The sequence below is a fragment of the Accumulibacter sp. genome, assembly GCF_036625195.1.
Classification (GTDB): domain Bacteria; phylum Pseudomonadota; class Gammaproteobacteria; order Burkholderiales; family Rhodocyclaceae; genus Accumulibacter.
In genome coordinates this window covers 3,660,917-3,718,587 of the sequence record NZ_JAZKUG010000001.1, presented here as the reverse complement: position 1 = coordinate 3,718,587, position 57,671 = coordinate 3,660,917, and the positions used below count along the sequence as shown (strand labels likewise).

The window sequence follows — 57,671 nt, the reverse complement described above, 5'->3', positions numbered from 1 at the left end:
GCGGGCGGTCGACGGCAACGGCAGCCTGCTGGCGAGCAAGTCGCGCATCGACGCCTCGCCGACGACGCTGACCCACCCGATCAGCCTCGACCCGCCGGGCTACGGTGTGACGCTGCAGGTGACCGCGTACCGCAGCCCGGGCAACCTGGCGCAGACGCTGATCGCGACTCTGGTGATCATCCTCGCGGCGGCGGTCTTCTGGAGCCTGTGGGCGGTACGCGGGCTGATCCAACGGCGCGTTTCGGCAGAACAGGCGCTGCGCACGGAGTACGCCTTCCGCAAGGCAATGGAGGATTCGCTGATGGTCGGCATGCGCGCCCGCGACCTGGAGGGTCGCGTCACCTATGCCAATCCCTCGTTCCTGCGCATGGTCGGCTTCAGTGCCGAGGAGCTGATCGGCAGGGCGCCGCCGATGCCCTACTGGGCGCCCGAGGAGATGGAGCGGACCCTGCAGGTGCACAACCACATCCTGCAGGGGAACGCACCGCACGAGGGCTTCGAGATCCGACTGATGCGCAAGGATGGCAGCCGCTTCGATGCGCTCATCTACGAAGCGCCGCTGATCGATGCCGACGGCCGGCAGACTGGCTGGATGGGGTCGATCATCGACGTCACGGCGCGCAAGCAGGCCGAGGAGGTCGCCCGCCAGCAGCAGGAGAAGCTGCAGGTGACCGCCCGCCTGGTGACCATGGGCGAGATGGCCTCGACTCTGGCGCACGAACTCAACCAGCCGCTGGCGGCGATCACCAGCTACAACGCCGGCTGCCTGAACAAACTCGACTCCGGCAACTTCAACCCGCTGCAGATCCGGGAAGCGCTCGGCAAGCTGGCGGTGCAGGCGCAACGCGCCGGCCAGATCATCCGCCGCGTGCACGATTTCGTCCGCAAGAGCGAGCCGAAGCTCACGCCCTGCGATCTCGCCGAGGTGATCGACGACAGCGTCGGCTTCATCGAGGCGGCGGCGAGGAATCGCGGCGTCCGCATCGTGCGCGAAATCCAGGGCATGCGGCCGGAGTTGCTGGCCGACCCGGTGATGCTCGAGCAGGTGCTGCTCAACCTCATGCGCAACGGCATCGAGGCGATGGCCGGCTTGCCGGCCGAGCGCCGACGGCTGACGGTGAGGCTCGGGCAGGTCGACGCGCAGATGGAAATCCGCGTCATCGACCGTGGCCCCGGCATCCCACCGGAAGCGCTCGAGAAACTCTTCACGCCGCTCTTCTCGACCAAGGCCGACGGCATGGGAATGGGCCTCAACATCTGCCGCTCGATCATCGAGTTCCACCACGGCCGCCTGTGGGTCGAAGCCAACCCGGAAGGCGGTTCGGTCTTCGTCATCACCCTGCCGATCCACCGTCAATGACGCCCTGTGCCCACCTGATCGACGACGACGACGCGATCCGCGACTCGCTCGCCTGGCTGCTCGAGTCCTGCGGCGTCGCCTGCCGGAGTTATCCGTCAGCCGAGGACTTCCTCGCCGAGTGGCTGCCCTCATGCACCGGCTGCATCCTGCTCGACATCCGCATGGGCGGCATGAGCGGACCCGAACTGTTCGACGTTCTCTGCGAGCGTGGCTGCCGCATGCCGGTGATCTTCCTGACCGGCCACGGTGACGTGCCGATGGCGGTCGCGGCGCTGAAGAAGGGCGCCTTCGACTTCGTCGAAAAGCCGTTCAACGACAACGAACTGGTCGACCGGGTCGTCGAGGCGCTGAAACTCGATGCGAACCAGCGTCTCGCCGCCGCCGACGCCGACTCGCTCAGTGCGCGCCTGAGCAGCCTGACGACGCGCGAGCGCGAGGTCATGGAACTGGTTCTCGCCGGCAAGCTGAACAAGCTGATCGCCGACGAACTGCAGATCAGCATGCGCACCGTCGAGGTGCACCGCGCCAATCTCTTCGACAAGATGGGCGTGCGCACCGCCGTCGAACTGGCGCAACTGCTCGCCGGCAAGCGCTGAGGACGAGCGCCCGCGCCAGCGCCGCAACGCGGCGCGTGCGGCGATCCGATGGCAGGGACTTCAGCGGCCGAGGAAACGTGGCTTGCGTTTCTCGGCGAAGGCGGCCAGCCCCTCCTGGTAATCGTGGCTGTCGTAGACCTCTCGCCGCAACCCCTGAATCCTTTCGAAGAGCTCCGGAGTGACCGAACGCGCGCTCGAGAGGAGGCGAAGCTCCTCTTTCATGACGGCAATGCTGAGGGGCGAATTGGCGACGATCTGTTCCGCCAGCCGGTAGACGAAGGCTTCGATCTCCTCCGTCGGCCGCACGTAGTTCACCACACCGAGGTTCAGCGCCTGCGCCACCGGGATCGGCTGCGCGGTGAACAGCATCTCCTTCGCCACCGGCAGCGGGATCATGTTCAAGACGGTCAGCAGCCCCCCGAGGTTGTACGGAACGCCGAGCTTCGCCGGCGTGATGGCGAAGGTGGCCTCAGGCGTCGCCACGATGAGGTCGCAGGCCATCGCCACCTCGCACGCTCCGCCCCAGACGCCGCCCTCGATGAGGGCCAGCACCGGCGCCGGGTATTCCTGGATCGCCCGGATGAGAACCCGCAGGGGGTCGCTCCAGCCGAGGGGATCGCGGCCGCCGGCCGGCAACTCGCTGACATCGTGCCCGGCCGACCAGACCTTGCTGCCGGCGGGAGCGCGCAGCACGATGGCGCGCATCGCCTGCTCACGAAAAGCGCCGAGTGCCGTCGTGATCTCGCCGATCAGCGCCTCGCTCAGCGCGTTGCGGCGCGCTGCGTGGTTCATCACGATCGTGCCGACCGCATCCCGCGTTTCCGTAATGATCAGTGCCACAGAATCCCCCATCGCCCGCCGAGCAGGCCAGGACTACGACAACTCCACCTGGGCGCCAAGCTCGACGACCCGGTTTGGCGGGATCTTGAAGAAGGCGGTCGCCGTGTCGGCATTGCGGAACATCCAGGTGAACAGGATCTGCCGCCAGTATGCCATCCGCGCACGCCCGGAAATCGGCATGGTGACGACCGTCTCGCGCCCCAGGAAGAACGAGGTCTCCATCATCTCGAACGGCAGTCCCATCGTGCTGCATCGTTCGAGCACCCGTGGCACATCGGGATCGTCCTTGAAGCCATAACGAACGAATACCCGGTAGAAACCAGCCGGCAGCGACTCGATGCGGATGTTCTCGTCTTCGACGTGCGGCACGTCCTCGGTCACCACGTTGAGCAGCACGACCCGCTCGTGCAGGACCCTGTTGTGGTAGAGGTTGTGCAGCAGAGCCCGCGGTACCCCGTTGGGCTCGGCGGTCATGAAAACGCCGGTGCCATCGACGCGATGCGGTCCGCCCGCTGCCAGGCTGTCGATGAAGGGTTCGAGCGGCACCGAATCCCTCTGCAGTCTTTCGTACAGGAGCTTGCGACCGAGCCGCCAGGTCGACAGCAGCGCGAAGACTGTGCAGCCCAGCGCAAGCGGGAACCAGCCACCATCGAGAATCTTGATCACATTCGCCGAAAAGAAGGCGAAATCGACGACGACGAAGAAGGCGAGAAAGAGAATGGCACGGCCCAAGCCCCATTGCCACAACGCACGCACGACGACGAAGGCAAGGATGGTATCGATCATCATCGTCAGGGTGACGGCGATGCCGTAGGCAGCCGCCAGGTTGGACGAGGAGCGGAAACCGAGGACGACGATGATCACCGTCAGCAGGAGCAGCCAGTTGATGTTCGGCACGTAAATCTGGCCCTTTTCCCGCTCGGAGGTGAACTTCACCTGGATGCGCGGACAATAGCCCAGCTGCATCGCCTGGCTGGTGAGCGAAAAGGCGCCCGAGATCACCGCCTGCGAGGCGATCACGGTCGCCATCGTCGCCAGAACCACCAGCGGGATCAGCAGCAGTTCGTCCGGAACCAGCAGGAAGAAGGGGCTCTCGATCGCTTCCGGGTCGGCAAGGATCAGTGCGCCCTGACCGAGATAGTTGAGGTAAAGCAGCGGAAAGACAAAGCCAAACCAGGCCCACTTGACCGCCCGGTGGCCAAAATGCCCCATGTCGGCGTACAGCGCCTCGCCGCCGGTGATCGCCAGCACCACCGAACCGAGCGCCAGGAAAGCCATGCCGACATTCTCGACGCAGAAGGACATGGCGTACCAGGGGTTGATCGCAGCCAGCACCGCCGGGTGCTGTACCACGTTCCACAACCCCAGTCCGCCCAGCGTGGCAAACCAGAACATCATCACCGGACCGAACAGCGCCCCCACTGCCGCCGTGCCGTGTCGCTGAAAAAAGAACAGCACGACCAGGATGGCCGTGGCGATCGGCAGCACGTAAGGCTTGAGCAGTGGCGTCGCGACTTCCAGTCCCTCGACTGCCGACAGCACCGACATCGCTGGAGTGATCACCGCATCACCGTAGAACAGCGCCGCGCCGAAGATGCCGAGCGCAGTCACCAGCCAGAGGACGGCCGGAGCGGCGTTCGCCGTGCGCAGTGCCAGCGCGGTCAGAGCCATGATGCCGCCCTCGCCCTTGTTGTCGGCACGCATGATGAACAGGACGTACTTCAGCGACACGGTGATCGTCAACGCCCAGAAGACCAGCGAGAGGATCCCGAGGACATTGGCTTCGGTGACCGCCAGCGGATGGTGGCCGCCAAACACCTCCTTCATCGTATACAGCGGACTGGTTCCGATGTCGCCGAAGACGACACCCATCGCCGCCAGTGCCGTCGTCGCCAGTCCAGTCTGCTCGCCGTGCGCCGTCGCCGCAGTCATGTGCTCTCCGAAGAAAAAGGAGAAAAAGAAGAAGAACACGAGCCGCGCTCGCATCCCCGGAGTGTCCGGTCGACGCCGCCGGTGACCTAAGCCAGTCGCAAGAGCCGCAGTATCCCCGCCTCTTGGGGCCGATTTGTGCATCGCACCACGCGGCGCGATTGTACTGCGCCCGCAATGGGCCAGCAATGCTTTCTCTCGGGTTGGCGCGCGATGCGCCGCCTGCGCCCACGGCCCCGGCCACGGCTCGCTCGACCCACCTCATGCAGTTCCGGCCGGCGACTCCAGACCCTGCTCGATTCGCTGCCGTGCGCCGCTCTGCAGGGCGATCACGATGCCGGCCTCCCCGGGGGCACAGGCGAACGCCGCATCGACGCCGAGGCCTGCCACCCAGGCGACGCGTTCGCCACAGCACAGCAACGGCAGGCGGTCGCGTTCCCAGGGCGGCACCCCGGCCTCCTGGAAGAGCTTGCGCAGGGGGCGGCGCGGCCGCCGCGGGTCAGGCTGCAATGCCTCGCCACCGCTCCTCGTCCGCAGGCAGACCACATCCCCGGCAAGCAACCGGCGGCTGATGCCGCCGCCAGTCGCTGCAGCGAAGTTGAGCCGGTCGGCGCCCCAGGAAAGTTGCGCCTCGCCGCGCCATGCCAGCGGTAGGGTGGGGATCGGTGGCCGCTGGCGAACGACGTGGATCTCGTCGCGATAGACGTGGAGCGCGCCGTCGACGGTGGCGATGCAGGTGGCCGCGGCCGTGTCGGCGCTCGCGAGTTGCCGTAGCGCCTCGTCGAGCCAGCGCGTCTCCGGCGCCCGCATGCCTGCGCCATGCAGTTCATGCCGCAGTAGATTGCGCGCTCGCGCCGTGCTCAAGAGATTGAAGCGCCGCAGATCGATCCGGCCATGCGCGCCGACGACCAGCAAGCGGTCGATCGCGGCGAGTTCGTCGAGCAGTTGCGCTGCCTCGGCGAAGTGGCCGGCGGCGCGCGCCAGCGCCTGTGCGGCAGCTGGAAACTGCTGCGCGATGCACGGCAGGACCTCGTGCCGCAGGTGGTTGCGGCGCAGACGAAGGTCGGCGTTGCTCTCGTCCTCGACCCAGGACAGCGCCTGTTCGCTCGCGTAAGCGGCGATCGTCGCCCGCGACAGGCCGAGCAGCGGCCGGATCAGCCGTGGACCGGCAGCCTGGCTTCTCTCGTCGGGCATGCCGGCAGCGCCGCGCACGCCGGCGCCGCGCAGGAGCCGGAAGAGGACGGTCTCCGCCTGGTCGTCGCGATGCTGGGCGAGCGCCAGCCAGTCCGCCTGGCAGCGCGCGAAGACGGCCTGTCGCTGCCGCCGCGCCGCCCCTTCGATCCCCTCGCCGCTGCCCAGGGGCACCTGCACGCGCCCGATCGCCAGCCCCACGTCGAGCCGCCGGCAGAACTCGTGGCAGAAGTCTACCCAGGCGTCCGCATGCGGACTCAGGCCGTGATGGACATGCAGCGCCGAAAGTTCACAGTCCAGCCCTGCGGCGCGCAGCCGGCTCAGGGCGTGCAACAGGACGACCGAGTCGAGACCACCGGAAAGCGCGACGCAGACGCGGCGGCCGCGCGCCAGCCGCGGTGCGATGAAACGCCCGACAATCGCTGCCAGGGTGGGTTCGACCGTGGCGTCCCTCCCTCCGGACGGATCCGCTCCGCGCGTGGCGCGACCGCTCGGCAACCTCGCCGGATCCCAGCCGTACTCCGGCTCAGCCGGGCTGCAGTTCCCTGACCGCCCCGTACGACAGGATACGGTCAAGGCGTTGCTGCAGGAGGTCTGCCAAGGGGACCTTCCTGAGTTGCTGCAACGAGGCGCGCAGCGCCTGCCGCAGATTCTCCGCCATCGCGGCGTGGTCACGGTGCGCGCCGCCGATGGGTTCGGGGACGATGCGGTCAACCAGCCCGAGCGACTGCAGGCGCTGCGCCGTGATGCCCATGATCTCGGCAGCCTCGCTGGCCTTCTCGGCGCTCTTCCAGAGAATCGACGCGCAACCCTCCGGCGAGATCACCGAGTAGGTCGCATACTGCAGCATCTGCAGGACGTCGCCGACACCGATCGCCAGCGCACCGCCCGAACCGCCTTCGCCAATCACCGTGACGACGATCGGCACCTGCAGTTCGGCCATCACGTACAGGTTGCGCCCGATCGCCTCCGACTGGCCACGCTCTTCGGCATCGATGCCGGGATAGGCGCCGGGCGTGTCGATGAAGGTCAGCACCGGAATGCCGAACTTTTCGGCCAGGCGCATCAGGCGCAACGCCTTGCGGTAGCCTTCCGGCCGCGGCATGCCAAAGTTGCGGAACAGTTTCTCCTTGGTGTCCCGGCCCTTCTGGTGGCCGATGACCATCACCGATTCGCCGTCGAGCCGCGCCAGCCCGCCGACGATCGCACGATCGTCGGCAAAGGCGCGGTCGCCGTGCAGTTCCGCGAAGTCGGTGAAGATCAGGTTGAGGTAGTCCAGCGTGTACGGCCGTTGCGCATGCCGCGCAACCTGGCACACCTGCCACGACGTCAGGCGGGAATAGATGTCACGGGTGAGCAGCCGGCTCTTCTCTTCGAGTCCGTCGATCTCTTCGGAAATGTCGACCGCCGACTTCTCCTGTGCGGAGCGCAGCGCTTCGATCTTGCTCTCCAGGTCGGCAACCGGTTGTTCAAAGTCGAGAAAGCTGGTTTTCATCGGGCCCGGCCGGAGCGGCGTGCAGGTGGGTTGTGAGGGCTGCGATTGTAACCCGAAAAGCGGCAGCCTCGCCGCCGCCCCGACCCCGGATGCACACCGCGAGCGACGTGGACGCCGTCGCGCGTGACGGCATCCCGGCGGCCAGGCCGATCACTCCTGCATTGCCAGGAGTTCCCTGTCGGCATAGCCGAGGCGGAAGGCGAGCACGCGCGCCACCCCCTCGATGAGCTGGAAGGCGAGTCGCCGGTGCTGTTCGCGCAGCAACTCGAAATCCTCGCGGCGAAGCACGTAGACCTCGCTGTCCTCGGTAGCGGTGGCATCGGTGCTGAAGCGCGCAGCGTGCGTGATGAACGACATGCCGCCGACGAAATCGCCCCGGCCGTAGGTCAGTCGATGACGGCTGAGGCTGGTTCCCGGGACAGGTACCGAGATGCGCACGGCGCCCTTGCGGATGAGGAAGAGCTGGTCGGCGGCGTCGCCGGTCGAAAACAGTCTCTCGTCGCGCGGCACCACCCGCCGTTCGAGACGCTCGACCAGGTCGACGAGCGCGTCCTCCTTGACGTCCTTGAAGATTTCCATCTCCCAGACTTCCAGCGGCGGCAGTTCGGCGCTGCGCTGCGGGCTTTCGCCAAGCACCTGGTCCTCGATCCACTCGACAGCGTCGTCCATTTCCCGGAAGACCTTGACCTGCGGGCTGTCATTGGTGAGATCCATCTGCGCGAACAGCTCGGCGATGTTGCGTCCGTTCGGCAAGGTGTGCGTCAGGCTGCTGAAGATGAGGAAGGCGCCGCGTTCGCTCAGCGAGTCGCGAATCTGGCTCAGCAGATGCACGGCTGTGACGTCGACCGACTGCACGCGACGCATGTCGAGCAGTACGTACTGGCGTTTGCCGAGTTCCGGTTCGAGCGCACTGAACAACTGGTCCTTGGTGCCGAAGAACAGGCTGCCCTGCAGTTCGAGCATGATCGTCTGCTCGCCACGCCGCTCGAGCAGATCCATCTCGTGCCCGAGACGCACGCGCTTCGAAAAGCGGTTGCCGCCCTCGACCTTGTTGCGGATGATCGTGCTGCCGAGTTGTTCGCGGATGAAGAGGAACATCGCCAGCGCGATGCCGACCGCCGAGGCGGCGATCAGGCTGTAGGCCAGGGCGACGATGACGACGACGACGATGACGACGAAATCGAGGATCGTCCACGGCGACTGCAGCAGGTGCAGGCTGTGGTGGTCGATCATGCGCACGCCGACGACCAGCAGGATGCCGGCCAGCGCCGCCACCGGGATCCAGGCGATGAACGCTCCGAGCGCAAGGAAGGCCACCAGCGCCAGTACACCCTCGACGATTCCCGAGACGCGCGTCTGCCCGCCGCTCGCCAGGTTGACCAGCGTCGCGCCCATCTGGCCCGCTCCCGGCATGCCGCCGGCGCAGGCCGAGACGACGTTCGCGGCTCCCTGCGCCACGAGTTCACGGTTGGAATCATGTCGGCTGCGCGTCAGCGCATCGAGCACGACCGCCGTCTTCAGCGTATCGATCGACAACAGGACCGCGAGCGTCAACGCGGTGCCCATCAGGTTGCCGATCTGGCTCAGCTTGAGTTCGCCGATGTCGCGCCAGCGACCGGTGATCGCCTCGAGCATGCTCGAGGCCGAGCCGCCAAGCGAGCCGATGATGAACTTGTTGCCCTCGAGGACGAGCAGCGACTCATCGACGAAGTGTGCCAGCCCGAAGTAGGTCGCGATGCCGGCCAGCAGGCCGAGGATCGCTGCCGGCACGGCGCGGGTCAACCAAGGCGCGCCGACCATGACCACGGCCGTGACGCCGCCGATCAGGGCGCTCTGCCATTGCCAGCTGTCTGGCGAGATCAGCGTTCGCCACAGCGGAACATTGCCGAAGACACCCAGGAACTTCGGGATCTGGCTGCCGATGATGATCAGGCCGACACCGGTCAGGTAGCCGCTGACGACGGGAAAGGGGATGTACTTGATCAGGCTGCCGATCCCCATGAAGCCGAGGAGGAGCTGGATCACTCCCGCCACCAGTCCGAGCGCGGTGAGCATGAGGACGATGAACACGGGATCGACGTCCTGGCGCACCAGTTCAATGGCGAACGCCGAGAGCACGGCGGCTGCCGGTGCACAGGGGGCCGTGATCAGGCGGTTGGTACCGCCGAGGGCCGGTGCGACGAGGCCGAGGGCCGTCGCGCCGAGAATCCCGGCCAGGGCACCCAAACCGGCATAAGCCGGGCCGATCGAAGCATAGATGGTGACACCGAAAGCAATCGCCGAAGGCAGCGCGACCAGCATCGCCGCCAGCCCTCCCCAGAAATCGCCGATCAGTTTGTCATTCTTGGCCGTCATCGCCAGTTCCATGGCCCCACCTCCCCGTCCAGCAAGCCGCATGTTGCAGAAAAGCCTGTCGCAGTCTCCCTGTCTTTGCCGCGCAAAGACTGATGATTCCCGAGAAAACCACTCAGGAATGGGTCATCCTAACACGTCTCGAGCTTCCATTGCCCAATATGGCGCACGAAGAGCGCATCATTCAGGCCATCTGCACATGTTTCGTGCGCCGGCATTGGGTCGAGAGTGTGCTGCCCGTTTGCGGCAAGGGACCAGACCGGCGCTCGCGGGCTACGGTAAGATGAGCTGAACATGATGATTCGAGGGAAGCGGCAGGTGGCAGGCATCTTTCTCGGCGAAGCAGCCGAAGACCGCGAGACGGCTGGCGCCGTCGCCAGTCATTTCGTGGCGCCTGGGCTGCCGCGTCTGATGGGAGCGCAGGATTTCGGCCGGCATCACCTGGCTGCAGTGAAGCAGAAGGAGCGCCGACGATGAACCCACCCGACCTCATTCCTGGCGGGTGGCAGCGGCCCGGTTTCCGGCTGTTGCTCGCCCTTGCCTGCGTGGCATTGATCGCCTGCCAGACCCCAGGGCAACACGAGGTCGGGCAGCCGGCACGGACACCCACGGCAGCGACGCCGGTCGGCTTTGATGAAGCCATTTCCAAGGCGGCCAGCGACTTGTTGCGCACCACGCAACTGCCACCAGCCAGTGGTCCGCGGCAGGTGCTGCTGATCGACCCGCCGGTCGACGGAGTGACCGGCAGCCAGTCGGCCGCCACCCGCTCGATGGAGCAGAAGATCGTCGACCTCGTGCGCCGTGATCACCCACAACTGGCAGTGCAGACCTTCAATGCCAGCAACCTTGCCGGCCAACCTCTGGTGCTTGTCGGCACGTTGACGCCGATCAACGACCGCAGCGGCCAGCCGGGCGGGGAGCGCGACGCCTTCCGCGTCTGCCTTGCGCTCGCCGACCTGAAGACTGGCCGGGTCATCGGCAAGAGCGTGGCCCGCGCGCGGCCGGACGGGGTGCAGACGACGCCCCTGCCCTTCGACGCCGACAGCCCCGCATGGACCCGTGACCCGGCGATCGATGCCTACATCAGGACCTGTCAGGGCAGCCAGGCAGGCGACCCGATCAATCCGGTCTATACCGCGCGGATCATGGCTGCGGCGCTGCTCAACGATGCCGGCAACGCCTACAATCGCCGCCGCTACCAGGAAGCGCTCGAGCTCTATCGACGTGCGCTCGACACCGCCGGCGGTGACCAACTGCGCGCGCACAACGGCGCCTATCTGTCAGCCTGGAAACTGAAACGGCGCGACGAGGCGACCCAGGCCTTTGCCCGTCTGGTGGACTATGGTCTCGCCAATCGGCAGCTCGCTCTCAAGTTCCTCTTTCGCCCTGGGTCGGCCCAGTTCATCACCGAAGGCCAGATCAGCGGCCCCTACCCCCTCTGGCTCAATCAGATCGCACGACGCACCGTGGAGAACAGGGCCTGCCTCGAGATCGTCGGCCACACCAGTCGCAGCAGCGACGAGCCGACCAACCAGCGGCTGTCGGTTCAGCGGGCGCAGGCGATCAAGGACCGTCTCGCCGGCGCCGAGCCGCAGCTCGGCAAACGCACGCTGGCGAGCGGCGTCGGTTCCCGCGACAACCTCGTCGGAACGGGAACCGACGATGCCGGTGACGCCCTCGATCGACGGGTCGAGTTCCGCGTACGCGATTGCTGATGCCGCCGCCTGCGCCTGTTGCGGCCGGTCCGGGGCAGAGGCTGCAAGGAGCCGGCGCTCAGAGGCGACGACGTCCGCGCCGACTCAGCAGCAGTGCGCCGATCCCGAGGGCGCCCAGAAGCAGCGATGCGGGTTCCGGAACCCGCTCGGGGAACGCGCGGATCTCGCCCCCGGGAAAGGCGCTGGTGTGGATGTTGAAGTAGGCGGTGCCGGCATCGAGCCCGGCAAGAAGCGCCGTGCGCGCACCGGCAAGGGTCCCGCCGCCGAAGTTGTTGAAGAACGCGGCAGTATCCTTACGGTAGCCCGCCATGGCGTGCGCCGTCGGCGCAGCCACTGGCGCGCGTTGCCTGCCGCGCCACTCGCCGCTGCGGCTGTTCACAGCGGTTGCCGCGTGCCGTAAAGTCGTGCCCTGGGTCACCGGCGGCGACCGGTGACGATGCAACACGGTCGTGCACCGGCGGCGTCGCCCGCAGCGTTCCCCGCGCTCACTGGGAGTTGCTGCAGTCGCCGCCGTAGCCGGCTCGCCAACCACCAACAGGAGCAGAAGATGGCTGAAGACCTCATCACGGACAAGGACCTGCCGCTGCGCGAGGATATCCGCTGCCTTGGCCGCATCCTCGGCGATACGCTGCGCGCGCAGGAGGGCGAGGCGAGCTTCGATCTGGTCGAGCGCATCCGCGTCAGTGCCATCCGCTTCCATCGCGACGATGACAGCAACGCGCGCCAGGAGCTGACAGCCATTCTCGACAATCTGTCGCGACAGCAGACGCAGACGATCATCCGCGCGTTCAGCTACTTCTCGCACCTGGCGAACATCGCCGAGGACCAGCATCACATCCGCCGCTCACGCGCCCATCTCGTCGCCCGATCGCCAGCGCACGAGGGCAGCCTGGCGCACGCGCTGCAGCGTGCGGCAGAAGCAGGAATCGATGCGACCTGCCTGCGGGGCTTCTTCGAAGAGGCGTCGATCGTGCCGGTGCTCACCGCACACCCGACCGAGGTGCAGCGCAAGAGCACCCTCAACGCCCAGCGCGAGATCGCCGAGTTGCTGCTGCGGCGCGACCGAGGCCAACTCACCCCGGACGAACACGACGCACTCGACGAGGCACTGCGGCGCGCGGTTCTCGGCCTGTGGCAGACGCGCATGCTGCGCAACACCCGCTTGCTGGTGCTCGACGAAGTGATCAACGGACTGTCCTACTACGACTACACGTTCCTGCGCGAGTTGCCGCGCCTTTACGGCTGGCTCGAGGATCATCTGGCGACTGCCCACGCGGGACTGCGCAACGCCGAACTGCCGGCCTTCCTGCGCCTTGGAAGCTGGATCGGCGGTGACCGCGACGGCAATCCCTACGTCACGGCAACGGTGACGCGCGAGGCGCTGCGCCTGCAATCGGCGCGCGCGCTGCGCTTCCATCTCGACGAGGTGCACGCCCTCGGCGCCGAGCTGTCGCTCGCTGACGGCTTGGTCAGCGTCTCCGAAGCGCTGCAGGCACTCGCTGCGCGCTCACCCGATGCTTCCGCCGCGCGCAGCGATGAGCCGTACCGACGCGCGCTGACCGGCGTGTACGCGCGCCTGGCGGCGACCGCGCGCCGTCTCGACGGCATCGAACCGGAACGGCATGCGGTCGGCGAAGCGGCGCCCTATGCCGACGCCGGAGAATACGCCGACGAGCTCGACATCCTCCACCGCTCACTGGTTGCCAATGGCTCGGCGCTGCTGGCACGCGGCCGCCTGCGAGACCTGCGGCGGGCGGCACGGGTGTTCGGCTTTCACCTGGCGTCGCTTGACCTGCGGCAGAACTCGGAGGTGCACGAGCGCGTCGTCGGCGAGCTTCTGGAAACGGCGATGCCCGGCACCGCCTACCGCCAGCGTGACGAAACCGGGCGTGTCGGCCTGCTGCTGGCGGAGATCGGCTCGGCGCGCCCGCTCTCCTCGCAGCATCTGACGTACGGCGAGGAGACGCGCGATGAACTCGAGATCTTCCGCACGGCTGCCGCGGCACAGCGGGCCTACGGTGCGCAGGCGATCGAGAACTACATCATTGCCAAGACCGACGGCGTCTCCGACCTGCTGGAAGTAGCGCTGCTGCTGAAGGAATGCGGTCTGCTGCGGCCGTCGGCGCGGAGCCTGGCAGTGAACATCGTTCCCTTGTTCGAGACCATTCCCGATCTGCGCAACTGCCCGCGGATCATGGATGAGCTGCTGTCACTGCCCGCCTACCGCGAGCTCCTGCACAGCCGCGGCGACCTGCACGAGATCATGCTCGGCTACTCCGACAGCAACAAGGATGGGGGCTTCCTGACTTCGGGCTGGGAGCTGTACAAGGCGGAGATTGCGCTCGTCGAGGTATTCGCGCGGCATGGCGTCAAGCTGCGCCTCTTCCACGGCCGCGGTGGCTCGGTCGGCCGGGGCGGCGGCCCGAGCTACCAGGCCATCCTCGCGCAGCCCGGCGGCGCCGTGCAGGGCCGGCTGCGGGTCACCGAACAGGGCGAGGTGATCGCCAGCAAGTACTCGAACCCCGAACTGGGCCGGCGCAACCTCGAGATCGTCGCCGCCGCCGTTCTCGAAGCCACCCTGCTCGCCCCGCCCGCTGCCGCACCGCACCCGCACTACCTCGAGGCGATGGACGAACTGTCGCAATCGGCACATCGCGCCTATCGCTCCCTGGTCTACGAGACCGCCGGCTTTGAGCGCTACTTCTGGGAATCGACGGTGATCTCCGAGATCGCTCACCTGAATCTCGGCAGCCGCCCTGCCTCGCGCCGCAAGACGACCGCCATCGAGGATCTGCGGGCGATCCCCTGGGTCTTCAGCTGGGCGCAATGCCGCCTGATGCTGCCCGGCTGGTATGGCTTCGGCAGCGCGCTGCGCGACTTCCTCGCGGCGCACCCGGATGGCCTGCCGCTGCTGCAGCGGATGTACCGCGAGTGGCCCTTCTTCCGCACCCTGCTTTCGAACATGGACATGGTGCTTGCGAAGAGTGACCTCGCGATCGCCAGGCGCTATGCCGAACTGGTCAGCGACCCGGCGCTGCGCGCGGCGATCTTCCCCCGCCTGCAGGCCGAATGGCACGCGACGGTCGAGGGGCTGCTGGCGATCAGCGGCCAGACCCGGCTGCTCGCCGACAATCCGTTGCTCGCCCGCTCGATCCGCCACCGCTTCCCCTACCTCGATCCGCTGAACCACCTGCAGATCGAGCTGATCAAGCGCCTGCGCGCCGGCAACGAAGACGAACACGTCAAACGGGCGCTGCACCTGACGATCAACGGCATCGCCGCCGGGCTGCGCAACAGCGGCTGAAGCACCGTCTGCGCTGGCTGCCTGCAGGCGGGACAGGAAAGCTGGCGCCGCGGCCGCCGGCCGTCTGCCGGCAACGCCTCAGTACTCAACCGGCAGCGGGTCGAGGCTGCGCCAGAGATACCAGGTGGCAACCGAACGCCAGGGACGCCAGCGCTCGCCGTGCTCGGCGAGCACCCGCCGCGCTGGCCTTTCGCCGGCGTGGTAGTGAATCGCCACCGCGCGCTGCAGCCCGAGATCGTCGAGCGGCAGGACATCCGGTCGCAACTGGTTGAAGATCAGGAACATCTCGGCGGTCCACACGCCGATGCCGCGGACCCTGGTCAGTTCCGCCACCAGTTCGTCGTCGTCCAGCCGCGACCAGCGTTCGACGTCGATCTGCCCGCTGGCGAAATGTCCGGCGAGATCGACCGCGTACTCGACCTTGCGCGCCGAGAGGCCGCAGCCGCGCAAGCCGTCGACGGGGCAACCGAGGATTCTGGCCGGAGTGATGTCGGGGACGAGCAACTGCAGGCGCGCCCAGACCGTGTCGGCGGCCTTGACCGAGATTTGCTGACCGACGATCGAGCGCAGCAGGGTGAGGAAGGGATCGGCGCGCGAAACCAGCGCCATGCCGGCAAAGCGCTCGACGAGGCTGCCGAGGACTGGATCGGCCAGCGCCAGTTCGCTCGAAGCCTGTTGCCAGTACAGTGGTGTCAGCACGACCGTGGCCAAGCAGCCGGCCGCGTGCTGGCGGCGCCCGGCCACTCGGGCACCGCACCGGACGTGACGCGGAGGGACGTTCCTGCCGCCGCGATCAGGCCCGCTTCCGTTCCTTCTCCCGGGCTTTCTCCTTGGCCTTGCGGCGGCTCGCGTCGATCTCGGGCGGCCGGTAGACCAGCACCGGGATGCTCGAATGGGTCAGCACGCGATAGGTCTCGCTGCCGAGCAACAGCGACGTCAGGCCGCCGCGACCATGCTTGGACATGAAGATCAGGTCGCAGTCGTTGTCTTCGGCCACGTTCACGATGGCTTCCCACGGCGAGTCGCTGGCCACCGAAAGCGTCGTGAACTCGACCCCGGCATCCTTGCACAGCTTCTTGATGAAACCGAGATAATCCTTCGACTTTCCGTCGGCTCCGGCGACCAGACGATCGAGGACGGCCGGCTCGACGAGGTCGCCGATGTTGTCGGTGTTGCCGATCGGCTTCGCGTAGAGGGCGGTGATCGTCGCATTCGCCGCCTTGGCAAAGGACACGGCCCGTTCAGCGGTGTCGCGCGACAGTTGACTGCCGTCGGTCGGCAGCAGGATATGTTGAAACATTGTTCGTCTCCCAGGAGCTGCGCCATCACCTCCCCACGGCGCCCGCGTCATGATACCGGAAATCGATCAGGCTGACCCGACTCCGGCGCCATTGCAGCAGTCCGCCAGCGGCGGACCGGCGCGACAACGCACCCGCAGCGGCATCCAGCCGGCGGCAACGGCGCCACCGTGGTGGCAGTGGAACGGTGTCCGGCACACGCCGGGGGCTACTCCTGCATGGCCATCAGTTCCTTGTCCGAGTAACGCAGGCGCAGCGCGAGCACCTTGGCGACTGCCTCGACGAGATGACAGGCCAGACGCTTGTGCTCTTCCCGCAGTCTCTCGAACTGTTCGCGCTGCAGGACGAAGAGTTCGCACTCCTCGAGCGCAGTGGCGTCGTTGAAGCGGGTCATCTGCGACAGGAATGCCATGCCGCCGAAGAAGTCGCCACGCCCATAGGTCAGCGCGTGGTGATCGGCCGCCTCACCGGCTGCCGGCAGCGTGATGCGGACCGCCCCCTTGCGGATCAGGTAGAGTTCGTTGCCCGGATCTCCGAACGAGTAGACCTTGCCACCGCTTGCGATCGTCCGCCGCTCGAGGCAGGCTTCGAGATCGATCAGAGTCTCCTCCTTGTGATCGCGGAAGAGTTCGAGGTCGCTCAGCTCGAGCGACGGCAGCGTCGCATCCTGCGCCGGGCTCTGACCGAGAATCTGGTCCTCGATCCACTCGATCGCGTCGTCGAGTTCCGGAAACACCTTGACATGCTCGGTCATCCGCGTGAGTTCCATCTGATCGAAGAACTCGCCGATGTTGCGTCCGTTCGGCAGGACGTGCGACAGGCTGCTGAAGATCAGGAAGGCGTCGCGCTCGATCAGCGAGTCGCGGATCTGGCTCAGCAGGTGCACAGCGGTGACATCGACCGACTGCACCCGCCGCATGTCGAGAACGACGAAGCGGCGCTTGGTGAGTTCGGGTTCGAGCGCCGTGTACAACTGGTCCTTGGTACCGAAGAACAGGCTGCCCTGCAGCTCGAGAATCGCCGTCTGATGCCCCTGCTTCTCGAGCAGCTCCATTTCGTGCCGCAAGCGCACCCGCTTCGAATAGCGGCTGCCGCCGTCCAGCTTGCGACGGATCACCGTGCTGCTCAGTTGCTCGCGAATGAAGAGGAACATCGCCAGGGCGATGCCGACGCCCGACGCGGCGATCAGGCTGTAGCCGACGGCCACGACGACCACTGCAACGATCACCATGAAGTCGAGCAGCGTCCATGGCGACTCGAGCAGGTGCAGGCTGTGCCGGTCGATCATCCGGATGCCGACGACGATCAGGATACCCGCCAGAGCGCCGACCGGAATCCAGGCAATGAAGCTGCCGAGAGCCAGGAAGGCAATCAGCGACAGGACTCCCTCGACGACGCCGGACACCCGCGTCCGACCGCCACTCGCCAGGTTGACCAGCGTCGCCCCCATCTGACCGGCGCCCGGCATGCCACCGGCGCAGGCCGAGGCGACGTTGCCAAGGCCCTGCGCGACCAGCTCGCGGTTGGAGTCATGGCGACCCCGCGTCAATGCATCGAGGACGACTGCCGTCTTCAGCGTATCGATCGACAGCAGCACTGCCAGCGTGAATGCCGTTCCGAGGAGACTGCCGATCTGGCTGAGCTTGAGCTCGCCGATCTCCTGCCAGCGACCGGTGATCGCCTCGAGCATGCTCGAGGCGGTGCCACCGAGCGGGCCGATGATCATCTTGTTGCCTTCCATCACGAGCAGCGACTCGTCGATCGTGGCCAGGCCGAAGTAACTCAGCACGCCGGCCAGCAGGCCGAGGATCGCAGCCGGCACGACGCGCGTGACGAGCGGTGCACCGAGCATCACCGATGCCGTCACGGCGCCGATCAACGCACTTTGCCACTGCCAGAGTTCGGGCGAGATCAAGGTCCGCCACCACGAGGTGCCGCCGGGCGCCCCAAGAAACTTCGGAATCTGGCTGCCGATGATGATCAGTCCGACGCCGGTCAGGTAACCGCTGACGACCGGGAAAGGAATGTACTTGATCAGGCTGCCGATACCCATGAAGCCGAGCAGCAACTGCACTACCCCGGACACCAGTCCGAGAGCGGTCAGCATGAGTACGATCGACGGCGCCGCGACGCCATGCTGCACGAGTTCGATGGCAAAGGCCGACAGAACTGCTGCCGCCGGCGCACATGGCGCCGTGATCAGCCGGTTGGTCCCGCCGAACGCCGGCGCCACCAGCCCCAGCGCGGTCGCCCCGAGGATCCCCGCAAGCGCGCCGAGACCGGCGTAGGACGGACCGATGGCGCCGTAGATGGTGACCCCGAAGGCGATCGCCGACGGCAGGGCGACCAGCATCGCCGCCATCCCGCCCCAGAAGTCACCGACCAGCTTGTCATTGCGAAGCGTTGCGGTCAATTCCACAGTCGTGCGCCCCCGCTTGTCCGGTTCCTGCATGCCGACGGGCAGCCCGGCCGCCACTGCCAGTCACTCGCCGGCACGGCATCACCGGGCAACGGAAGAGCAGGGCCTGTGCGCCCTCGCCGGCCAGCGAACCGCCACTCAGTGGGCATAACCGCCGCCAGCCGTGGCCATTACGGATCGGCGATCACTGCCCAGCTCGCTGGCCACTGACTCGGCTTGGTCGGCGAGCCGGTCGATCTCCTCGACGAACTGTGCGAGCAGCAGCCTTGCCTCGACATCCAGCGCCTCGTCGGCAAGAATCCGGCGCAGGATGGCCATCGACAGGCGATCTGCCTGTGCTTCATGCCAGCCGACGCCGCGCCTGCCCGCCTCCGCAGCCGGCCCTTGCTGCCGTTCGGGGCGGCAGATTTCGACCAGTGCATCGATCGCGGCGCAAACCTCGTCCGTCAGCTCCTGAACGTCGGCGGCGAGAGGCGCCGGCACGCGACGGCCGCGAAGGGTGAAACCGGACTCGATGGCAAAACCCGTGACCTGGCGCTTCATGTCCCGCAGCAAGCGGCCCAGACCGGTCAGCGGCGCGAGCGTGGTGGCCCCACCCGCGTCTTCGCTCGGCGCCTGCCCGGCAGGGCGCATCTCGAGCGCCTGCTGCATGTCCTCGAGGCCGCGAACGAGGTCGGCAATGCGCCTGGCCAGCTGCCAGCATGCCCCTTCGGAACCATCCTGAAGGTGGGCGTCGACCGCCGACCTGAAGATCATCGTCGCATCCGCGACGCCATCCAGATAGCCGTCGAGACTGAATTCGATCGATGCCGAGATGGCCGACCGCTCTGCCACTCGAAGCTGGGTTTCCATGTGACTTCTCCTGCACAAAAAAAAAACCTGCTCCCGCGCCTGGTGTGCTGCCTGCCTGCGCCTGCCGCAGGCAACCCTGCTCGGGATGGCGCCGGGATCAGGTCGCCGCCGAACCCAGCGGTACGACGAAGCACGAATCGCCCGGACCGTGCTGCTGCAGCGCAAGGCCGTCGGCCAATCGCTGCGCCAGACGTTTCAGGATCTCCCCGGCCCCTGCCAACTCACGGACGACGTCGTGCAGGGCGGCTTGCATCTGCGTCGCCCAGGACTCGCCACTGGCGGCACGTGGTCCGGAGATCCCGGCCAGTTCGTCCGGCGGCTGTCGCCAGTCCGACCCGGATACCGCCAGCAGTTCCAGCAGGGCCATCGAACGATAGCTGCCGAGTGGGTTGAGGCTGCCGCAGGCTTCGCCCGCGGCGTACGGCACGGACGGCTCGCCGCGTGCAAGGCCGGCACAGGCGTCCCGCAAACCCTCACCCTCGCGGCGGATGTGCCGCAGCGTCTGACCGATCCATGCACCGGACGCGTCCTGAACACAACGGCAGGCGGTAGCGGTCCGGAACAATCCGGCAGCCGCCCGGTCGAGGCTTTCGCTGGTCCACCGCACGTCTTCGAGCCCGCCATTGCGACCGTGATCGGCCAGCGAATCGATGGCGGCACAACTGCGCCGCCAGAGATCCTCGCGGCACTGGTCGAGATCGAACAGGCGTACTGAATGCGCCGACTCCCTGCCCTGCACGACCGCATCAGCCGCTTTCGCCAGCCGGACGAGCGTCTGTGCCTGCTGCTCCATCGTGCTGAACACGCCACACCACCCGACAGCCGGAGCGATCGGCCGGGACCTTCGCACCATCGAGCTCAGTTCAATCGTCGCCACGGCTTTCACCTGCTCCTCGTCGCGTCCGGGGTCAGGAACCCTGCTGCCAGGGAACCCGCTGCCCATGGAAGTCGCCGAGCAGCCCTGCGAGCTGCGGCAGCAGGCCGTCGCTGTGTGCGTCCAGCCAGCAGCGGATGCGGTCTCCACGAGCGCCCGGCAGTGCCTCGTCGATCAGCTCGCGCGCCACCGCGAGGTCATTGAGCTGACCCAGCATCTCCTGCAGGCCGCTCGCCGCGAGGTGGTACTCGCGCAACCGGTCACCAGGAAACAGTGGCGCGAAGAACTCGAGCGCATAACGCAGGCGCTTGTACGCGACACGCAGACGATGACGCGCGGTCGCGTCGCCAGTCAATGCCTCCTGCGCCAGTTGCCACACCTTGCGTGCGCGCTTGTCGAGGCAGCGGGGGGCGAACACGTCCAGACGACGGGTCCCGCGTTCGGGCAGAGCCTGGAGGGCGGCAGTGAAGTCGAGCAGCAGACGCGAGTAGTCGCCCGCACTCAGCACACTGCCCGCCACCTGGCGATTGACGGCACAGCGTCGCCGCGCGTAATCGGTCAGGTCCTGCGCCTGCGGGCAGTCAGGGAAGGCGGCAAGGATCGTCGGCAACGTCTCCGCAAGGAAGACGTCCCAGTTGCGGGTCTCGCCCAGTTGCCTCGCCAGCGCTTGCCAGAGTGGATCGAAGTCGGCCACGAAGGCCTCCGGGAGGCGTGGCTTCCAGACGCGAATGGCGGACCGCAGACGACGGATGGCAACCCGCGCCTGATGCACGAACTCGGGGTCATCACTCTCGCAAACACCCCTCTCATTGCTCTGCAAGTGCCTGAGGCAAGCCAGGGCGATCGTGCGAAAGCCGGCGATGACGCTCATGCGGGCATCGGTGTCGACTGGTGCGGCCTTGACGACCTGCAGCGGCTGGTCGGCCAGCACACCGTAGCCGCGCTGGAACTCGCTCGCCGGCTCCGGGTTGTCGTGAGCGGTTTTGACCACCCGCTGGCGGAGCGGCTTGGCCTCGGTCCGCACGCGATGCGTGGCGAGGCGGCTGGCGACACCCGGCGTCAGCGACAGATTGAGTTCGGTTTCCATGCTCATCTTGAAGCTCCTCAAGATTGAACTGGCATCACAGCCACGGCATCTACGAGGGATGCGGCGTTTCCCGCAGGATGGCGCCACAACATCTCGTCAATCGGATCAAGCACGAGTCATGCCAGAACGGACAGAACGCAAAGAATCGCGCAAAAACAGACCCTTAGGCGCCGTTGCAGGCGACCGGGCGGGTCCCTGGCGGGTGCAACAGAATGAACGCGAAGGCCCGCTTCGACGCTCGCCAGCGGCTGATTTTCGTCAGAGAAACAGGCTCTTGGGGGATTGGGGCGAGACCGGGCGAGGAGTGGAAAGGTTACACCGCCGGGAGATCAAGGATTGGCTCGCCCGCGGGCGAGCCCGACGCCACTGGCATCGCAGCAGGCGCGAGGCGGCAGCAAGAGCGGCGAAAGCGTCGAGCGGCCGGAGGGCCGCTGCTGCTGCGGCCATCGCCGAGGGTCAGGGAAGAGGCCGGCCGCACGACAGCGGCTGGCTCGGCCCGCACACTTGGTGGCGCGCACCACGCACGACTCGCTCGAGCACGCCGGCCACCGCATCCTGGCGCCGTCGCGACGGCTGCGCCGGCTGCCACGCGTACGAGGGCGGCGGTGGACCGTAGCGGACGGCGAAAGGTGTCAGTCGGTCGAACGCCGCGCGGCGCTGCGGGTCAGCACAGCTTGACGACGATGTCGAGTAGCGTGCTGTTGCAGATGTTCAGCCGATCTCCGGCGCGCAGCAACTGATTGTAGATTTCCTTGCGGCGAAAGATGTTGTGGAAATCGCTGTCATTGAACAGCTCGGCAAGTGCGCGCCGGTGGGTGCGCGTCAGGTTGCGCACCGCCTTGTCGGACTTCTCGGCGTCGGCGCGACCTGCCTTCGGATCGCTCGCCAGGCGGCCGTAACCCGCGGCCACTGCCTCGGCGCCGTCCTTCAGGCAGACCGCCATCTCCAGACAGTACTTGTCGGCCTTCAGCGCGAGAACATCCGAGTCCATCTCGACGACGATCGTCTTGCAGCTGTTGACGATCTCATCGAGGTTGATGATCGCGCGGTGGAGATCCTCACGGTCGATCGGCGTCGAGAAAGCCTCGTTGAGCAGAGTCAGGTTGCGCACCTTGAGCCGGTCCCCCTCGTATTCGGCATCGACGATCCTTTTGGCGACGTCGGCCGTACCGGAGCCCATGTAGTCGACCAGCAGCGACGCGCTGTGGCCAACCTGTGCGCTCTGTTCGGCGAGCAGTGCGAAGAAGTTCGGAACCTTCGGGAAGACGCGGTGCAGGATGCGGCGGGTCAGCGAGGTCGATGCGGTGGCGGCGTTGGACATGTTCAGGCCTTTACGAGAAAGAGGTTGACGATGGCGAAAGTCTGAATGGCAACCAGGGCCGAGCCCGGGATGGTGATCAGCCAGGTGATGCCGATATCCTTGGCCTTCTTCCAACGAACGGCCTTCGGCCGCTCGGAAGCACCGATGCCCATGATCGAAGTCGAGACGACGTGCGTCGTGGATACCGGCGCCCCGATCACCGATGCCGTGAGAATGACGACGGCCGAGGTCAGCTGTGAACTCAGGGCATGGATCGGCCGCACCCGGTAGATGGCGAAACCGAGCGTGCGGACGATCCGCCAGCCGCCCGAGAGGATGCCGAGCGTGATCGCGATCGCACAGGCCAGCATCACCCAGAACGGCACCTCGAAGCTGGGAATGAAGCCACCGAGCAACAGTGCCAGCGTCAGCATGCCCATGCTCTTCTGCGCATCGTTGGCGCCGTGCGAGAAGGCGAGTCCGGCGGCGGTGAAGAACTGCGCGTAGCGCAACCCCTTGTTGGCCGACGGCGTGGCGGTGAACAGGAGGATGTTGAGCAGGCGCAACATCAGGAATCCCGCCCAGAAGCCGATGATCGGTGACAGCACCAGGCTTGCCAGCACCTTCATGATGCCCGTCAGCTGGCCGTGCATCATCTGCGAAAATCCCCAGACGACGTTGTCGACACCGGCGGAGACGACGACGGCGCCGATGAGGCCACCGACCAATGCGTGCGACGACGACGAGGGGATGCCGAAATACCAGGTGCCGAGGTTCCAGACGATGGCGCCCACCAGCCCGCTGATCAGGATGGCGAGCGAGAGAACGGCCTGCACGTCGCCGAGGGTGACGAACTTGCCGATCGTGTTGGCAACCGCCGTCCCTCCTAGCAGGGGCCCGAGAAACTCGAAAGTGGCAACGATGATGACCGCCTGGATGGGCGTCATCGCGCGCGATGCGATGATCGTCGCAACGATGTTCGCCGCATCGTGGAAGCCATTCGTATAGTCGAAGAAGAGGACGATGGCGACCGTCAAGATCGTCAGGATCAGCAATGTGCTCATGCAGCGGCCCTATGATTGTTGTCTTGGATTCCCTCGCACCCGGCAGGCGCTGAGCGGTCTCGCAAGCATGATTCGTGCCACACGAGCAGACAATGTTTTTGTTACGTTGAACCAGACACTTGCAATGCCCTCCCGGCTATTCCGGGAGTCACCCTGGGGGTGTAACGAAATGCACGGGAATTCGCCCGAATGGCATGTTTCCTGCTGTTTTCGGGTTTTTTTTCAGCGTCTTGGTCAGAGGCGTCACGAATGCATCGAAGTGTCGACTGCGCACACCCCCTCGCCGGTTGCCGGTGCCTGCACCGGTTGATGCCACTGGCGTTCGGCTGCGGCGGTCTTGCCGCCGGGCGCTCGCCGGCGACCCGGAACGTTCGCGGTAAGCTGCCTTGCGTCGCGGAGCACGGCAAACCCGGCGCGGCACCGATCAGGGGGCGGCGCGCGTCGCGCGCCGCGCCAGGCGCCGGTTGAGTGCCGGCCGCGAAAGGCCGAGCAGGGTCGCGGCAACCCCCTGATTTCCCTTCGCCCGCTTCAGTGCCTCGGCCACGAGGGCTTCCTCGACTTCGTCGAGAGTCGGAAAGCGGCCGGGGATGAGGATCGGCATTTCGCTCTCCTCGTCACTCGCGGCAGGCTCGGCGCCGGCCTTCTGCTGCTTCTGGATGGCCTGACGGAAGCTGTCCATCGCCAGGATCGATCCACCCCGGTGCAGCGCCATCGCATTGAAGACCATCGCCCGCAGTTCGCGGACGTTGCCCGGGAAATGGTGGTTCGAGAGCAGGGTGATGAGCTCGTTCGACGGCTCCGGCGCCGGCTTGCGGATCAGTGCCGCCGCCTCGTCGAGGAAGTGCTGCAGGAGCAGGGGGATGTCCTCCTTGCGCTGGCGCAGCGGCGGCACCTCGATCTGATGCACCGAGAGACGGAAGAAGAGATCCGAGCGAAAGCGGTTCTGGCGCATCATCTGCGCCAGATTGCAGTTCGTCGCGCAAACGACGCGCGCGTCGCTCGGCCGCGCGACGTCCGAGCCGAGCGGGAAGTACATGTGCTCCTGCAACAGGCGCAACAACTTCACCTGCGAAGCCATCGACAGGTCGCCGATCTCGTCGAGGAACAGCGTACCACCAGCGGCCTGGGCGATGAGTCCAGCGCGCGACTGGTCGGCGCCGGTGAAGGCGCCCTTCCTGTGACCGAACAGGGTGTCCGAGAAGAGGGTGTCGTCGAGACCGGCGACGTTGACCTGCACGAACTGGCCGCCAAGACCGCTGAGCTTGTGCAGGGCATGCGCGAACATCTCCTTGCCGGCGCCGGTCTCGCCGCAGATCAGCACGGGCTCAGCGGTACCGGCCACCGCCTCGAGGTACTGGAAGAGCGCCCGCATCTTGCGGCTGTTGGTGACGATGCCGGTGAAAGCCTCGTTGTCCTGCAGGCAATCCGACAGCAGATAGCGCTTGAGAACCCCCATCTGCCGCCGCAACGAGTGCACTTCCAGCGCATGCCGCACGCTCGCCACCAGGCGGCTTTCCTCGACCGGCTTGACGAGATAGTCGAACGCGCCCTCCTTCATGCTGCTGACCGCAGTCTCGACATCCTGCGCGGCGGTCATGACGATCACCGGGACCTCGGGGTAGAGGTGGACGATGTCCGGCAGCAGCTTGCTGCCACTGACATGCGGCATCGAGAGATCGAGCAACAGCGCGCTCGCCGGTTGCGCCTCGAGAGCCGGCAACAGGGCCCGGCTGTCGGCGACCATCTCGATCCGGGGGACGCCGGCACTGCGCAGGACGGTGGCGGTCGCGTGCAGGACCGACTCCTCGTCATCGACGAGAAAGACCGGCAGGCTGGAAAACGGCTTCTCCTTCATTCACTCCTCCGTGGCAATCGGCAGATCGACGCGGACCGTCGTTCCGAGGTCGGCGTTGGATTCGAAGCGCATCATCCCACCGTGCCTGTCGACGATCGACGACGAGATCGAAAGTCCGAGCCCGGTGCCACCACTCTCCGCCTTGGTGGTGAAGAACGGCTCGCCGAGCTGCGCCATCACGTCCTCGGGAATTCCCTTTCCCTGGTCCGCCACCTCGACGATCAGCCGGCCTTCCGCCGGGATCGCCTGCGCCGAGACGCGGACCGAACGGCTGCGCTCCGGCAGCGACTCGAGCGCGTTGACGATGATGTTGATGAACACCTGTTCGAGTTGCTGCACGTTGCCCCGCACCAGCGGCAGCGAATCCGGCAGGTCGAGCGCGAAGCGGTCGGTGCATTTCCTGATCCGGGTGTCGAGCAGCGTCGCGACGGCGTGCAGGATCCGGCCGATGTCCGCCGGCTCGTCCATGTGGCCGCGATCCTGCTTGCCGAGATGCTTGAGGTTGTCGACGATCTTCTGGATCCGCTTGGCGTTCCCGGCGATGTCACTCATGCCGCGGACGATCGTCTGGCGTGCCTGCGGGAAGGCCAACCCGCCGAGTACGAAGTCCCCCTGCTCCTGCTCGTACTCGTCGAGAATCGGCAAGGCGTCGTTCCAGATCCGCGCCAGTACGCCGGCGTTCGCCAGAATGGCATGGTTGGGGTTGTTGATCTCGTGCGCGATGCCGGCCGACAGCACGCCCAGCGAAGCGAGCCGGGAACTGCGAATCGCCTGCCACTGCAGCTTGCGGTTCTCGGTGATGTCGCTGATCACCACCATCGCCGCCTTCACCGTCGTCGCCGTGCTGATCGGGACCATCCGCACCTCCCACCAGGTGTCGCCCGTGGCGCGATACTGCAGATGTTCGATCCGCCCGCTGGCGAAGACCCGCCGCAGTCTCTGCAGATAGTCCGGACGCACTTCGGCCGGCAGGATCAGCGATGAGCGCTTCTCACCCGCAGCACCCGCCGGATGTGGCCAGGGGCGGTTGCTGAGCAGGATGTTGGCCGCGCCATCGACGGTGAAGATGAGGTCGGGCGAGTGGTTGAAGAGCGTGCGCAACCTCGCCTCCGAGTCGCGCAGGGCATCCTCGGCCAGCTTGTGCTCGGTGATGTCCTCGAGAAAGCCGACGATACGGACGAGCTCGACGCCGCGCTCGTGCACCGGAAAGCCGCAGACCCGCAGCCAGCGCGACGTCTGATCGCCGGCGGCGAGCGGCAGCACGATGCTGAAGTGCCCTCCTTCGCGCCGCAGCTGATCGACCGCAGCGACGAGTCTGGCGCGATCGTCTGCCGCGAAGACATCGAACAGCACGGCCGGCGTCCGCTCGTCGAGGCCAGTCTGCTGTCCGGCGATGCTCCTGAACGCCGGGCCGATGTACTCAAGCCGCGCGGCGTCGGGGCTGATCGCCCAGAAAACGACATCGACCGTCTCCGCCAGTTGGCGGAAGAGTTCCTCGCGTTCGTAGAGCGTTTGCGTCAGCAGGATTCGACTGTCCATTTCGCGCCGGCTGCGTACCAGATACAGGCTGAGGAGCGCGGTACACACGAGACCTCCGAGCAGCACTGACCAGTGCGCCTTGGTGAAGGCCTCGGCACTCCGGAAGGTGTGCGTGGCGACACAGGTCACCGTCCACTGCCGGTCCCCCACCGGAATCGTCACCACCATCCGTGGCTGCCCCTCATCGGCTTCCGGCAGCAGCCCGCTGGCGGCGGCAACGGCGCGTGGCTCGAGCCGGCTGGCATAGAAATGGAGGAACTGTGCTTCGCCTTCCGCTGATGCGTCGACAACCAGTACCTCGACGCCGCGCGGCTCGAGCAGGCTGATGGCCACATGCACCAGTTCCTCGATGTCGTAGACGCCGACGACGAAACCCAACGGGTCGGCGGGCTCGGCGTTGGCAGCGCGCCGCGGCTGACCCGGTGCATGCACGGGCAGCGCGGCATAGATGACGTGCGCCACCTTGCCGCCACCGCGATCCAGCGCCATGCGTCCACTGACCGCCACCTTGCCACTCGCCCTCGCCCGCCGAAACAGCTCGGACAGTTCATCGGTGGCGTTGAGATCGACTCCCGGCATGGCAATCGCCGCCCCGCGCGACGCCGTCAGGAGAACCGGCACCCGCGGCTCCTCGCCGGGAACGGCAGCCGCCACACCGCGCGCACGGCGTGCCGGCGGCGCGCCCGCTGGCGTTCCCGGAACCACCCGCCGCGACGAGGTCAGCAAGGGCGCCCAGATGAGTCCCTCGATGTACGAATGCCGCTTGAGCACGGAGTCGGTGAACAGCAGGAACTCCCTTTCGTCGATTCCCTGCGCCGCGTGGAACAGCCCGCGAATCTCGAGCAGCGCATCGAGTCCCTGTTCGGTGACCGCCCGCACCGACTGGATGCGGTCGCCTGCTGCCCATTCGAACTCCTTGAAGTGGCTGGTCTGCAGTTCCTGGCGGACGTTCCACGACGAGAAACAGGTCAGAAGAAGCCCACCGGCCGCCACCAGGTAGGCGGCGGCATACTTTCTCAGATTGTCGAACATCGGTATCGATCAGAAGACTTCTCGCCGCGGCATCGCCGGCACGATTCCCGCCGACGCCGCCACTCTTTTTTTCAGCTTAGCAGAAAGGAGCGCTGACGCGCACCACCGTAAGCCGTCATGACGATCGCACGGTGGATGCCGCCTCGTCTGCACCTGCGACGCGTGACGTTTGCGGCCAACGCGGCTTCGCGGCACCCGTCTGCGCCATCGCCGCGGACTGCCATGTCACCCGACAACTCGCCGCTCCGGCGCATTGCACGGCAGACTGAGCCTGAAAGTGCTGCCCTTTCCGGGCGCACTGTCGACCGCGATCGTCCCGCCCAGCACGCCGGTGACCAGGTTGTAGACGATGTACAACCCGAGGCCGCTGCCACCCTGCCCCAGGCGGGTCGTGAAGAAGGGTTCGAAGATCCGCTTCAGGGTCGCCGACGGCATGCCGACACCGTCGTCAGCACACGAAAGCAGCACCTGCGCGTCGCCGACGGCAGTCGCCTGCAGCAGGATGCGGCCGCAGTCGACTCCGGCCAGGCCATGGCTGACCGCGTTGCCCACGAGATTGGCGATCACCTGCTCGAGCGGCCCCGGGTAGCTGTCCATCAGCAGCCCGGCAGGAATGTCGAGATCGATCCGGTGCGGGCTGTTCTTGAAGCTGAAGCGCAGCGCGCTGAGCATCTCTTCGACCGTTTGCCGGAGATCGAAGACGCGACGACGGGCGCTGCTCTGGTCCACCGCAACCTGCTTGAAGTGACCGATCAGATCGGCCGCGCGGGCGCTGTTGCGTTCCAGCAGATCGACGGCCTCGCGTCCGCGGTTGAGGAAACGATCGACCTGGGAGCGGCGCAGGCTGCCCGCGTCGACCGCTGTGGCGAAGGCCCGCAGCTCCTCGGCGAGCAGGCTGGCGACGACGCGACTGTTGCCCAGCGGCGTGTTCAACTCGTGCGCCACGCCGGCGACCAGATTGCCCAGGGCGGCCAGCTTCTCGGCCTGCAGGAGTTGTTCCATCGCCTGCCGCAACTCGCGCGTGCGCTCGCTGACCAGTTCCTCGAGGTGCTCCCGGTGGTGCAGCAGTTCCTCCTCCGCCCGCTTGCGATCGGTGACGTCGAAGATCAATGACAGAAGGACCTCCTTTTCACCGAGACGGATGATCTCGCCCGAGTAGAGCGCTTCCCGGATTTCGCCCGTGCTGGTGCGAAAGCGCGCCGGCATTTCACGGCAAGCGCCGTGCAAACGGACCCGCTCGACCATCCGCTCACGGGCTCCCGAGTCAGCCCAGATTCCAAGCTCGACCGAGCTGCTGCCAACCAGTTGCGCGCGTGAATAGCAGAGCATTTTCTGCATCTGTTCGTTCACATCGTGGTAAACCCCGGTATCGATGGCGCTGATCGCCATCGGTGCCGGACTCGAGTGGAAGGCCTTGGCGAAACGCTCCTCGCTCTCGCGCACCGCTGCTTCCGCCCGCTTGTGCTCGGTGACATCGGCGCCGACACTGAAGACCTCGATTACCTGCCCCCAGTCGTTGAATACCGCCCGGTTGGTCCAGGACACCCAGACGCGTTCGCCACCGCGGCGCATGTTCTCGTTCACGTGGTGCGCGAAGTCTTCCGGCCGCTGGCAGATGCGCTCCATCAGTGGCAGCAGTTCCTCGCCGTCACTCGCCGCCGGCGGGACGATCGTGCCGACGACATGGTGCCCGATCAGCTCCTCTTCCGTATAGCCGAAGAACCTGATCCCGAACTCGTTGATGAAGCTGATCTCGCCCTTCGGTGTCCAGCGCAGGATGATGCTGTTCGCGTTCTCCACCAGCTCGCGATATTTCATTTCGCTCGCCAACAGCGCCCGCTCCGATCGTCTGCGTTCGGTGATGTCGGTGGCCAGGACGAGTTCCGCCCGCCGCCCTTCGTAGGAAAGCGCATGCGAGACGATCTCGACGTCGATCAGCTCGCCATCCTTGCGCCGATGACGCCAGAAGCCCGTGTAATCGGCAACCTCCTCGACGGCGATGACGTCCTCGGAGAGCAGTGGCGTCCGCTCGTCGGCCCCGAGGTCGAGAATGCTCATGTTGAGGAACTCGGCACGCGAGTAACCATAGGTCGCGATCGCTGCCTGATTGACGGTCAGGAAGGCCAACGTCTCGGCATCGAAGACCCACATCGGATGCGGCGTGCTGTCGAAAAGCAGGCGGTAGCGCGCCTCGCTGTCGCGCAGTGCGGCATCGACCCGATCGCGCTGGTCACGGATGCGCAACACCGAGATGCCGAAAGCCAGGTCATCCGCCAGTTCGCCGAGCAGCGCCACTTCCGCCTGATCGAAAGCGCCGACGGCCGCGGCGTAGATGCTCAGCGAGCCGAAGCTCCGTCCGGCCTCGCGCAGTGGCAGCGCACAGAGCGCAGCGTAGCCACGCTCGAGCGCCTGCGTCCGCCAGGGCGCAAACCGTGGCTCGTTCGCCAGATCCTTGATGACGCAGGGGCGACCGCTGCGGATCGCCTCACCGTTCGCACCCCGGCCGCGTTCGCCATCGGCCCAACTGGTAGCCAACTGATCGAGATAACCTGCTTCGTGACCCGCCGACGCCGCGGGCCGAATCGATCGTGCCGCATCTCGCTCCGCGTAACCGACCCAGGCCATCCGGTAACCACCGGTATGGACGACGATCGAACAGACCGTCGTCAGCAGTTCGCCTTCGTCACGAGCGCGGATCAGCGCTTGATTGCAGTCGCTGACCATGCGCAACTGCCGATTGAGCCGCCGCAGTTCCTCCTCGACACGCTTGCGCTCACTGATGTCGATGACGACTCCCTGATAATGGCGAATCGTTCCGGCCTCGTCGCGTTCGGCCGCGGTCAGGTCATCGACCCAGCGAACCGCGCCGCTCCTGGTGACGATCCGGTACTCCTGGCTGAAGTGATCGCGGCCCAGTTGGGCATGCTCCAGCAATTCCCGGGCGACCCGCTCGACGTCGTCGGGATGGATCAAAGACGCATAAGTGATTTCTCCATCGAGCAATTCGTGGGCAGCGTAGCCAAACTGCCCGATGTTGTCGGAGACGAACACGGTCGGCCAGCCGGCATCCGCTCGCCAGCGAAAGACCACCGCCGGGCTGTTCTCCACCACCAGCTTGGCCTGGCGCAGGGCCTCGTCGACCTGTTGCCGCCGCGTGATGTCGCGCGCGGTCCCGCGATAGCCGACGAAACGTCCCGCGTCGTCAAACAGGGGCTGGCCGCTGACCGCCACCCAGTGCCAGGACCCGGACTCGGAGCGCAGCGCATACTCGAAATCACGAAACGGCTGGCGTGCCTCGAGCAGACGGCGATGCGCCTGCCATTCCGGAGCACCCAGGTTGTTCGGCAACTCCCAGCGCGTCCTGCCGAGGGATAGCCGCAGGTCGAAACCGTTCTCCGCAAGCGCCGATACCGCTCCACCTGCCGACACATAGGTGAAACGAAACTCTTCGTCCTGTTCCCAGAACCAGTCGGAAGCCAGCGCCGAGAGGTCACGAAAGCGAGTCTCGCTGGCGCGCAGCGCCTGCTCGCGCTGGCGGATCGCCTGCGACATGCGATCGAGATCGGCAGCCAGCTGGTCGAGTTCCTTGATCCTCAGCAGCGGCCAGGGGCGACCGTAATCGCCACCGGCAATGGCGTGTGTCTGGTCGGTGTAGCGGCCGATTCGCTGTGCGAGGCGGCGGGCGAGCAGCAGCGTCGCGCCGCTGCCGAGCAGCAACGCCAACAGAACGCCGGCAGCGAGTATCCACAGGCTCGCCTGGAACGGTCGCAAGGCGTCGAGTCGTGGCTGCGCAACGAGGACCGTCCACCCGAGTTGCGGCACTTGAACCAGCGTCGCCATGAACCTTTCGCCGTCGAGTTCGAGATCGTGGCGGTCGAAGCGCCCTTGCAGCGCATCCTCGACGATCGGCAGGTGACCAAGGTTGATCTGCTGACCGCCGAGGCGACTTTGCGAATGCGCGATGACCTGACCGCGGCGATCGAGGACCATCGTCAGCATGCCGGCTTCCGTCGGCAACTGGCCGAGGAACTCGGCCAGCCGGTTGATCGCCACTTCGCCGATCAGCACCCGATCGCCGACCGGAATCGCCAGGCTGACCGCCAGCCGCGCACTGACCGCGGAGAGGAAGACCTCGGACCAGACCGGAGCCTGCCGCTGACGAGCCTCGTGCAGGACGCTCCAGCGCGAGAGGTCGACACCGATCAGGTCGTCACGCTGCACCTGCTGCCCCGGTGGCAGAGCAACGGCGAGCACGGCGTCGTCATCGGCTGCCAGGTAGATCGCCGCGAAGACGGCGCCGGAGTTGCCGTGGGTATCGAGCAGCTTCTGCAACTGCGGCCCCGGCGGCAGAGCACTGTTCCCGATGTACGCCGCCAGTGTGGACATCTCCCGGCCGGCGCCGCGCAGGTATTCCTCGACTTGGCCGGCAATTGCGCGGGCAAGCACCTCATGCCGCGCCTCGATGCCGGCAATCACCGGCGGCAGCAGGACCTGCAGCAGCAGTGCGGCGACGAGGAGCAGCGGCAGCACGCTGGCGACGATGAAGCGCCACGCCAGCCACTGCCAGAGAGGTCGCGCCACGCGTCCTCCTACTCCACCACCACCAGACGCCCGTCGCGCACCACGGTCATGAACACGCCGAGTTGCACGTCGCCCGCATCGTCGAAGACGATCGGCGCCTGCAGACCGTCGAAGCGACGGACGCTCAACAGGGCCTCCTTGACGCCCTGCTCGCCCTGCCGTCGCGCCAGCGCCTCGAGCAGCACGTTGGCGGCATCAAAGGCGAGCGCACCACCGAAGCCCGGATCGCGATGGAAACGCTCGCCGTAGGCCTCGCGAAAGGCCAAGTAGCGTGGTGCCTCGCTGCCGCGATTGAAGTTCTGCCCCACCAGCAGCCCCTCGACGGCCTTGCCGCCCAGTTCGATCAGTCGCTCGGTGGCGGCCCATTCGGCAGCAAGGATCGGCAGGTCGCTGCCGAGCTTGCGGAGCTGCTGGCACAACAGCGCGGTGTCGACCGAATTGGCGACGATCAGGATGCCGTCGGCGCGGCTGCCCAGGAGCTCTTCGGCCAGCTGCCGCAGGGATTTGTCGCCGCCCGATTCGAAAGCGATCGTCGTCAGCAACTGCCCGCCACCACCCTCGAAAGCGTTCCGGAAGCCACCAAGCCAGGTCTCGCTGTAGGCCTTGTTGCTCAGATCGTAGGCCACAGCCAGGCGCCGCTGGTCCGCATGCCGCTGCAGATGGCGACGCGCAACCTCGGCGGCATTGGCATGGTTCGACGAACCGACGCGAAAGAAGAAGTCGTCGCGGCCGCTGAGGTCTTCGGTCGAGACCGTCGGACTGAGCAGCAAGAGCTTCGCCTCGTTGGCGATCGGTACCATCGCCATGGCCATGGCGCTCGTCATCGGCCCGACGACGGCGACGACGCCCTGGTCGATCAGCTCGCGCAGGACACGCGCCGCCACCTCGGGGTTCTGCTCGTCGTCCCGGATCAGCAGCCTTACCGCGCGCCCGCCGACGCCTCCGGCCTGATTGCGCAGATCGACGGCCAGCTGCACGCCGTCGCGACCGGCAATGCCGAGATCCGCGACCCGCCCCGAAGTGCCGCCGATGAAGCCGATGCTGATCGGTTCCGGTGGCGGTGCGCAGCCAGCCAAGAGCAGCGCCAGGGCAACGACCAGCAGCGGTGCCCGGCACTCGGCCCTTCCCCATTGCATCCATGCGTTTCCCAACATCGTCCGCGCCCTCGCCCCCATCGCCGCCAAAGCAACCACTTTACCGACAATTCCCGCTCGCCGGTACCGCTGCAACGCCTGCCGGCCACCAACGGCGCCGGATTGTCGCCGCTTGGCAGCGCTCGGCCAGTGACGTTCCCGGTCCATCGGCAGAAATCGTCGCCAGCACCGCCGCCGAGAGCCGCCGTCGGCAATCACCGTCAGGCGACTCACGGCGATGCCGCTTTGGCGGTAGAATCCGGCCCTCCGTTCGCGCCGGACGTATCGATGCAATCGCTCTGGATGGTCCTCGCCAGCCTCTTTTTCGCCTGTATGGGCGTCTGCGTCAAACTGGCCGCGGCGAGCCACTCTGCCGGGGAGATCGTCTTCTACCGCAGCGTGCTGTCGCTGCTCGCCATGTTCCTGCTCGTCCGCCTGCGCGGTGTGCCGCTGCGCACGCCACACTGGCGTTGGCAGATCAGCCGCGGCGCGGTCGGCTTCGCGGCACTGCTCGCCTACTTCTGGGCGATCACCTTGCTGCCGCTGGCCACGGCCGTCACCCTGAACTACACCTCTGCCATTTTCCTGGCAATCTATCTGGCCGTCGCCGGGCAGCGGCCGACCACCGGCGTCTTCTTCGCACTGGCGCTCGGCCTCGCCGGTGTCGGCCTGCTGCTGCGGCCGAGCTGGGGTGCGGACCAACTGCCCGCTGCACTCCTCGGCCTGGCTTCCGGTGCACTCGCAGGCATGGCCTATTTCAGTGTCCGCGAGCTGGGTCTACGAGGCGAGCCCGAGAGCCGGACCGTCTTCTACTTTTCCCTCGTGTCGTCGCTCGGCGCCACCTGTTGGCTGGCCTTTTCCAAGCTGCATCCGATCGATCTGCGCAGCGGCAGCCTGCTGTTAGGCGTCGCGGCTTTCGCCACTGCCGCCCAACTGGCGATGACGCGCGCCTATGCCGCGAGTCGCACGCTCCTGTCGGCGGCTCTCGCCTACACCACGGTGATCTTCGCCAGCTTCTTCGGCATCGTCATCTGGAACGAGACACTCGACCGCTGGTCCTGGCTGGCGATCGGGCTGATCATCCTGTCCGGCGTTGCAGCAACGCACTTCTCGGCGCCGTCGCCCAGCCGGCGGACCTTTCCCTGGCGTCCGCCGGCAACGACGCCCGGCCGATGGCAAGGGATTCAGCGGGACGGAAAGGCGCGCGCCAGAAAGCTCTCGTAGACCGCCTGCGCCGCCTCACAGCAATGTCCGTTGCCGGTGGCCAGCAGGTCGGCGTAGACCAGCGCCGGGGGCACCGTCTGCGGCCCCGTGGCCGCTGCCAGAGCTTCGCCCCAGAACGGCTTGCGCAGTTCGAGCAGGCCCTGGTAGTCGGCTGGACCGGCCGGAACGAGATGCCCGAGAGTGACCAGTCGTGCCGGCAATCTGTCGCCATAGAGCGTCAGGATCCCCGGCTGCAGACTGCAGCCGAGCAGCTTGGCCGCCGGCTCTCCCCCCCAGCGCAGAGATGCGGAAGGCAGCGGCCACTCCGGCCAGCGAGCGAAGTTTCCAGCCACATGACGAGCGCTCAGGGTCCGCCCACGCAGACCGACGGCATAGGCCTGCGCCCATTCGTCGAGCAGTCGCTTGCTGGCGTTCAGCCGCCGCTGTCGTTGCTGCACCAGCAGCGACTCGTCCCGCTGCAGATCGGCGAGAACTGCCGGCAGGGACCCGAGCGCGACGTTCGCCGCCGCCGCGATCGTTCGGTAGGGTGCGGCCGCCAGTTGTGGGTCGCAGATCAGCGCGAAAAGCACCTTCAGACGACTGTTGCTGAAGCCCCGGCTGGCGCGCAGGGCGATCTCCTTCGCATCCGGCTTGCGGCCCTTGACGAGGACGAGGAACGAGGGGGTCTCCAGGTAGGCATTGCCCGCCGCGTCGGCGAACTGTTGCTGGCTGGCTTGCAGGCGCTCCGCCAGTGGCGGGCTGACATGGTCGGTGACCAGGAGCGCCGGTGGCTGGCCGGCGTCGACCGGTTGCCGCAACTGCGCCAGCACCGCGCCGAGGCTGCTCTGCGTCAACCGCCCCTTGACCACGACCGAGTAGTCGCTGCTGCCGCGCCCTCTGGCAACACGCAGCCAAGTGCGTGCGTGCCCGTCCGTCTGGGCCGCGTGATCGGCCTGCACCGCCACTACCAGGCTGTGGGCACGCAAGGCCTGCACGGTCCGGTCGAGAACCACGCCTGCATCCGCCGTTTTCATCGCGCCTCGCCCGAAACCGAATGAACACGGGCGAATTGTGAACGAAAACCCGCCTCCGTTCAAGATCAGCCGGCGGTGGCCGAACCCTCGCGCCACGCCAGCCGCGGACGCCAGACGGACGGGCGCAACGCCAACGGTCGCCGGCGCCAGTAGCCGCGCGCGGCGCGCCACAGCGTCGCCCAGCCAGGCAGCGGCTGCTCGAGCTGGACGCGCGCCGTGCCGATGGCCTCGACCAGCGCGAGACCGTTGCTGCGCACCCGATGACTCTCACCCGCCGCAAGCAGGATGTCGCCTGCTTCACCGGCGACCGTCAGCCAGGCGATGCCGGCCGTGCAGTTGATGCGGACGCCACGCGCCGCGAGCAGCCGCAGCGGCCGGTTCGCGGTGAGGCAGATCTGGCTGTTGCATGGATCGAGTTTCATGGCAGGTCTCCTGACTGGTTGGTGGCGTCTCGTCCACCGGCGCGAGCGGCTGCTCGTGCCGGCATCGGCCGCCGTGAAGGGTTACTCTGATGGCGATCCGACAGCTGCAGTGTATGGCGACCGGCGAGTGTGGTACAGTGACAATCCTGATGAATTGTGAGCGAAACAGTTGGCTTGTTTTCCAACTGTGCTGGTCTTTACTGCCGACAACTGTACTGGCGAGACGAATGGAAGCTGAGGCACTGCGCTACGAGAAACTGGCCGAGGATCTGCGCGGCATCATCGCCGCCGGTAACCTGCAACCCGGCGAACGCCTGCCTTCGGTGCGGCGCCTGTCGCGCGAACGCCGCCTGTCGGTGTCGACGGTGCTGCAGGCGCTGCACCAACTCGAGGATCGCGGACTCGTCGAGGCGCGGCCGCAGTCGGGCTATTTCGTCCGCCACCCAGGCGTCCGGCGCGCGCAACCGGACAGCCGCTCGCCGCCGGATATTCCGGTGGCGGTCGATGTCAGCCAGCGGCTGATGCGCGTGCTGCAGGCCGGGGTGGCCCCTGGTGTGGCGCCGCTGGCAGCGGCGCTGCCGGCCTCCGGCCTGCTGCCGCTGGCCTCGCTGCAGCGGCTGTACGCCGGCGTCGTCCGGCGCCATCCGCGACTGCTCGCGGGCGGCAGCCACATCAACATGGACGAGGCCGCGCTCGTGCGGCAGTTGCTGTTGCGTTCAGTCGCCTGGGCCGGCGGGCTGGCCGCCAGCGAGTTCGTCATCACCAATTCCTGCACCGAGGCGCTCGCCCTGTGCCTGCGGGCGGTGACCAGTCCCGGCGACATCGTGGCCGTCGAATCGCCTGCCTACTACCTGATGCTGCAACTGCTCGAATCGCTTGGCCTGAAGGCGCTCGAGATTCCGACCGACCCCGGCCGCGGGCTGTCGATCGAAGCCCTTGATCTGGCGACCCGCGATGGCCGGGTCGCCGCCTGCCTGCTGGTGCCCAATGCCAGCAACCCGCTCGGCAGCATCATGCCGGACGAAAACAAGCGGCGACTGGCACGGCTCGCCGCTGACCGCGGCTTGCCGGTGATCGAGGACGACATCTACGGCGACCTCCACTTCGGCAACGAACGTCCGCGGCCGATCAAGGCTTTCGACGGAAGCGGCCAGGTGATGCTCTGCTCGTCGTTCTCGAAGTGTCTTTCGCCGGCGCTGCGGATCGGCTTCATCGCCGGCGGACGCTACCGCTCGCAGATCGCCCTGCAGAAGACGATCGGCAGCGGCGCGACGAATCCGGTGACGCAACTGGTGCTCGCCGAGTACCTCGCGTCGGGTGCCTGCGAGCGCCATCTGCGCACGCTGCGGCGCGCCTACCAGCGGCAGGTCGAGGCCATGCGCGGAGCAGTCGCCCGCTACTTTCCGGCCGAGACCCGGATCACCGAGCCGCAGGGCGGTTTCGTGTTGTGGGTCGAGCTGCCGCCCGAGATCGATGCCAGCGCGCGCTTCGAGCAGGCGATCGCTGCCGGCGTGGCCTACGTTCCGGGCGAACTTTTCTCGGCCAGCGGCATGTATCGCAACTGCTTGCGCCTGAACTGCGGCAACCCGCATTCGCCGGAGATCGACGACGCAGTTCGCCGGCTCGGCGATCTGCTCAGCCGCTGACACAGCAGCTTCAGCGGCCGGACTCCGTCTGGCGCTCGACAAGCAGCACGCGGCCGCGGCCCTGTTCGGCGAGCAGAAGACGGCCCGGCGCCAGCGCCAGTATCGTCTGGGCCGAACGCAGACCGCTCAGGATGACGTGCAGCTGACCGGAGCGGTCGAGCAGCAGCAGCCGCGCCCGGTGCGTCGCGTCCTCGCTGATCCACAGCCCTTCCTCGTCACACATCAGGAAACCCGGAGCATCGAGGTCGGCGACGAGCAGCGGATCGCTGCCGTCCGCCGACCAGCGGCGGACGCTTCCCTTTCCCGAACCCTTGCCCTTCAGCGTGTAGAAGAGGTCACCGTTGCCACAGATCGCCAACCCCTCGGCCTCGCGCAGACCGCCGCGGAGGACGCTCAGCGTGCCGCTGACCGCGTCCAGCCGCAGCAGACGCCCTTCTGCCGGCAGATCCTCGATGGCATAGAGTGCGCGGCCGTCACTCGCGAGACCTTCGACATTCCGCCCGGTCATCAGGGTTTCGCTCTGCCCGTCGCGCCACCAGAGAACCCGCTGCTCGCCGCCTTCCTGGCTGAGCGCCAGCCCGCCGCGATACGACAACAGCCCATCCGGCTTCGAAAGGCCCGCGAGCACTTCCGACACGCGGCCATCGGGACTGCGCCGGAAGAGCGATCCGCGGCCGTTGCCGAGTTCCCGGGTCCAGTAGAGCGACCCTTCGGGATCGGTGGCCAGGGCGCTGACCTGCGGCAGATCGTCGAGATGGACCCGATACGCCCAGCCTGCGGCAGCCGTCACCGGGTAGAAGTGTTGCCAGGCAAGAAAAAGCAGTCCGCTGAGAACGGCTGCCGCCACTGCCCAGAGCATCCACGCGCGCTCCGAGACTGCCGCGCGAATCGAGTTCCAGTTCAAGTTGTCCAATGTGCAGATTTTCCGGCTCGAAGAGTGCGACATGCCGTGTGTGCAGGAATCGCCTGCGCGCGAAATCCGCAAGGTTGTGCCCCGATCGTACTCTTCCTTGCCGCGAGAGCTGCCGTCAGCCTGCATGAATCGTCCTCGATGAGAATGGCCAGATCTGCCGGAAGCGCTTGTCTCCGGTGGCCACGCGGATCTTCCGACGCCTTCCTGAAGGCAGCATGAAGTTGCCTGCTGCTTGCTGACGGGATGAACCGATCGTGTGCCAGCGCCCTGCCGGGCGACCCGCGCAAAGAAACGCGGCAGCGCCCCAGCAAGCTGGCTGCCAGCTCACGCAGCAAACTGCAACGCCGCCAGTCCGGCGTACAGACCTCCCTTCGCCACCAGCGCGGCATGCGTTCCGTCCTCGACGACGCGGCCGTGATCGAGGACGATGATGCGGTCGGCGCGCTGCACCGTCGCCAGGCGGTGGGCGATGACGATCGTCGTCCGGCCGGTCATCGCGACCTCGAGGGCCGCCTGGACGACGCGCTCGCTGGCCGCGTCGAGGCTGCTGGTCGCCTCGTCGAGCAACAGCAGCGGCGCGTTCTTCAGTATCGCCCGGGCGATGGCGATACGCTGCCGCTGCCCCCCGGAGAGGCGCAGGCCGCGTTCGCCGACGAAGGTGTCGTAGCCTGCGGGCAGGCGGTGAACGAAGTCGTCGACAAACGCGGCGCCAGCCGCGGCGCGAATCTCGTCGGGCGAAGCGCCCGGTCTGCCGTAGGCGATGTTGTCGGCAATGCTGCCGGAGAAGATCACGGGCTCCTGCGGCACGACCGCGATCCGCCCGCGCAGCTCGGCGAGCGGCAGTTGCCGCAGGTCGGCCCCGTCGACCAGGATGGCGCCGGCAGCGACATCGTAGAAGCGCTGCAGCAGCTGGAACACGGTGGTCTTGCCGGCGCCCGAGGGCCCGACCAGCGCTACCGTCTGCCCCGCCGCAATACTGAGATCGAGCCCGAGCAGGACGCCTGCCGTCGGTCTTGACGGATAGACGAAGTGCACCTGGCTGAAGCAGAGCTGCAGGCCGCCTGCCGCCGGCGGCAGGCTGAGCGGACGCGCCGGCTCGACGATTGGCGAGCGCACCGCAAGCAGTTCCATCAGCCGCTCGGTGGCGCCCGCAGCCCGCAGCAGATCGCCCCAGACCTCGGCGAGGACGGCAACGCTGCCGGCGACGAGCATCACGTAGAGCGCCGTCTGGCTCAGCTCGCCAGCGCTGATCTCACCGGCCAGAACGGCCCGCACGCCGCCGTACATGCCGTACAGCAACGAGGCGAAGACGCCGATGATGACGAAGGCGGTCAGTGCCGAGCGCGTGCCGGTGCGTCGCATCGAGGCAGTGAAGGCCTCTTCGTTGGCGCGACCGAAGCGCTCGGCCTCGGCCGCCTCGCGGCCGTAGCTCTGGACCACCGCGACCGCATTGAGCACCTCGCCGGCGATGCCACCGGTGTCGGCCAGTCGATCCTGGCTGGCGCGCGACAACTTGCGGACGCGCCGCGCGATCAGCACCGCCGGCAAGACGACGAGGACGATGATGCCGGCGACCGACAGCATCAGCCGCGGCGCGGTCGCCAGCAGCATCGCCAGGCCGCCGAGCAGCAGCACGAGGTTGCGCAGCCCCATGCTGACGCTCGAGCCGAGCGCATGGTGGATGACCGTCGTATCGGTGCTGAGACGCGAGAGAACCTCGCCGGTCTTCAGCGTCTCGAAGAACTGCGGACTCTGCCGCAGCACGTGCGCGTAGACCGCTTGCCGCAGGTCGGTGGTGACACGCTCGCCGATCCAGCTCACCATGTAGTAGCGAGCGGCCGTGGCCAGACCGAGCAGCAACGAGAGCGCGAAGAGGAACAGGAAGTGCTGCCGAATCGCTGCCAGCCGCTCGTCCGAAGCCCCTGCAACGGGCTGCATCAGCCCCCCGTCGACAAGCAGCTTGACGGCGTGGGGAAGCATCAGCATGGCGCCGGCAGCCAGCAGCAGGAACGACAGGGCAAGCGCCAACCGCCCGGGGTAGCGGCCAACGTAGGGCAACAGGGCGCGTAGTGGCCGCAGCCGACGGGTCGCCGCCGGCGACCCGTCGGCTGCGGCTGGCGCCTCGGGAGCGGCCCGGCTCAGCCGAGCATTCCCAGCACGACGCCAACGGCGGCGCCGATGCCCAGCGCGCCGAAGCAGAGCATCGAGAGCAGGAAGCCGGCGCCACGCGTCCGCGGATCACGCGCGTAGGCGATCGCATACCACACCCGCGCCAGCAGCCAGACGCCCCCGAGCAACGTCGCCCAGAGACTCGAGACGCTGCTGGCGAACACCCACAGCACCGGCAGGAAGGCGACACTGTTCTCGACGGTGTTGGCCTGGATGCGGTGGGCGATCTCGAATTGCGGGTGGCCGCTGGTCGCCGGCGCCTGGATGCCGAAGCGGATGCGGCAACGACCGACGTATGCGGCGCAGGCGAAGAGCAGGAAGGAGGTCGCGAGAGTGACGAGGGCTGGACCTGGATAGACGTTCATGGCATCACTTCATGAAAGGGGCGAGTTGCCACAGACACCGAAAGAGCCGGGAAATTCAGCTTGCCGCGCGCTCGCCCGCCGGCCGGCCAGGCAGAGCGCCAGGCACCGCGCGCCATGGTTCACGCTTCCGTGCCGCAGCGCGCCCGCGGCCCATGGCCTGAGCGGACCGCCGGGGCGGCGGTCGCCCGCGGGTCAGCGCGTCAGCCTGCGCCCGAGCGGCCCCGGCGGCAACCGATGGCCGCCGCCAGCAACAGCAGAACCGGGAAGGCCGGTTCGGGAACCTGCCCCGCCTCCTGCCGGCCGATCAGCTCGAGCGACAGGTCCGGCGCAGCCTGCACCCACGGAGCGCCCTCGACGCCGCGGAACAGGCTGAGCTGATCGCCACCGCTGCCCTCCAGCCAGTACCAGGAATCACTGGCGGAATCGAGGAAGACCGAGACGTAGCCTGCACCCGCGCCGAGCGCCTCCGGAGCGGAAAGGCTCATCTCGTAGCGAAAGATCGCATTGCCAGTGTCGTCAGAAGCTCCGGCGTCCGTCTTCACGACCGAACCGGCGACGGTCCGGATCGCTGGTGCCGTCACGTCGCTCAGATCGCTGAACAGGCGGACGACGAACAGGCTCTCGTCGGCGTCGGTCCCCCACCAGCGCAGACCGGTCAAGGTCGCTGCTCCGGACAGGGAGTAGCGTTCCGCGTTCTGGAAACCAAACAGCTGGCCGATGGAGTAGGCGCCGTCGAGGGCCGTCCCGCCGTCGACCTTCGCCTGCGAAAAAATCTCGGCCGCCTGAGGGGCTCCGCCGAGAACGGCGGTCAGCGCCACCCCGACGAGTGTCTTTTGCAGATGGGAGTGGAGCAACTTCATGGAACTTCCTTCCTGTCGGGTAATGGTTGAGAAAAGCATGGCTGTGCCCTTCCTCAAGTGATGAGGCTACCGCCGGCGGATGAGCCGACGCCCACCAGCTGGATCAGTTCGAACTCGACGGCATCGACGAGGAACTCACTTCCGTGCAGCTTGCCGCCGCTGCTGAAGGGCGCCGACGCGAAGTCCCCGGCCCCATCCACGTAGGCCCCATCGACGAAGTTCGCTCCGTCATAGGCGCCGCTGGTGAGCACCAGCGAGCGGAAGCCGGCCGCCGAACTGAGGGTGACTTCCTGCGTCCCGGCCGCGTTGGCGCCGTCGAACAGCACCTCGCCGACGAGATTCCCAAGGCTGTCGAATGCCTGCAGCCGCCCTGCCTCGACCGCACCCGCCAAGCCGTCGTCGTTGAGGTTCAGGTTCGACAGGTCGAGCGTCGCCCGGGAGGCGTCGCGGTCGAGCAACAGCCGCAGACCTTCGCTGCCGTCGATCTCCTGCCGGATGACACTGGTCGGCGCGGTCTGGCCGCTTACCCCGAGGTCGCCGAGGTAAACGTCCGTTCCCGACAGGGTCACCGGGCTGCCATTCTGCAGCTTGACTGCCGACCAGGTCTCGCCCGCGTCGTCCCAGTCGGCCTTGTGCGCGATCGTGACCTGCGGCGCACTCCACGCCGTCACCCAGGCGTCGGGGGCCGCGCTCGTCAAACGGGCGACGGCGTTGCCAAGGTGCAGCACCGGGTTCACCTGCACCGCCAGTTGCCCGGCGGACGCATGCACTCCGTCCTCGTCCGCGACGTCGACCGTGATCGCATAGCTGCCGGGGTTGGCGTAGGTGTGCGTCACATCCCCCTGCGTCGGATAGCTGCTGTCGCTGCCGTCACCCCAGTGAACCACGTAGCTGCTCGCGGTATCGACTCCTGGATCGCTCACCGCGCCCAGGTTGAGGGTGTACGCCGTATCCTCGGCAACCGTCGCCGCACCGCTGAGGGCGATCACCGGCGCGACGTTGCTTACCGTGAGCTGGAAGCCGTCGCTGACGGTTTCTCCCGGTTCGTCGGTGATCGTGATGCTGACGCTGTGGCTGGCATCACCGTCGGCGTACCGATGGTCGAGAGTCAGGCTCGCGAGGAACGTGTTGCCGGTCACCGGCACACTTCCGTCGCCGTAGTCGATGCTGTAGTTCCAGCCAAGCGCGCCGTCGTCCTGCCCGTCAGTGAAAACGATTGTCCGGTTGAAGGTATCGCCTTCATTCACGGAATCGTCTGGGCCGGCGTCCAGGGCCAAGGTCGGGGTCGCCGGGGCGACGTCAATGGTGACGATTGCCGTGCCGAAGCCGCCGAAGCCGTCGCCGACCGTGTAGCTGAAGCTGGTCTGGCCGGTGAAGCCCGCGTCGGGCGTGAAGCTGAAGCTGCCATCGGCCAGCGCAACGAGCGTGCCCTGCAGACCGGTCACGTTGACGCCGACGACGCTGAGCGGATCGCCGTCGGCATCGGTATCGCCATCGAGCACCCCCGGTGCGGCGATGTTGAGCGTCTCGCCGGGCCGCATCGAGTACGACTCGTCGTCGGCCACCGGGTCGGTGTTGATGACGTCGATCGTCACCGTGCCGCCAGCGAAGCCACCGAAGCCGTCGCCGACCGTGTAGCTGAAGCTGGTCTGGCCGCTGAAGCCCGCGTTGGGCGTGAAGCTGAAGCTGCCATCGGCCAGCGCAACGAGCGTGCCCTGCAGACCGGTCACGTTGACGCCGACGACGCTGAGCGGATCGCCGTCGGCATCGGTATCGCCATCGAGCACCCCCGGTGCGGCGATGTTGAGCGTCTCGCCGGGCCGCATCGAGTACGACTCGTCGTCCGCCACCGGGGCCGTGTTGATGACATCGATCGTCACCGTGCCGGTATCGGTACCGCCAAAGCCGTCACCCACCGTGTAGCTGAAGCTCGTCTGCCCGCTGAAGCCCGCGTTCGGCGTGAAACTGAAGCTGCCGTCGAGCTGCGGCGCAAGGCTGCCCTGCAGACCGGTGACGTTGACGCTGAGGAGGCTGAGCGGGTCGCCGTCGGCGTCGGTATCGCCATCGAGCACGCCCGGTGCGGCGATGGTGAGCGTCTCGCCGGGTCGCATCGAGTACGACTCGTCGTCCGCCACCGGGGCCGTGTTGATGACGTCGATCGTCACCGTGCCGGTATCGGTACCGCCGAAGCCGTCACCCACGGTGTAGCTGAAGCTCGTCTGCCCGCTGAAGCCCGCGTTCGGCGTGAAACTGAAGCTGCCGTCGAGCTGCGGCGCAAGGCTGCCCTGCAGACCGGTGACGTTGACGCTGAGGAGGCTGAGCGGGTCGCCGTCGGCGTCGGTATCGCCATCGAGCACGCCCGGTGCGGCGATGGTGAGCGTCTCGCCGGGTCGCATCGAGTACGACTCGTCGTCCGCCACCGGGGCCGTGTTGATGACGTCGATCGTCACCGTGCCGGTATCGGTACCGCCGAAGCCGTCACCCACGGTGTAGCTGAAGCTCGTCTGCCCGCTGAAGCCCGCGTTCGGCGTGAAACTGAAGCTGCCGTCGAGCTGCGGCGCAAGGCTGCCCTGCAGACCGGTGACGTTGACGCTGAGGAGGCTGAGCGGGTCGCCGTCGGCGTCGGTATCGCCATCGAGTACGCCCGGTGCGGCGATGTTGAGCGTCTCGCCGGGTCGCATCGAGTACGACTCGTCGTCCGCCACCGGGGCCGTGTTGATGACGTCGATCGTCACCGTGCCGGTATCGGTACCGCCAAAGCCGTCACCCACCGTGTAGCTGAAGCTCGTCTGTCCGCTGAAGCCCGCGTTCGGCGTGAAACTGAAGCTGCCGTCGAGCTGCGGCGCAAGGCTGCCCTGCAGACCGGTGACGTTGACGCTGAGGAGGCTGAGCGGGTCGCCGTCGGCGTCGGTATCGCCATCCAGGACGCCAGGCGCGGCGATGTTGAGCGTCTCGCCGGGCCGCATCGAGTACGACTCGTCGTCCGCCACCGGGGCCGTGTTGATGACGTCGATCGTCACCGTGCCGGTATCGGTACCGCCAAAGCCGTCACCCACCGTGTAGCTGAAGCTCGTCTGTCCGCTGAAGCCCGCGTTCGGCGTGAAACTGAAGCTGCCGTCGAGCTGCGGCGCAAGGCTGCCCTGCAGACCGGTGACGTTGACGCTGAGGAGGCTGAGCGGGTCGCCGTCGGCGTCGGTATCGCCATCCAGGACGCCAGGCGCGGCGATGTTGAGCGTCTCGCCGGGCCGCATCGAGTACGACTCGTCGTCCGCCACCGGGGCAGTGTTGCCGCCACCAGTCGCATTGACGGTGACGGCCTTGTTGGCGACACCGATGAAGGTGCCGTCCTCGTCCACCACGCCCACGCTGATGGGGTAGTTGCCGGGGTCGGCGTAGGTGTGGGTGACATCGCCGCCAGCCGCGTAGGTGTCGTCGGTGCCGTCGCCCCAATGCACCACGTAGCTGGTCACCGTATCGCTGCCCGGGTCGGTGATGCTGCCCAGGTTGAGGGTGTAGACCGTGTCCTCGACCACGTTGGCCGCGCCCGAAAGGGCGATCGTCGGCGCCACGTTGTTCACCGTGACGGCCTTGCTGCCGGCGTTGATGTGGGTGCCGTCCTCGTCCACCAGGTCCACCGTGATGGTCGGGCTGGACAGGCCGTCAGCGTACACGTGCGTCACGTCGCCTGCTGCACCATAGGTGTCAGACGTGCCGTCACCCCAGTGAACCACGTAGCTGGTCACCGAGTCGACTCCCGGATCGCTCACCGCGCCCAGCGTCAGGGTGTAGGTCGCCCCTTCGTCGACGCTGGCGCCACCGCCCAGGGCGATCGTCGGCGCCACGTTGTTCACCGTGACGGCCTTGCTGCCGGCGTTGATGTAGGTGCCGTCCTCGTCCACCAGGTCCACCGTGATGGTCGGGCTGGACAGGCCGTCAGCGTACACATGCGTGACGTCGCCTGCGGCACCATAGGTGTCAGACGTGCCGTCACCCCAGTGAACCACGTAGCTGGTCACCGAGTCGACTCCCGGGTCGCTCACCGCGCCCAGCGTCAGGGTGTAGGTCGCCCCTTCGTCGACGCTGGCGCCACCGCCCAGGGCGATCGTCGGCGCCACGTTGTTCACCGTGACCAGGAAGCTGTCGCTGGCGGTTTCGCCCACCTCGTCGGTCAGCGTGACGGTGACGGTATGGCTGTCACTGCCATCGGCATACACGTGACTCAGATCCAGGCTCTTGGTCAAGGTAGTGCCGGTGACCGGGGCGCTGCCATCGCCGTAGTCGATGCCGTAGCTCCAGCCCGCCGCGCCGTCGTCGCTGCCGTCGCCGAAGGCGATGCTGCGGGTGAAGGTGTCGCCTTCAGACAGGGTGGCGTCGGCGCCTGCATTGATGCTCAGGGTTGCCGAAGCCGCGTCCACCGTGACCGACGTGCCGCCGGCTGCAGTATGAGTGCCGTCCTCGTCCACCACGTCCACGCTGATGGGGTAGTTGCCGGGGTCGGCGTAGGTGTGGGTGACATCGCCGCCAGCCGCGTAGGTGTCGTCGGTGCCGTCGCCCCAATGCACCACGTAGCTGGTCACCGTATCGCTGCCCGGGTCGGTGATGCTGCCCAGGTTGAGGGTGTAGACCGTGTCCTCGACCACGTTGGCCGCGCCCGAAAGGGCGATCGTCGGCGCCACGTTGTTCACCGTGACGGCCTTGCTGCCGGCGTTGATGTGGGTGCCGTCCTCGTCCACCAGGTCCACCGTGATGGTCGGGCTGGACAGGCCGTCGGCGTACACGTGCGTCACGTCGCCTGCTGCACCATAGGTGTCAGACGTGCCGTCACCCCAGTGAACCACGTAGCTGGTCACCGAGTCGACTCCCGGATCGCTCACCGCGCCCAGCGTCAGGGTGTAGGTCGCCCCTTCGTCGACGCTGGCGCCACCGCCCAGGGCGATCGTCGGCGCCACGTTGTTCACCGTGACGGCCTTGCTGCCGGCGTTGATGTAGGTGCCGTCCTCGTCCACCAGGTCCACCGTGATGGTCGGGCTGGACAGGCCGTCAGCGTACACGTGCGTCACGTCGCCTGCTGCACCATAGGTGTCAGACGTGCCGTCACCCCAGTGAACCACGTAGCTGGTCACCGAGTCGACTCCCGGGTCGCTCACCGCGCCCAGCGTCAGGGTGTAGGTCGCCCCTTCGTCGACGCTGGCGCCACCGCCCAGGGCGATCGTCGGCGCCACGTTGTTCACCGTGACGGCCTTGCTGCCGGCGTTGATGTAGGTGCCGTCCTCGTCCACCAGGTCCACCGTGATGGTCGGGCTGGACAGGCCGTCGGCGTACACGTGCGTCACGTCGCCTGCTGCACCATAGGTGTCAGACGTGCCGTCACCCCAGTGAACCACGTAGCTGGTCACCGAGTCGACTCCCGGGTCGCTCACCGCGCCCAGCGTCAGGGTGTAGGTCGCCCCTTCGTCGACGCTGGCGCCACCGCCCAGGGCGATCGTCGGCGCCACGTTGTTCACCGTGACGGCCTTGCTGCCGGCGTTGATGTGGGTGCCGTCCTCGTCCACCAGGTCCACCGTGATGGTCGGGCTGGACAGGCCGTCGGCGTACACGTGCGTCACGTCGCCTGCGGCACCATAGGTGTCAGACGTGCCGTCACCCCAGTGAACCACGTAGCTGGTCACCGAGTCGCTGCCCGGGTCGCTCACCGCGCCCAGCGTCAGGGTGTAGGTCGCCCCTTCGTCGACGCTGGCGCCACCGCCCAAGGCGATCGTCGGCGCCACGTTGTTCACCGTGACGGCCTTGCTGCCGGCGTTGATGTGGGTGCCGTCCTCGTCCACCAGGTCCACCGTGATGGTCGGGCTGGACAGGCCGTCAGCGTACACGTGCGTCACGTCGCCTGCGGCACCATAGGTGTCAGACGTGCCGTCACCCCAGTGAACCACGTAGCTGGTCACCGAGTCGACTCCCGGATCGCTCACCGCGCCCAGCGTCAGGGTGTAGGTCGCCCCTTCGTCGACGCTGGCGCCACCGCCCAGGGCGATCGTCGGCGCCACGTTGTTCACCGTGACGGCCTTGCTGCCGGCGTTGATGTAGGTGCCGTCCTCGTCCACCAGGTCCACCGTGATGGTCGGGCTGGACAGGCCGTCAGCGTACACATGCGTGACGTCGCCTGCGGCACCATAGGTGTCAGACGTGCCGTCACCCCAGTGAACCACGTAGCTGGTCACCGAGTCGACTCCCGGGTCGCTCACCGCGCCCAGCGTCAGGGTGTAGGTCGCCCCTTCGTCGACGCTGGCGCCACCGCCCAGGGCGATCGTCGGCGCCACGTTGTTCACCGTGACGGCCTTGCTGCCGGCGTTGTGCGGACCGTCTTCGTCCAGCACCTGCATGACGATGGTGCGCGGAGTTCCGCTGGCCGCGCCGTCGGCGTAGGTGTGGCTGACGTTGCCGCCCGCCGCCAACAGGTTCGCGTAGTTGGTGGGCGTGAAGTCCGTGGCCGGACTGCCGTCGCCCCAGTCGATGCGATAGAGCGTCGGGGTGTCGACACCGGGATCGACGGCTGCGCCGACGTTCAGAACATACGCAGTACCCTCGCTGACTGAATCAGCGCCACTCAGTGGCACGCCGGGTGCGACGTTGGTGACCGTAATCGACTTGCCGGCAACGTTGGCATGCGTGCCATCCTCGTCCACCAGGTCCACGGTGATCGTGCGGCTCGTCCCGCTGACGTCGCCGTCGTTGTACACATGGTGTACTTCGCGGCTCGGGAGCAGATCGCTCGGCAGGAAGCTCTGGGTGTTGCCGTCGCCCCAGTGCACGACGTAGCTGGAGACGCTGTCGTTGCCCGGGTCGACCACGCTGCCAAGAACGAGGGTGTATACAGCGCCCTCCGGCGTGCTGCCGTTGCCCCCCAGCGACAAGCTGGGCGCCACGTTGTTGACCGTGACGTCGAAGCTGTCCGCATCCGACTGGAAGCCATCGTCATCGACGGTCACGGTGACGGTGTAGGGCGTGGTCCGATTGTCGGCGAACACATGCTGGATGTTGAAGCTGGTCTGGCCGGTGCTGATGCGGAAGTTCTCGGCGCCCGAACCGTCGCCCCAGTCGACCGTCACATTTCGGCCAGCCGGGTCCTGGTCGGCCGGATCGGTGAAGCTGATGATGCGGCTGAACAGCGTGCCCTCGTCGATGCTTGCATCGGCGCCGGCATCGACGACGATGACTTCGGCCGGCGGCGCCACGGTGATGGACTTGGTGCCGGCGTCGGCGTGGGTGCCGTCCTCGTCGACCAGCGCGATGCGGATGGTCGGCGTGCCCGCCGTCGCGTAGGTGTGGGTGACCTGCCCATTCGCCGGCAGAGATCCCGCCGCGATGATCTGAACTGCAGTGCTGTCGCCCCAGTCGATGCGGTACTCAGTGACCGTGTCGGTGCCGGGATCATACACTGGCCCCCAGTCACTCGGCCCGCTCAGGTCCAGCGTATAGACCTGGCCCTGCTCGACCGTGCTATTGCCGGACAGGTAGGGCAGCGTCGGCGCCACGTTGTTGACCGTGACGTCGAAGCTGTCGGTCTCGATGCTGTTGGCTTGGCCCTGTTGATCGTTGGCGGTGACGGTCACCGTATAGGTACCATCATCGGGCGGGGTCAGCCCGAGGGCTGGGTTGCCCGCACCCGTGGTGAAACTGTAGCCACCAGTCTGGCCGCCGCTACCAACCCAGCTGACCGTCACCAGATGGACGTCGGAAGGATCGGGATCGCCAATGGTGATGGTGTGCGTGAAGTAGGCGCCCTCGTTGGCCGTCTGACCCGCGCCGGCTTCCAGCGCCGGTCCATCGTTGACGTTATTGATGGTGATATTGGTGAACACCGATGTCGTGGCAAAGACGTTGCCATCACTGCCGTTCCAGCGGAACTGGTCTGCTCCGTAGAAGTTCAGGTTGCCCTGGTAGGTCAGCTTGTCGGCAGCCAGGTCGGCCACGGAAATGACCTGGCCGGGCGTCACGGCGACTCCGTCGAGCTTGAGGATGCCGGAAGCCGGCAGGGTGACGATCTTGATCGCCGCCAGGGTCTGCCCCTCGGCGTCGAAGAAGCCGGAGGCGAAGAGGTCATCGCTGAGGATGATCGGGGCGTCTTCCGGCCCCACCACCGACACATCCTGCACCTGCGGCGCCTGGTTGTTGTAGCGCTGCAGGAAGACGTCGTAGGTGGCGTTGCCGTAGTTGTAACCGCCCCAGGTCAGGATGAAGCCGCCATCGGGCGTGCCGACCAGGTCGGAGTCATTGCTGTACTCGTTGTTCGCGGTCGGGTTGACCAGTTGCTCGCTGTCGACCTTGCGGCCCGCGGCATCGTATTGCTGGAACAGGATTTCATCACCGTTGGTCCAGCTGACGGCGAAGCCGCCGTTCGCCAGCGCGGCCACCGCCGGGAGGGACTGGTTGCCGGATACGGAGTAGTTGACGCGGAATTCTCCACCCACCGCATTCCCTGCCGAGTCGTAACGTTGGCCATAGACGCCCCAGCCGTCCGTATCCTGGTAGCTGTCGGAACTCCAGACCACCACGTAGCCGCCATCGTTCAGAGCCGCCACGTCCGGCTGGCGCTGGCCGTTGGCGGTGTAGGTGTTGGCGCGGAACTCGGTACCGTCCTTGCTGCCGTCGGCGTTGAAGCGCTGGCCGTAGACGCCGTAGCTGCTGCCATCCTCAGCATAGGACTGCCAGACCACCACGAAACGGCCATCCGCCAGCGTGGTGATCGACGGAGCGCTCTGTTCATAACCCTCATACCCGGCGCTGGTGTTGACACTGAACACGTCGCCATCCTTCGCGCCCGCGTTATCGAATCGCTGACCCCAGATCTGGTAGGGCGAATTGCTGCTCTGGTCATACACCCCGTACCACACCGCGACGAAACCGCCATTCTGCAACGCAGCAAGAGTGGGCTGCGACTGGTCGTAATTGGCGTAGATCGCCGCCGGGTTGTTGATGACGAACTCGGCGCTGGTGGCCGCGCCGGTGTTGTCGAAGGTGCGGCCGACCACGTCGTAGCCCGTCGAACCAATCTGGTTGTACCCGGCCCAGGCGACGGTGAAGCCGCCGCCCTGCAGCGCCACCACCGTCGGCTGCCACTGTGTGCTGGCGAAGGTGGTGTTGACCTGGAACTCGGGCGCCAGCGGGTTGTCGTTGCTGTCGTAGACGCGGGCGAATACGCCCTGGGCGTTGCCGTCCTGACCGCTGTTGTCGGTCCACACCACCACGTAGTTGTCGTTGCCGAGATAGGCAATCGACGGGTTATCCTGCGTGGATCCGATCGTGCTGTTGACCACCTTCTCGGCGCCGTAGAGCGAGGCACCGTCCGGCTGCGCCGTGATGTTGATGGTGATCGCTTTCGGCGCGGTGACGCCACCGTCGCCGTCGGACAGGCTCAGCGAGATGGTGCGGCTGGGCTCGGGGTTGGGCAGCGGGTTGGCATAGGTCAGGTTCTCGATCAGCGCCTCGGCCGCATCGGGGTGGCATGGGCGTTGAACACGACGGTCAGCGGCTTGCCGTTGACCCCGTCGGAGATGATGGTGCCGATGACCACGGCGCCCGTACCGTCGTTGTAGGTGACGCTGTTGCCCGAGACGCCGATCTGGCCGACGCCGGTGCCCTCATTGCGGATGCCCAGTTGATCCTGCGCGTTGATGCCGGGGATGTCGAACTGGTTCGGGTTGCCGTAGGGCGTGACATAGCTGACGTCCAAGCGGCCGCCGTCGAAATTGGCGGAATCCGGGTCCACCAGACCGACGCCCGCGTCGATGAGTTGCGGCGTGTCGTTGACCAGGTTTTCCATGTACGTGACGCTGGACACCAGATCGACGATCTGCGGCGGGGCCTGGCGTGGGAAATCGGCGGGATTGCCGACGAGGCGCTGGAAGATGCCGCTGTCGCTGGCATCGTAGTATCCCCACCAACTCACCGCGAAACTGCCGTTCGACAGGGCGACGACGGCCGGGCTCTGGTCGCTGGTGGTGCCCGGACCGTTGAGCCGCAACTCGCCGTCGACCCGGTTGCCCAGGGCATCGTACTGCTGGGCCAGGATGCGGTCACCACTGCTGTTGTCGTACCAAGTCACGACGAAGCCGCCGTTGGCCAGGGTGGCGACCTCCGGTGCGTTCTGCCAGTTGTAATAGGTGTCGTTGACGCGGAACTCGTTCGAGGCCGGCGAACCATCGCTGTTGAACAGGCGCGCATAGACGCCGTCGACGTGGCTGTCCTGGCCGCGTGAGGTCCAGACCGCAACGAAACCGCCGGCGGTGGCCGCGATGCTGGGGTCGTACTGATAGTCGTTGGTGTAGGTGTTGAGCTGGAATTCGCTGCCCAGCTTGGCGCCGGTGCTGGAGTTGAAGCGCTGCGCGTAGACGCCGGAATTGGAGCCGTCCTGCTGTTCGCCGCGCCACGCCACCAGGATGTCGCCGCTGGCGAGCTGGATGATCGCGGGTTCCGACTGGTAGGTGTTTTCGTAGTTGAGACTGGTGTTGGCGCGCGTCTCGCTGCCGACTGCCTGGCCGGCAGCGTTGTAGCGCTGGAAGAAGACGTCATAGTACTGGCCGTCCCGCTCACCATCGGAATACCAGGCGACGGCGAAACCGCCATCGGCCAGGGCGGTGATCGCCGGCTGGAACTGGTTGCCGCTGCTGCTGGCATTGACCACGAACTCGCCGCCCACCTTCAGGCCGTTGGCGTCGAAACGCTGCCCGACGACGGCGTCACCCGAGGCATCGCGGTACTGGCCGCGGAAGACGGCGACGAAGCCGCCGTCGTTCAGGCCGGCCACCGCTACCTCGGTCTGGTTGTACGGCGTGTAGTCGCTGACGCGGAACTCATTGCCCACCCGCGTGCCGTCGGCCGCGAAACGCTGGCCGAAGATGCCGTAATCCCAGCCGTCCTGGCCGTTGGATTGCCAGAGCGTGACGTAGCCGCCGTCGGCCAGCTTGGCCATCGCCGGCGCGCTCTGCGTGCTGGTGGTGTAGGTGTTGACCTGTTCGGCGCTGAACAGCGGGATCGCGCCGTCGGCTTCCGCCGTGACGTTGATCTGCACCGTGCGCGGCGCCGACGTCGTGCCGTCGCCATCGCTGACGGTGATGCTCACCAACCGACCGGGCACCGGATCGCTGGAACTGTTGCGATAGCTGAGGTTCTCGATGACCGCTTCCACCGCCGCGGCGCTGGCCTGCGCGTTGAATTCGATGACCAGATCGACTCCGTTCTGGCCATTGAAGCCGGGCACGATGGCGCCTATGGCGATGCCGCCGTAGCTGACGACACCCGTGCCGGCGTCGAATCCCACCTGGCCCGCACCGCCACCCTGACTGCGCACGCTGAAGTGGTCCTGCAGCGGCAGGTTCTGGGCAAGATCGGAGCCGAGGCTGTTGTAGCCGGAAATCACCGACACGGTCAGGCGACCACCGGCGAAGTTGGCAGAGTCGCTGTCGCTGACACTGACCGCCGGGTCGATGAGTACGCCCGCAGCCTGATTGGCGGCATTCTCCAGCACGGTGATGCTGCTGCTGAGGTCGCTGATGACCGGAGCGGCAGACTTGCTCAACGATCCGGCCGGACCGAAGAGGTTCTGGTAAATGCCGTAGGACGGGTCACCATCCTGGTTGTACGACTGCCAGGCCGCCACCCAGCGGCCACCGCTGAGACCGGCGACGTCCGGGCGGTACTGCGTGCTGCTGGTGTAGCTGTTCAGCATCAACGGCCCGTCGACCTTGTTGCCGGCCGCATCGAACTGCTGCGCCATCGCCTCATGATCGCTGATGCCCGGATAGTCGCTCCAGCTGATCACGTAGCCGCCGTTGTCGAGGGCGGCGATGCGGGCGTAGGTGTCGCCATTGGGTGCGCTGGGGCCGTCGTTGACCAGCACTTCGCCGCCGATCTTGACCCCGGCAGCGGTGTAGCGTTGCGCCATGATCGACCAGCCGCCGAGGCCGGCGTTGTTGCTCACCCAAGTGACCACGAATTCACCGTTGCTCAGCACCGCCACGTCGGGGTTGGACTGGTTGTCGATGGTGTAGGTGTTGATCTGGAATTCGCCGCCGCGCGCAGTGCCGTTGGCGTTCATCAACCGCGCCTGCACACTCAAGCTGCTGCCATCCGGGCCTGCCGAATTCCACACCACCACGTAGCCACCATCATTGAGCCCGGCCAGCTGCGGGAAATACTGGCTGCCGGCAACGTAGGTGTTGACCGTGACCGGTCCGCTCTGGGCAACGCCGCCGGCGTCGTAGTGCTGCACGCGCACGCCAAAGCTGTCGCCGTCGGCGTTCTGGTAGTCGCTGTAAGCGATGACGAAAGCGCCTCCGTTCAGGCCGAGGACCCGGGCATCGAGCTGGTGATTCCAGGTTGCGGTGTTGACCAGAAACTCGCTGCCACCGGCTGGCCGTCGGCACCGTAACGCTGGGCGTAGACGCCGTGGATCGATCCATCCTGACCATCGGAATCCCAAGCGACGACGAAACCGCCGGTGGAGAGCCCGGCCACGCCGAGCAGCGAATTGCCATACTGGCTGGCTGGCGTGTAGCTGTTGACCTGGAACTCGGGTCCGATGGCCGAGCCATTGAAATCGTAGCGCTGGGCGAAGACGCCCCAGCCATCGCTGTCCTGGCCGTTGGACTCCCAGACCACCACGTACTGACCGCTGTTGCCGCCCTGCAGGGCCGCGATAACCGGCTCGACCTGGTCGCTGGCGGTGTAGGTGTTGACACGCTGCTCTGCGCTCAGCAGCGGCACGGCGCCGTCGGTCTGCGCAGCGACGTTGATCGTCATCACGCGCGGTGCGCTCTGGCCGCCGTCGCCGTCGGATACCACCACCGACACCTGCCGGCTGGACGTCGGATTGCTGGAGCTGTTGCGGTAGCTGATGTTCTCGATCACCGCTTCGACCGCCTCGGCGGTCGCGCTGGCGTTGAACTGCAGCACCAGGTCGGCGCCGTTCTGGCCGTTGCTGACGATGCTGCCGATCGCCGTGCCGCCGTAGCTCACCACACCGGTGCCGGAGTTGAAGCCGACCTGGCCGGCGCCGCCGCCCTCGTTGCGGATGGAGAAGTGATCCTGCTGGAAGGCCACGGGGTCAAAGGCTTGCGCGGCGCCGTAGCCGGTGATGACGCTGACCTGCAGGCGACCGCCGTCGAAGTTGGCGGAATCCGCGTCCACGACGCGCACCCCTGGATCGAGGATCTGCGTGCCGGCATTGACGACGTTCTCGTTGAAGCTCACCGAGCTGGCCAGGTCGATCAATTCCGGCGAAGCCTGGCGCGTGATGCTGCCCGGCGTGCCGAACAGGCTCTGGAAGACTCCGTAGCTGCTGTTGCCGTCGCCGCCTCCTGGTTGTGGCTCATCCAGACGGCGACGAAATTGTTGCCGGTGAGGGCAGCGATATCCGGGTAGATCTGAGTGTTGGCGGTGCTGCTGGCCAGCGAGAACGGACCGTCGACCTTGTTGCCGCTGGCATCGAATTCCTGGGCATAGACGCCGTAGCCGCTGTCGCTCGGGCTGGAATAACCGTCCCAGCTGACGACGAAACCACCATTCTGCAGGGCGGTGACGTGCGGCCATTGACCATGATCGGAACTGAAATCGCTGCTGCTGGCGGTGAACTCACCGCCGACCGTCACACCGCCGGCGGTGTACACTTGGCCACGGATGCTGCCGGTCGAGTCGTCGTTCCAGACCACTACGATCCGGCTGCTGCTCAGCACCGCCACGTCCGGATTGGTCTGGCTGCCGGCGGTCGTGGTGTTGACCCGGAACTCGCTGCCCACCCTGGCGCCGGCAAGGTCGAAGCGCTGGGCATAGACGCCCCAGCCGGAGCCGTCCTGATAGATGGATTCCCAAACGGCGATGAAGCCGGTCTCGTTGGCACCGGCCGTGGCCGGGTCGTCCTTCAGCGCCGCCAGGTACGGCACGTACTGCTCGTTGGGCACGTAGCTGTTTATCGGGAATACCGTGCCCTGTGGCGTGCCGTCGGCGGCGTAGCGCTGGGCGAAGATGCCATAGCTGCTGGTATCGCGGTACTGGTCGGTCCAGGCGAGGACGAAGCTGCCGTCGACCAGGCCCAGCGCGGTGGGATGGGTCTGGTCGTAGGCGGTGAGGTCGGAAACCCGGAACTCGCTGCCCGCTGCGCTGCCGTCGGCGCCGTAGCGTTGCGCATAGACGCCGCCGGAGGAGCCGTCCTGACCCTCGCTGCGCCAGACGACGACGAAGCCCCCGTTGGCCAGGCTGGCCACCATCGGCTCGCTCTGCTCGTTGCTGGCGTAGGTGTTGACCTGGAACTCGGTGCCCACCTGCACACCATCGGCGTTGTAGCGCTGGGCGAAGACGCCGTTGCCACTGCCATCCTCACCAAGAGAGCGCCAGACCACCACGTAGCTGCCGGCGTTCGGGCCTTCGAGGCCGACGACCCGCGGGTAGTACTGGTCGCCCGGCTCGTAGGTGTTCACCTGCTCGTCGCCGAACAGCGGCTGGGCGCCGTCGTCCTCGGGGCTGATGTCGATCACCAAGTTCTGCGAGGTAGTCGCAAAGGCTGAATCCTGGAGTTGGACCTGGATCGTGCGGCTGGCCAGAGGGCCGTCGCTGGTCGTCTGGTAGCGCAGGTTTTCGATCACCCGCTCAACGGCTTGGGCGGTGGCAGAGCCATTGAAGTCCACCACCAGGGTGTCGCCGTCGGCGCCGGTGTCAGCAGCGTTGACCGTGCCGATGACCGTGCCCTCGTAGCTGATCTCGCCGGTGCCGGCATTGAAGCCGACCTGGCCTGCGCCCGCTCCCTGATGGCGGATCGAGAGCTGGTCTTCCGGGCGGCCGGAACCCGAGACGTAGGACACCGTCAGCGTCGTGATCAGGTCGGCGCCCTGCGTCACGGCGACGTTTTCGTCCAGGATGGCTCCCAGTTGCGCCGCGGCCTCGGGCAGGGTGATGCTGTCGTGCAGGTCCGCCAGGCCAAGGGCCAACGGCGGGGACGAAGCCTCGATGCTGATCGTCGTGCTGGCGGGCGCGGAGGCGCCGCCGTCGCCGTCGAACAGGCGGAAGGCCACGCTACGGCTCCCGGTGGGGGCGGTGGTGTCGTTGTACTGGTAGCTGATGTTCTCCACCAGATGGCGCACCGCTTCGGGAGTGGCGCTGGCGTTGAAGCTGATCACCAGCGGCGCGCCGGCACTGCCGCCGGCGACAGTGCCGATCGCCGTGCCACCGTAGCTGATGTCGCTGCCGGATACGCCG

General features: G+C 66.8%; 35 protein-coding genes (2 of these 35 running past the window's edge). 7 read left to right on the top strand and 28 right to left on the bottom strand.

Annotated features, from left to right (window positions below):
* Together V5B60_RS16260 and V5B60_RS16255 are read left to right on the top strand one after the other, a co-directional pair.
* A protein-coding gene (locus V5B60_RS16260; protein WP_332348212.1) for a sensor histidine kinase crosses the window boundary here: on the top strand, positions 1-1,360 show its 3' portion. 632 nt of this gene lie to the left of the window's left edge; the window shows 1,360 of its 1,992 coding nt (coding positions 633-1,992); its start codon lies beyond the left edge, outside the window; the stop codon is at positions 1,358-1,360.
* A complete protein-coding gene (locus V5B60_RS16255; protein WP_034937440.1) occupies positions 1,357-1,956 on the top strand; it encodes a response regulator transcription factor in 600 nt (199 codons plus the stop codon). The genes V5B60_RS16260 and V5B60_RS16255 overlap by 4 nt, the downstream gene beginning before the upstream one ends.
* A 60-nt stretch (positions 1,957-2,016) precedes the next feature.
* Here the strand turns inward: V5B60_RS16255 and scpB are convergent, their stop codons facing one another.
* From scpB to V5B60_RS16230, 5 genes are all read right to left on the bottom strand, one after another.
* A complete protein-coding gene (scpB, locus tag V5B60_RS16250; protein ID WP_332348209.1) occupies positions 2,017-2,796 on the bottom strand; it encodes a methylmalonyl-CoA decarboxylase in 780 nt (259 codons plus the stop codon).
* A 33-nt stretch (positions 2,797-2,829) separates the two neighbouring features.
* On the bottom strand, positions 2,830-4,728 hold the full coding sequence (locus tag V5B60_RS16245) for a potassium transporter Kup (RefSeq protein WP_332348208.1): 1,899 nt from the start codon (positions 4,726-4,728) through the stop codon (positions 2,830-2,832).
* A gap of 258 nt (positions 4,729-4,986) precedes the next feature.
* Complete coding sequence (gene tilS / locus V5B60_RS16240; protein WP_332348206.1) at positions 4,987-6,414, bottom strand: tRNA lysidine(34) synthetase TilS; 1,428 nt, start codon at positions 6,412-6,414, stop codon at positions 4,987-4,989.
* A gap of 28 nt (positions 6,415-6,442) precedes the next feature.
* A complete protein-coding gene (locus V5B60_RS16235) occupies positions 6,443-7,411 on the bottom strand; it encodes an acetyl-CoA carboxylase carboxyltransferase subunit alpha (protein WP_332348204.1) in 969 nt (322 codons plus the stop codon).
* A 150-nt stretch (positions 7,412-7,561) separates the two neighbouring features.
* On the bottom strand, positions 7,562-9,766 hold the full coding sequence (locus V5B60_RS16230) for a SulP family inorganic anion transporter (RefSeq protein ID WP_332348202.1): 2,205 nt from the start codon (positions 9,764-9,766) through the stop codon (positions 7,562-7,564).
* Positions 9,767-10,057: 291 nt separating this feature from the next.
* Between V5B60_RS16230 and V5B60_RS16225 the strand changes: the two genes are divergently transcribed.
* Together V5B60_RS16225 and V5B60_RS16220 are read left to right on the top strand one after the other, a co-directional pair.
* Complete coding sequence (locus V5B60_RS16225; protein ID WP_332348200.1) at positions 10,058-10,240, top strand: hypothetical protein; 183 nt, start codon at positions 10,058-10,060, stop codon at positions 10,238-10,240.
* Complete coding sequence (locus V5B60_RS16220) at positions 10,237-11,478, top strand: OmpA family protein (protein ID WP_332348198.1); 1,242 nt, start codon at positions 10,237-10,239, stop codon at positions 11,476-11,478. The genes V5B60_RS16225 and V5B60_RS16220 overlap by 4 nt, the downstream gene beginning before the upstream one ends.
* Positions 11,479-11,536: 58 nt before the next feature.
* Here the strand turns inward: V5B60_RS16220 and V5B60_RS16215 are convergent, their stop codons facing one another.
* Positions 11,537-11,788 (bottom strand): CHRD domain-containing protein, encoded by a 252-nt coding sequence (locus V5B60_RS16215; protein WP_332348195.1) that lies wholly within the window; start codon positions 11,786-11,788, stop codon positions 11,537-11,539.
* 237 nt (positions 11,789-12,025) lie between these two features.
* On the opposite strand from V5B60_RS16215, the gene ppc reads away from it, so the two are divergent.
* Positions 12,026-14,782: a phosphoenolpyruvate carboxylase gene (gene ppc, locus V5B60_RS16210; RefSeq protein WP_332348193.1), complete on the top strand. Its 2,757-nt coding sequence runs from the start codon at positions 12,026-12,028 to the stop codon at positions 14,780-14,782.
* A gap of 78 nt (positions 14,783-14,860) precedes the next feature.
* Here the strand turns inward: ppc and V5B60_RS16205 are convergent, their stop codons facing one another.
* The 12 genes from V5B60_RS16205 to V5B60_RS16150 all read right to left on the bottom strand — a co-directional run bounded on the left by V5B60_RS16205 (position 14,861) and on the right by V5B60_RS16150 (position 33,819).
* Positions 14,861-15,481, bottom strand: coding sequence for a DNA-3-methyladenine glycosylase family protein (locus V5B60_RS16205; RefSeq protein WP_332348191.1), 621 nt, complete (start codon positions 15,479-15,481; stop codon positions 14,861-14,863).
* 94 nt (positions 15,482-15,575) lie between these two features.
* Positions 15,576-16,082 carry a universal stress protein gene (locus V5B60_RS16200; RefSeq protein WP_332348189.1) on the bottom strand — a complete coding sequence of 169 codons (507 nt, stop codon included), beginning with the start codon at positions 16,080-16,082 and terminating at the stop codon, positions 15,576-15,578.
* Between the two features lie 206 nt (positions 16,083-16,288).
* Complete coding sequence (locus V5B60_RS16195; RefSeq protein ID WP_332348187.1) at positions 16,289-18,493, bottom strand: SLC26A/SulP transporter family protein; 2,205 nt, start codon at positions 18,491-18,493, stop codon at positions 16,289-16,291.
* 144 nt (positions 18,494-18,637) lie between these two features.
* Positions 18,638-19,351, bottom strand: a complete 714-nt coding sequence (locus V5B60_RS16190; protein WP_332348185.1) for a hypothetical protein — start codon at positions 19,349-19,351, stop codon at positions 18,638-18,640.
* 97 nt (positions 19,352-19,448) lie between these two features.
* Positions 19,449-20,156 carry a hypothetical protein gene (locus V5B60_RS16185; protein ID WP_332348183.1) on the bottom strand — a complete coding sequence of 236 codons (708 nt, stop codon included), beginning with the start codon at positions 20,154-20,156 and terminating at the stop codon, positions 19,449-19,451.
* A gap of 103 nt (positions 20,157-20,259) precedes the next feature.
* Positions 20,260-21,318, bottom strand: a complete 1,059-nt coding sequence (locus tag V5B60_RS16180) for a CHAD domain-containing protein (RefSeq protein WP_332348181.1) — start codon at positions 21,316-21,318, stop codon at positions 20,260-20,262.
* Between the two features lie 658 nt (positions 21,319-21,976).
* Positions 21,977-22,633, bottom strand: a complete 657-nt coding sequence (locus V5B60_RS16175) for a DUF47 domain-containing protein (protein WP_332348179.1) — start codon at positions 22,631-22,633, stop codon at positions 21,977-21,979.
* A 2-nt stretch (positions 22,634-22,635) separates the two neighbouring features.
* Entirely contained in the window at positions 22,636-23,676 is a 1,041-nt protein-coding gene (locus V5B60_RS16170) for an inorganic phosphate transporter (RefSeq protein WP_332348177.1), read from the bottom strand.
* Between the two features lie 424 nt (positions 23,677-24,100).
* Positions 24,101-25,531, bottom strand: coding sequence for a sigma-54-dependent transcriptional regulator (locus V5B60_RS16165; protein WP_332348175.1), 1,431 nt, complete (start codon positions 25,529-25,531; stop codon positions 24,101-24,103).
* Positions 25,532-28,102 (bottom strand): ATP-binding protein, encoded by a 2,571-nt coding sequence (locus V5B60_RS16160; protein ID WP_332348173.1) that lies wholly within the window; start codon positions 28,100-28,102, stop codon positions 25,532-25,534.
* 225 nt (positions 28,103-28,327) lie between these two features.
* Complete coding sequence (locus V5B60_RS16155; protein WP_332348171.1) at positions 28,328-32,683, bottom strand: PAS domain S-box protein; 4,356 nt, start codon at positions 32,681-32,683, stop codon at positions 28,328-28,330.
* Between the two features lie 8 nt (positions 32,684-32,691).
* Positions 32,692-33,819, bottom strand: coding sequence for an ABC transporter substrate-binding protein (locus V5B60_RS16150; protein ID WP_332348168.1), 1,128 nt, complete (start codon positions 33,817-33,819; stop codon positions 32,692-32,694).
* 285 nt (positions 33,820-34,104) lie between these two features.
* On the opposite strand from V5B60_RS16150, the gene V5B60_RS16145 reads away from it, so the two are divergent.
* Positions 34,105-35,040 carry a DMT family transporter gene (locus V5B60_RS16145; RefSeq protein WP_332348166.1) on the top strand — a complete coding sequence of 312 codons (936 nt, stop codon included), beginning with the start codon at positions 34,105-34,107 and terminating at the stop codon, positions 35,038-35,040.
* Here V5B60_RS16145 and V5B60_RS16140 read toward each other — a convergent pair.
* The gene (locus V5B60_RS16140; RefSeq protein WP_332348164.1) at positions 35,001-36,053 is read right to left on the bottom strand and encodes a type IV toxin-antitoxin system AbiEi family antitoxin; all 1,053 of its coding nucleotides are present in this window, start codon (positions 36,051-36,053) and stop codon (positions 35,001-35,003) included. The genes V5B60_RS16145 and V5B60_RS16140 overlap by 40 nt on opposite strands.
* Before the next feature lie 65 nt (positions 36,054-36,118).
* Positions 36,119-36,475, bottom strand: a complete 357-nt coding sequence (locus V5B60_RS16135; RefSeq protein WP_332348162.1) for a DUF2917 domain-containing protein — start codon at positions 36,473-36,475, stop codon at positions 36,119-36,121.
* A gap of 227 nt (positions 36,476-36,702) precedes the next feature.
* On the opposite strand from V5B60_RS16135, the gene V5B60_RS16130 reads away from it, so the two are divergent.
* On the top strand, positions 36,703-38,121 hold the full coding sequence (locus tag V5B60_RS16130) for a PLP-dependent aminotransferase family protein (protein ID WP_332348160.1): 1,419 nt from the start codon (positions 36,703-36,705) through the stop codon (positions 38,119-38,121).
* A 10-nt stretch (positions 38,122-38,131) separates the two neighbouring features.
* On the opposite strand, the gene V5B60_RS16125 is transcribed toward V5B60_RS16130, so the two are convergent.
* From V5B60_RS16125 to V5B60_RS16090, 8 genes are all read right to left on the bottom strand, one after another.
* Complete coding sequence (locus tag V5B60_RS16125; RefSeq protein WP_332348158.1) at positions 38,132-39,034, bottom strand: hypothetical protein; 903 nt, start codon at positions 39,032-39,034, stop codon at positions 38,132-38,134.
* 324 nt (positions 39,035-39,358) lie between these two features.
* Positions 39,359-41,176 carry an ABC transporter transmembrane domain-containing protein gene (locus tag V5B60_RS16120; RefSeq protein ID WP_434735382.1) on the bottom strand — a complete coding sequence of 606 codons (1,818 nt, stop codon included), beginning with the start codon at positions 41,174-41,176 and terminating at the stop codon, positions 39,359-39,361.
* Positions 41,173-41,568, bottom strand: coding sequence for an MAPEG family protein (locus V5B60_RS16115; RefSeq protein WP_332348156.1), 396 nt, complete (start codon positions 41,566-41,568; stop codon positions 41,173-41,175). The genes V5B60_RS16120 and V5B60_RS16115 overlap by 4 nt, the downstream gene beginning before the upstream one ends.
* A gap of 200 nt (positions 41,569-41,768) precedes the next feature.
* Positions 41,769-42,428, bottom strand: a complete 660-nt coding sequence (locus tag V5B60_RS16110) for a hypothetical protein (RefSeq protein ID WP_332348155.1) — start codon at positions 42,426-42,428, stop codon at positions 41,769-41,771.
* Positions 42,429-42,481: 53 nt separating this feature from the next.
* Positions 42,482-51,739: a cadherin-like domain-containing protein gene (locus V5B60_RS16105; RefSeq protein ID WP_332348153.1), complete on the bottom strand. Its 9,258-nt coding sequence runs from the start codon at positions 51,737-51,739 to the stop codon at positions 42,482-42,484.
* A 161-nt stretch (positions 51,740-51,900) separates the two neighbouring features.
* Complete coding sequence (locus V5B60_RS16100; protein ID WP_332348151.1) at positions 51,901-54,693, bottom strand: hypothetical protein; 2,793 nt, start codon at positions 54,691-54,693, stop codon at positions 51,901-51,903.
* Positions 54,694-54,761: 68 nt separating this feature from the next.
* Positions 54,762-55,694, bottom strand: coding sequence for a hypothetical protein (locus tag V5B60_RS16095; RefSeq protein ID WP_332348149.1), 933 nt, complete (start codon positions 55,692-55,694; stop codon positions 54,762-54,764).
* A protein-coding gene (locus tag V5B60_RS16090; protein WP_332348147.1) for a hypothetical protein crosses the window boundary here: on the bottom strand, positions 55,691-57,671 show its 3' portion. 6,509 nt of this gene lie beyond the right edge of the window; the window shows 1,981 of its 8,490 coding nt (coding positions 6,510-8,490); its start codon lies beyond the right edge, outside the window; the stop codon is at positions 55,691-55,693. Before V5B60_RS16090 ends, V5B60_RS16095 begins: the two co-directional genes overlap by 4 nt.

Bases quoted from the DNA above. Each gene is read 5' to 3' on its own strand.
- V5B60_RS16255 (WP_034937440.1), top strand. From the start codon at position 1,357: ATGACGCCCTGTGCCCACCTGATCGACGACGACGACGCGATCCGCGAC.
- V5B60_RS16245 (WP_332348208.1), bottom strand. From the start codon at position 4,728: ATGACTGCGGCGACGGCGCACGGCGAGCAGACTGGACTGGCGACGACG.
- V5B60_RS16235 (WP_332348204.1), bottom strand. From the start codon at position 7,411: ATGAAAACCAGCTTTCTCGACTTTGAACAACCGGTTGCCGACCTGGAG.
- V5B60_RS16230 (WP_332348202.1), bottom strand. From the start codon at position 9,766: ATGACGGCCAAGAATGACAAACTGATCGGCGATTTCTGGGGAGGGCTG.
- V5B60_RS16225 (WP_332348200.1), top strand. From the start codon at position 10,058: ATGATGATTCGAGGGAAGCGGCAGGTGGCAGGCATCTTTCTCGGCGAA.
- V5B60_RS16220 (WP_332348198.1), top strand. From the start codon at position 10,237: ATGAACCCACCCGACCTCATTCCTGGCGGGTGGCAGCGGCCCGGTTTC.
- V5B60_RS16215 (WP_332348195.1), bottom strand. From the start codon at position 11,788: ATGGCGGGCTACCGTAAGGATACTGCCGCGTTCTTCAACAACTTCGGC.
- ppc (WP_332348193.1), top strand. From the start codon at position 12,026: ATGGCTGAAGACCTCATCACGGACAAGGACCTGCCGCTGCGCGAGGAT.
- V5B60_RS16200 (WP_332348189.1), bottom strand. From the start codon at position 16,082: ATGTTTCAACATATCCTGCTGCCGACCGACGGCAGTCAACTGTCGCGC.
- V5B60_RS16190 (WP_332348185.1), bottom strand. From the start codon at position 19,351: ATGGAAACCCAGCTTCGAGTGGCAGAGCGGTCGGCCATCTCGGCATCG.
- V5B60_RS16180 (WP_332348181.1), bottom strand. From the start codon at position 21,318: ATGAGCATGGAAACCGAACTCAATCTGTCGCTGACGCCGGGTGTCGCC.
- V5B60_RS16175 (WP_332348179.1), bottom strand. From the start codon at position 22,633: ATGTCCAACGCCGCCACCGCATCGACCTCGCTGACCCGCCGCATCCTG.
- V5B60_RS16170 (WP_332348177.1), bottom strand. From the start codon at position 23,676: ATGAGCACATTGCTGATCCTGACGATCTTGACGGTCGCCATCGTCCTC.
- V5B60_RS16165 (WP_332348175.1), bottom strand. From the start codon at position 25,531: ATGAAGGAGAAGCCGTTTTCCAGCCTGCCGGTCTTTCTCGTCGATGAC.
- V5B60_RS16160 (WP_332348173.1), bottom strand. From the start codon at position 28,102: ATGTTCGACAATCTGAGAAAGTATGCCGCCGCCTACCTGGTGGCGGCC.
- V5B60_RS16150 (WP_332348168.1), bottom strand. From the start codon at position 33,819: ATGCAATGGGGAAGGGCCGAGTGCCGGGCACCGCTGCTGGTCGTTGCC.
- V5B60_RS16145 (WP_332348166.1), top strand. From the start codon at position 34,105: ATGCAATCGCTCTGGATGGTCCTCGCCAGCCTCTTTTTCGCCTGTATG.
- V5B60_RS16140 (WP_332348164.1), bottom strand. From the start codon at position 36,053: ATGAAAACGGCGGATGCAGGCGTGGTTCTCGACCGGACCGTGCAGGCC.
- V5B60_RS16135 (WP_332348162.1), bottom strand. From the start codon at position 36,475: ATGAAACTCGATCCATGCAACAGCCAGATCTGCCTCACCGCGAACCGG.
- V5B60_RS16130 (WP_332348160.1), top strand. From the start codon at position 36,703: ATGGAAGCTGAGGCACTGCGCTACGAGAAACTGGCCGAGGATCTGCGC.
- V5B60_RS16115 (WP_332348156.1), bottom strand. From the start codon at position 41,568: ATGAACGTCTATCCAGGTCCAGCCCTCGTCACTCTCGCGACCTCCTTC.
- V5B60_RS16110 (WP_332348155.1), bottom strand. From the start codon at position 42,428: ATGAAGTTGCTCCACTCCCATCTGCAAAAGACACTCGTCGGGGTGGCG.